This window comes from Neisseria sp. HMSC064D07, from assembly GCF_001837185.1.
In the GTDB taxonomy this organism is placed as follows: domain Bacteria; phylum Pseudomonadota; class Gammaproteobacteria; order Burkholderiales; family Neisseriaceae; genus Neisseria; species Neisseria flavescens_C.
Genome location: NZ_KV831706.1, coordinates 1 through 57,671, shown reverse-complemented (window position 1 = coordinate 57,671; position 57,671 = coordinate 1). Strand labels below are relative to the sequence as shown.

Annotated in this window: 51 protein-coding genes and 1 pseudogene (1 of these 52 running past the window's edge); 25 read left to right on the top strand and 27 right to left on the bottom strand. The window is 48.6% G+C overall.

The window, feature by feature from the left end; translation table 11 throughout:
• On the top strand, positions 1-118 hold the final stretch of the coding sequence (locus tag HMPREF2608_RS09190; protein WP_070826721.1) for an autotransporter assembly complex protein TamA. It extends 1,724 nt beyond the left edge of the window; only the last 118 of its 1,842 coding nucleotides appear in the window; its start codon lies off the left edge, out of view; its stop codon occupies positions 116-118.
• Positions 119-199: 81 nt separating this feature from the next.
• Positions 200-4,348, top strand: coding sequence for a translocation/assembly module TamB domain-containing protein (locus tag HMPREF2608_RS09185; protein ID WP_070826720.1), 4,149 nt, complete (start codon positions 200-202; stop codon positions 4,346-4,348).
• A gap of 239 nt (positions 4,349-4,587) precedes the next feature.
• On the opposite strand, the gene HMPREF2608_RS11400 is transcribed toward HMPREF2608_RS09185, so the two are convergent.
• The 9 genes from HMPREF2608_RS11400 to HMPREF2608_RS09145 form a co-directional block, all read right to left on the bottom strand.
• Positions 4,588-4,761, bottom strand: coding sequence for an anti-sigma factor family protein (locus HMPREF2608_RS11400; protein ID WP_141745160.1), 174 nt, complete (start codon positions 4,759-4,761; stop codon positions 4,588-4,590).
• Positions 4,762-4,773: 12 nt separating this feature from the next.
• Positions 4,774-5,352, bottom strand: coding sequence for a sigma-70 family RNA polymerase sigma factor (locus HMPREF2608_RS09180; protein WP_070826719.1), 579 nt, complete (start codon positions 5,350-5,352; stop codon positions 4,774-4,776).
• 142 nt (positions 5,353-5,494) lie between these two features.
• Positions 5,495-6,181 carry an HvfC family RiPP maturation protein gene (locus HMPREF2608_RS09175; protein ID WP_070826718.1) on the bottom strand — a complete coding sequence of 229 codons (687 nt, stop codon included), beginning with the start codon at positions 6,179-6,181 and terminating at the stop codon, positions 5,495-5,497.
• A complete protein-coding gene (locus HMPREF2608_RS09170) occupies positions 6,171-7,013 on the bottom strand; it encodes an HvfB family MNIO-type RiPP peptide maturase (RefSeq protein WP_070826717.1) in 843 nt (280 codons plus the stop codon). The genes HMPREF2608_RS09175 and HMPREF2608_RS09170 overlap by 11 nt, the downstream gene beginning before the upstream one ends.
• An 86-nt stretch (positions 7,014-7,099) precedes the next feature.
• Positions 7,100-7,417 carry an HvfA family oxazolone/thioamide-modified RiPP metallophore gene (locus HMPREF2608_RS09165; protein ID WP_003686668.1) on the bottom strand — a complete coding sequence of 106 codons (318 nt, stop codon included), beginning with the start codon at positions 7,415-7,417 and terminating at the stop codon, positions 7,100-7,102.
• An 83-nt stretch (positions 7,418-7,500) separates the two neighbouring features.
• Positions 7,501-7,950: an HvfX family Cu-binding RiPP maturation protein gene (locus HMPREF2608_RS09160; protein ID WP_070826716.1), complete on the bottom strand. Its 450-nt coding sequence runs from the start codon at positions 7,948-7,950 to the stop codon at positions 7,501-7,503.
• A gap of 223 nt (positions 7,951-8,173) precedes the next feature.
• Positions 8,174-10,483: a DNA helicase RecQ gene (gene recQ / locus HMPREF2608_RS09155; protein WP_070826715.1), complete on the bottom strand. Its 2,310-nt coding sequence runs from the start codon at positions 10,481-10,483 to the stop codon at positions 8,174-8,176.
• 214 nt (positions 10,484-10,697) lie between these two features.
• Positions 10,698-11,033, bottom strand: a complete 336-nt coding sequence (locus tag HMPREF2608_RS09150; protein ID WP_070734955.1) for a zinc ribbon domain-containing protein YjdM — start codon at positions 11,031-11,033, stop codon at positions 10,698-10,700.
• 60 nt (positions 11,034-11,093) lie between these two features.
• Positions 11,094-11,432 (bottom strand): hypothetical protein, encoded by a 339-nt coding sequence (locus HMPREF2608_RS09145; protein WP_004519158.1) that lies wholly within the window; start codon positions 11,430-11,432, stop codon positions 11,094-11,096.
• Between the two features lie 443 nt (positions 11,433-11,875).
• Between HMPREF2608_RS09145 and HMPREF2608_RS09140 the strand changes: the two genes are divergently transcribed.
• Complete coding sequence (locus tag HMPREF2608_RS09140; RefSeq protein WP_070606476.1) at positions 11,876-12,832, top strand: DUF2167 domain-containing protein; 957 nt, start codon at positions 11,876-11,878, stop codon at positions 12,830-12,832.
• 65 nt (positions 12,833-12,897) lie between these two features.
• Here the strand turns inward: HMPREF2608_RS09140 and gltX are convergent, their stop codons facing one another.
• Entirely contained in the window at positions 12,898-14,292 is a 1,395-nt protein-coding gene (gene gltX, locus HMPREF2608_RS09135) for a glutamate--tRNA ligase (RefSeq protein ID WP_070826714.1), read from the bottom strand.
• A gap of 159 nt (positions 14,293-14,451) precedes the next feature.
• On the opposite strand from gltX, the gene HMPREF2608_RS09130 reads away from it, so the two are divergent.
• Both HMPREF2608_RS09130 and HMPREF2608_RS09125 read left to right on the top strand, forming a co-directional pair.
• Positions 14,452-15,546: an ABC transporter substrate-binding protein gene (locus tag HMPREF2608_RS09130; protein WP_070826713.1), complete on the top strand. Its 1,095-nt coding sequence runs from the start codon at positions 14,452-14,454 to the stop codon at positions 15,544-15,546.
• A gap of 117 nt (positions 15,547-15,663) precedes the next feature.
• Complete coding sequence (locus HMPREF2608_RS09125; RefSeq protein ID WP_070826712.1) at positions 15,664-15,915, top strand: hypothetical protein; 252 nt, start codon at positions 15,664-15,666, stop codon at positions 15,913-15,915.
• 70 nt (positions 15,916-15,985) lie between these two features.
• Here HMPREF2608_RS09125 and HMPREF2608_RS09120 read toward each other — a convergent pair whose 3' ends face one another.
• Together HMPREF2608_RS09120 and arsC are read right to left on the bottom strand one after the other, a co-directional pair.
• On the bottom strand, positions 15,986-16,642 hold the full coding sequence (locus tag HMPREF2608_RS09120; protein WP_070826711.1) for a YdcF family protein: 657 nt from the start codon (positions 16,640-16,642) through the stop codon (positions 15,986-15,988).
• A 25-nt stretch (positions 16,643-16,667) separates the two neighbouring features.
• Positions 16,668-17,027, bottom strand: a complete 360-nt coding sequence (gene arsC / locus HMPREF2608_RS09115) for an arsenate reductase (glutaredoxin) (RefSeq protein WP_070826710.1) — start codon at positions 17,025-17,027, stop codon at positions 16,668-16,670.
• A gap of 169 nt (positions 17,028-17,196) precedes the next feature.
• Between arsC and HMPREF2608_RS09110 the strand changes: the two genes are divergently transcribed.
• Positions 17,197-17,679 (top strand): TlpA disulfide reductase family protein, encoded by a 483-nt coding sequence (locus HMPREF2608_RS09110; RefSeq protein WP_049349226.1) that lies wholly within the window; start codon positions 17,197-17,199, stop codon positions 17,677-17,679.
• 75 nt (positions 17,680-17,754) lie between these two features.
• Here the strand turns inward: HMPREF2608_RS09110 and HMPREF2608_RS09105 are convergent, their stop codons facing one another.
• From HMPREF2608_RS09105 to HMPREF2608_RS09090, 4 genes and pseudogenes are all read right to left on the bottom strand, one after another.
• A complete protein-coding gene (locus tag HMPREF2608_RS09105) occupies positions 17,755-20,775 on the bottom strand; it encodes a type I restriction endonuclease subunit R (protein ID WP_070826709.1) in 3,021 nt (1,006 codons plus the stop codon).
• Positions 20,776-20,869: 94 nt separating this feature from the next.
• On the bottom strand, positions 20,870-22,156 hold the full coding sequence (locus HMPREF2608_RS09100) for a restriction endonuclease subunit S (RefSeq protein ID WP_070826708.1): 1,287 nt from the start codon (positions 22,154-22,156) through the stop codon (positions 20,870-20,872).
• A 119-nt stretch (positions 22,157-22,275) separates the two neighbouring features.
• Positions 22,276-22,512: pseudogene (locus tag HMPREF2608_RS09095) on the bottom strand (hydroxyacid dehydrogenase); the annotation flags it as partial.
• The gene (locus HMPREF2608_RS09090; RefSeq protein ID WP_070826706.1) at positions 22,505-24,886 is read right to left on the bottom strand and encodes a type I restriction-modification system subunit M; all 2,382 of its coding nucleotides are present in this window, start codon (positions 24,884-24,886) and stop codon (positions 22,505-22,507) included. The gene HMPREF2608_RS09090 and the pseudogene HMPREF2608_RS09095, both read right to left, overlap by 8 nt.
• Positions 24,887-25,228: 342 nt before the next feature.
• Here HMPREF2608_RS09090 and ftsE point away from each other — a divergent pair, with 342 nt between their 5' ends.
• From ftsE to HMPREF2608_RS09045, 9 genes are all read left to right on the top strand, one after another.
• Positions 25,229-25,879 carry a cell division ATP-binding protein FtsE gene (gene ftsE / locus HMPREF2608_RS09085; protein WP_003681151.1) on the top strand — a complete coding sequence of 217 codons (651 nt, stop codon included), beginning with the start codon at positions 25,229-25,231 and terminating at the stop codon, positions 25,877-25,879.
• Positions 25,876-26,793 carry a permease-like cell division protein FtsX gene (ftsX, locus tag HMPREF2608_RS09080; RefSeq protein WP_003747810.1) on the top strand — a complete coding sequence of 306 codons (918 nt, stop codon included), beginning with the start codon at positions 25,876-25,878 and terminating at the stop codon, positions 26,791-26,793. The genes ftsE and ftsX overlap by 4 nt, the downstream gene beginning before the upstream one ends.
• A gap of 196 nt (positions 26,794-26,989) precedes the next feature.
• On the top strand, positions 26,990-28,243 hold the full coding sequence (gene murA, locus HMPREF2608_RS09075) for a UDP-N-acetylglucosamine 1-carboxyvinyltransferase (protein WP_049333045.1): 1,254 nt from the start codon (positions 26,990-26,992) through the stop codon (positions 28,241-28,243).
• 115 nt (positions 28,244-28,358) lie between these two features.
• Complete coding sequence (locus HMPREF2608_RS09070; RefSeq protein WP_070826705.1) at positions 28,359-30,056, top strand: type IV secretory system conjugative DNA transfer family protein; 1,698 nt, start codon at positions 28,359-28,361, stop codon at positions 30,054-30,056.
• 608 nt (positions 30,057-30,664) lie between these two features.
• The gene (locus HMPREF2608_RS09065; protein WP_070826704.1) at positions 30,665-31,141 is read left to right on the top strand and encodes a hypothetical protein; all 477 of its coding nucleotides are present in this window, start codon (positions 30,665-30,667) and stop codon (positions 31,139-31,141) included.
• 260 nt (positions 31,142-31,401) lie between these two features.
• The gene (locus tag HMPREF2608_RS09060; protein WP_070826703.1) at positions 31,402-32,085 is read left to right on the top strand and encodes a hypothetical protein; all 684 of its coding nucleotides are present in this window, start codon (positions 31,402-31,404) and stop codon (positions 32,083-32,085) included.
• 20 nt (positions 32,086-32,105) lie between these two features.
• Positions 32,106-33,149 carry a hypothetical protein gene (locus HMPREF2608_RS09055; protein WP_070826702.1) on the top strand — a complete coding sequence of 348 codons (1,044 nt, stop codon included), beginning with the start codon at positions 32,106-32,108 and terminating at the stop codon, positions 33,147-33,149.
• 156 nt (positions 33,150-33,305) lie between these two features.
• A complete protein-coding gene (metG, locus tag HMPREF2608_RS09050) occupies positions 33,306-35,363 on the top strand; it encodes a methionine--tRNA ligase (RefSeq protein WP_070826701.1) in 2,058 nt (685 codons plus the stop codon).
• 23 nt (positions 35,364-35,386) lie between these two features.
• Positions 35,387-35,581: a virulence regulator gene (locus HMPREF2608_RS09045; RefSeq protein ID WP_070826700.1), complete on the top strand. Its 195-nt coding sequence runs from the start codon at positions 35,387-35,389 to the stop codon at positions 35,579-35,581.
• A gap of 108 nt (positions 35,582-35,689) precedes the next feature.
• Here HMPREF2608_RS09045 and rsgA read toward each other — a convergent pair whose 3' ends face one another.
• A complete protein-coding gene (gene rsgA / locus HMPREF2608_RS09040) occupies positions 35,690-36,556 on the bottom strand; it encodes a ribosome small subunit-dependent GTPase A (protein WP_070826699.1) in 867 nt (288 codons plus the stop codon).
• Between the two features lie 151 nt (positions 36,557-36,707).
• Between rsgA and HMPREF2608_RS09035 the strand changes: the two genes are divergently transcribed.
• The 5 genes from HMPREF2608_RS09035 to HMPREF2608_RS09015 all read left to right on the top strand — a co-directional run bounded on the left by HMPREF2608_RS09035 (position 36,708) and on the right by HMPREF2608_RS09015 (position 41,554).
• On the top strand, positions 36,708-37,325 hold the full coding sequence (locus tag HMPREF2608_RS09035) for a tellurite resistance TerB family protein (RefSeq protein ID WP_049349212.1): 618 nt from the start codon (positions 36,708-36,710) through the stop codon (positions 37,323-37,325).
• A gap of 99 nt (positions 37,326-37,424) precedes the next feature.
• Positions 37,425-38,345, top strand: coding sequence for a patatin-like phospholipase family protein (locus HMPREF2608_RS09030; protein WP_070826698.1), 921 nt, complete (start codon positions 37,425-37,427; stop codon positions 38,343-38,345).
• 108 nt (positions 38,346-38,453) lie between these two features.
• Positions 38,454-40,310 carry a ribonuclease catalytic domain-containing protein gene (locus tag HMPREF2608_RS09025; protein WP_070826697.1) on the top strand — a complete coding sequence of 619 codons (1,857 nt, stop codon included), beginning with the start codon at positions 38,454-38,456 and terminating at the stop codon, positions 40,308-40,310.
• 136 nt (positions 40,311-40,446) lie between these two features.
• Entirely contained in the window at positions 40,447-40,674 is a 228-nt protein-coding gene (locus HMPREF2608_RS09020) for an exodeoxyribonuclease VII small subunit (protein ID WP_003681131.1), read from the top strand.
• Entirely contained in the window at positions 40,658-41,554 is an 897-nt protein-coding gene (locus HMPREF2608_RS09015) for a polyprenyl synthetase family protein (protein WP_070826696.1), read from the top strand. The genes HMPREF2608_RS09020 and HMPREF2608_RS09015 overlap by 17 nt, the downstream gene beginning before the upstream one ends.
• A gap of 156 nt (positions 41,555-41,710) precedes the next feature.
• Here HMPREF2608_RS09015 and ftsY read toward each other — a convergent pair whose 3' ends face one another.
• On the bottom strand, positions 41,711-43,231 hold the full coding sequence (ftsY, locus tag HMPREF2608_RS09010; protein ID WP_141761487.1) for a signal recognition particle-docking protein FtsY: 1,521 nt from the start codon (positions 43,229-43,231) through the stop codon (positions 41,711-41,713).
• A 145-nt stretch (positions 43,232-43,376) separates the two neighbouring features.
• On the opposite strand from ftsY, the gene msrAB reads away from it, so the two are divergent.
• The gene (msrAB, locus tag HMPREF2608_RS09005; protein ID WP_070826695.1) at positions 43,377-44,945 is read left to right on the top strand and encodes a bifunctional peptide-methionine (S)-S-oxide reductase MsrA/peptide-methionine (R)-S-oxide reductase MsrB; all 1,569 of its coding nucleotides are present in this window, start codon (positions 43,377-43,379) and stop codon (positions 44,943-44,945) included.
• 130 nt (positions 44,946-45,075) lie between these two features.
• On the opposite strand, the gene purB is transcribed toward msrAB, so the two are convergent.
• A complete protein-coding gene (gene purB / locus HMPREF2608_RS09000; RefSeq protein WP_070826694.1) occupies positions 45,076-46,446 on the bottom strand; it encodes an adenylosuccinate lyase in 1,371 nt (456 codons plus the stop codon).
• A 210-nt stretch (positions 46,447-46,656) separates the two neighbouring features.
• On the opposite strand from purB, the gene HMPREF2608_RS08995 reads away from it, so the two are divergent.
• Complete coding sequence (locus HMPREF2608_RS08995; protein ID WP_070826693.1) at positions 46,657-47,097, top strand: surface-adhesin E family protein; 441 nt, start codon at positions 46,657-46,659, stop codon at positions 47,095-47,097.
• A 385-nt stretch (positions 47,098-47,482) separates the two neighbouring features.
• On the opposite strand, the gene HMPREF2608_RS08990 is transcribed toward HMPREF2608_RS08995, so the two are convergent.
• Both HMPREF2608_RS08990 and purD read right to left on the bottom strand, forming a co-directional pair.
• A complete protein-coding gene (locus tag HMPREF2608_RS08990) occupies positions 47,483-48,052 on the bottom strand; it encodes an L-threonylcarbamoyladenylate synthase (protein ID WP_039861929.1) in 570 nt (189 codons plus the stop codon).
• Positions 48,053-48,124: 72 nt separating this feature from the next.
• Positions 48,125-49,396: a phosphoribosylamine--glycine ligase gene (purD, locus tag HMPREF2608_RS08985; RefSeq protein WP_070826692.1), complete on the bottom strand. Its 1,272-nt coding sequence runs from the start codon at positions 49,394-49,396 to the stop codon at positions 48,125-48,127.
• Positions 49,397-49,536: 140 nt separating this feature from the next.
• Here purD and HMPREF2608_RS08980 point away from each other — a divergent pair, with 140 nt between their 5' ends.
• The gene (locus HMPREF2608_RS08980) at positions 49,537-49,848 is read left to right on the top strand and encodes a DUF4298 domain-containing protein (RefSeq protein WP_003747758.1); all 312 of its coding nucleotides are present in this window, start codon (positions 49,537-49,539) and stop codon (positions 49,846-49,848) included.
• A 54-nt stretch (positions 49,849-49,902) separates the two neighbouring features.
• On the opposite strand, the gene HMPREF2608_RS08975 is transcribed toward HMPREF2608_RS08980, so the two are convergent.
• The 5 genes from HMPREF2608_RS08975 to HMPREF2608_RS08955 all read right to left on the bottom strand — a co-directional run bounded on the left by HMPREF2608_RS08975 (position 49,903) and on the right by HMPREF2608_RS08955 (position 54,103).
• Positions 49,903-50,514, bottom strand: a complete 612-nt coding sequence (locus HMPREF2608_RS08975; RefSeq protein ID WP_070826691.1) for an IMPACT family protein — start codon at positions 50,512-50,514, stop codon at positions 49,903-49,905.
• 61 nt (positions 50,515-50,575) lie between these two features.
• A complete protein-coding gene (locus HMPREF2608_RS08970; RefSeq protein ID WP_070826690.1) occupies positions 50,576-51,508 on the bottom strand; it encodes an electron transfer flavoprotein subunit alpha/FixB family protein in 933 nt (310 codons plus the stop codon).
• Positions 51,509-51,518: 10 nt separating this feature from the next.
• On the bottom strand, positions 51,519-52,268 hold the full coding sequence (locus HMPREF2608_RS08965) for an electron transfer flavoprotein subunit beta/FixA family protein (RefSeq protein ID WP_070826689.1): 750 nt from the start codon (positions 52,266-52,268) through the stop codon (positions 51,519-51,521).
• Positions 52,269-52,452: 184 nt separating this feature from the next.
• The gene (gene waaC, locus HMPREF2608_RS08960) at positions 52,453-53,421 is read right to left on the bottom strand and encodes a lipopolysaccharide heptosyltransferase I (RefSeq protein ID WP_070826688.1); all 969 of its coding nucleotides are present in this window, start codon (positions 53,419-53,421) and stop codon (positions 52,453-52,455) included.
• A 46-nt stretch (positions 53,422-53,467) separates the two neighbouring features.
• Positions 53,468-54,103, bottom strand: coding sequence for a nicotinamidase (locus HMPREF2608_RS08955; RefSeq protein WP_070826687.1), 636 nt, complete (start codon positions 54,101-54,103; stop codon positions 53,468-53,470).
• A 170-nt stretch (positions 54,104-54,273) separates the two neighbouring features.
• On the opposite strand from HMPREF2608_RS08955, the gene tsaA reads away from it, so the two are divergent.
• Complete coding sequence (gene tsaA, locus HMPREF2608_RS08950) at positions 54,274-54,948, top strand: tRNA (N6-threonylcarbamoyladenosine(37)-N6)-methyltransferase TrmO (protein WP_070826686.1); 675 nt, start codon at positions 54,274-54,276, stop codon at positions 54,946-54,948.
• Positions 54,949-55,043: 95 nt separating this feature from the next.
• On the opposite strand, the gene gap is transcribed toward tsaA, so the two are convergent.
• A complete protein-coding gene (gene gap, locus HMPREF2608_RS08945; protein ID WP_049335677.1) occupies positions 55,044-56,048 on the bottom strand; it encodes a type I glyceraldehyde-3-phosphate dehydrogenase in 1,005 nt (334 codons plus the stop codon).
• A gap of 649 nt (positions 56,049-56,697) precedes the next feature.
• Between gap and lpxC the strand changes: the two genes are divergently transcribed.
• The gene (gene lpxC, locus HMPREF2608_RS08940; protein WP_070826685.1) at positions 56,698-57,612 is read left to right on the top strand and encodes a UDP-3-O-acyl-N-acetylglucosamine deacetylase; all 915 of its coding nucleotides are present in this window, start codon (positions 56,698-56,700) and stop codon (positions 57,610-57,612) included.
• Positions 57,613-57,671: the final 59 nt, after the last annotated feature.

Here is a 57,671-nt window from a genome sequence, read left to right as displayed (position 1 = left end):
CGGTACCGGCTTGGGCGTGCGCTGGTTCAGCCCGGTTGCGCCGTTCTCCTTCGATATTGCCTACGGCCATCACGACAAGAAAATCCGCTGGCACATCAGCTTGGGCACAAGGTTTTAAAAAAACATACTCACCATCCATTCTTTCAGACGGCCTCAGCCATTTCAGGCCGTCTGAACAACAGACAAACAGAAAAATATCATGACCGATACTGCAAACACTTCCACGCCGTCTGAACAACAGCCCGCCCCGCCAAAGCGCAAAAAACGCCTGTTGCGCGGCTTTGTCCTGTCCGCCTTGAGCGTATTGACCGTTTCTGCCGGCGCAATCGGCTGGCTGGTCGGTACGGAATCGGGTTTGCGTTTCGGTTTGTACAAGATCCCATCATGGTTCGGCGTCAAAATCTCTTCGGACACACTGAAAGGCACGCTGATTGAAGGTTTTGAAGGCGACAAATGGTTGATTGAAACAGACGGTGCGGATGTCAAAATCAGCAGCTTCCGCTTTGATTGGAAACCGTCCGAGCTGTTCCGTCCGTCTTTGCACATTACCGAAGTCGTGGCCGGCGACATCGCCATTGTGACCAAGCGCACGCCGCCCAAAGAAGAAGAGCCTTCAAAAGGCCTGCCCGACAGCATAGACCTGCCCGTTACCACCTATCTCGACCGTTTGGAAACCGGCAAAATCAGCGTGGGCAAGCGTTTTGACAAGCAGACCGTCTATCTCGACCATCTGCACGCGGCCTACCATTACGACAAAAAAGAACACCGCCTCCACATCAAAACCGCCGATACGCCCTGGAGCAGCTCGACAGGCGCGGTGGTGCTCGGTTTGAATAAACCCTACGTCCTCAATACTGCCATCTACACCAAAGGCCAGCTTGAGGGCGAAACCATACACGGCACGGTGCGCCTGTGGGGCAGTCTGCAAGACGTGTACACCGACCTGCTGCTCGACGGCGACAACGTTCATTTGTCTGCCAAATCCACCATCCACCCATTCGCCGACAGCCTCAACGAAACCGTCGGCGAAATCCTGGTTAAAGGTTCCAACATCAATCCGCAGGCCTTCCTGCCCACCCTGCCCAAAGCGCGCCTGAATTTCGACGCCACCACCATTCCGTCCTTTACTGACGGCGTTGCGTTGGAAGGCTCGATTGACTTGGAAAACGACCAAGCCGGTTTTGCCGATGAAAACCATATCCCCGTCAAACGCATCCTCGGCGAATTCATCGTTGACGACAAAGGCACGGTCAAAATCGAAGACATCGGCGTCGGTCTGCTCAAAGACGGCAGCATTGATGTATCCGGCTCTATCGATACCGCCCAAGACCAGCTCAAACTCGCACTGGGCATCAACAATACCGGCGCAGACGACTTCGTCCGTCAAAACATTGCAGGCCGTCTGAACGGCAGCATCGACGTCAAAGGCGAAACCTCCTCCCCCGTCGTCAACTGGAATCTCGACAGCGGATTCGCGCGCACAGACGGCATGCTGTTTTTCCAAACCGACAAACAGCTCGGCCAGCGCACGCTCAAGCTCGACAAAGTCCGCCTGGTTCCGCAAAACGGCGGCGAACTCAACGCAAAAGGTTCGCTCGAACTCTTCAAAGACCGCAAACTGCAACTGGACATCGTCAGCAAAGCCTTCAACCCTGCGCGCATCGATCCGCAGCTTCCGCAAGGCAGCGTCAACGGCAACATCAACTTGACCGGCATACTGGCGCAAGAAAAATTCGCCGGCAAAATGCAGTTTGCACCGAGTACGCTCAACGGCGTTCCGCTCAGCGGCAAAGCCGACGTCGCCTATGAAAACAAACACCTCTCGCGCGCCCTGACCGACCTGACCCTCGGCAGCAACATCGTCAAAACCAACGGCAGCTTCGGCAAAAAAGGTGACCGCCTCAACCTCAACATTACCGCCCCCGATTTGTCGCGTTTCGGCTTCGGCTTGGGCGGCCTGCTCAACGCGCGCGGCTACATCTCCGGCAGTTTTTCAGACGGCCTCAAAACCCTTGAAGCCGATTTGAACGGCGAAGCGCGCAACTTCAAAGTCGCCGATACCGTCAACATCCGCACCCTCGACTTCAAGCTCAAAGGTTCGCCCGATACCAACCGTCCGTTGAGTGCCGATATTAAAGGCGAACACATCGCCGTCTCCGGCGGCGCGGCCATGATCGACAACGTCAACCTGCTCATCAGCGGCACCGGTTCTCACCACCACATCCGCGGCAACAGCAACATGGCGGTGGACAACAAACGCTACAAGCTCGACCTCGATGCCGCCGGCGGCCTCAACAAAGACCAAACCCAATGGAAAGGCACGGTTGACACGCTCGACATTAGCGGCGCGTTTAACCTCAAACTGCAAAACCGCCTCAACCTCGAAGCCGGCAGCGAACGCGTTTCCCTCAGCAGCGCACGCTGGGCGGCCATGGGCGGCAGCCTCAACCTGCAAAATTTCGTTTGGGACAAAAAAGCCGGCATTACCAGTAAAGGCAGCGCACAAAATCTGCACATTACCGAATTGCACAACTTCTACACCCCGCCCATCGAACACAACCTCATCTTGGGCGGCGACTGGGATTTGGCGTACAGTCAAAACGCGCGCGGCTTCCTCAACATCAACCGACAAGGCGGCGACATCATTCTGCCGAGCAAAGACCCGAAAAACAAACAGCCTTTGGGACTTTCCGCGCTCGCCCTGCGCACCCGTTTCCAAAACGGCCGCATCGACAGCACGCTGGAAGGCAACACCCGTTTCGGCAAAGTTGACGGCACACTCGGCATCGCCCAACAGTTTGGCAACAACATCAACAACGCCCCCGTCAGCGGCAAAGTCAATATCAGCGTTCCCGATTTGGGCTCGCTCAAACCCTTTATGCCGGCCACAGCCCAAGGCATTGCAGGCCGTCTGAACGCGACCGCCACCATCGGCGGCCGACTCGGTTCGCCCACCGTCAACAGCAACCTCAACCTCCAAACCAATTACGGCCGAGCAGACGGTACCGTCAACATCGGTCAGGGTACCAGCTTCGACACCGCCCCTCTGAGCGGCAAGCTCAACCTGAACGTTGCCAACCTCGAAGTCTTCCGCAATTTCCTGCCCGTCGGCCAGACTCTCAAAGGCCGTCTGAACGCCGCCGTCAACTTGGCAGGCCGTCTGAACGATCCGCAACTGAGCGGCCTGATTAACGGCGACAACCTCTATTACCGCCATCAAACCCAAGGCCTGATTCTCGACAACGGCGTATTGCGTTCGCGCCTGCAGGGTCAAAAATGGGTGATCGACAGCCTCAAATTCCACCGTGGCGGCACGATTGAGCTCAAAGGCGCGGTCAACCTTGCCAACGCCAACCCCGATGTCGACGTGGACATCGTCTTCGACAAATACCGCACCCTCTCGCGTCCAAACCGCCGACTGCAACTCTCCGGCGCGGCCAAAGTCCTCTACAATCCGGAAAAAGGCATATCGCTCAACGGCACGCTCAACACCGACTACGGCATGTTCGGTTCGCAAAAATCCTCCATGCCGACCCTCGACGACGACGTGGTCGTACTGGGCGAAACCAAAAAAGAAGCAACGGCCACCACGCCCATCAACATGAACCTTACCCTGAACATCAACGACAATGTCCGTTTTGTCGGCTACGGCGCAGACGTTACCATCGGTGGCAAACTGGCCATCACGTCCCGTCCGGGCGAAGCCGTCCAAGGCGTCGGTACCGTGCGCGTTGTCAAAGGCCGCTACAAAGCCTACGGTCAAGACCTCGACATCACCAAAGGATCGGTTTCCTTTGTCGGCCCGCTGACCAATCCAAACCTCAACATCCGTGCCGAACGCCGTCTCTCCCCGGTCGGTGCAGGTGTCGAAGTCCTCGGCAGCCTCAGCAATCCGCGTGTGACCTTGGTTGCCAAGGAAGCCATGAGTGAAAAAGACAAACTCTCCTGGCTCATCCTCAACCGTGCCAGCAGCGGCAGCGACGGTGACAATGCCACGCTCTCTGCGGCCGCCAGCGCGCTGCTTGCCGGCCAAGTCAACGACCGCATCGGCCTTGTCGATGATTTGGGCTTTACCAGCAAACGCAGCCGCAACGCCCAAACCGGCGAGCTCAACCCTGCCGAACAAGTCCTGACCGTCGGCAAACAGCTTACCAACAACCTCTACGCAGGTTACGAATACGGCATCTCCAGCGCCGAACAATCCGTCAAACTCGTGTACCAACTAACCCGCGCCATCCAAGCCGTTGCCCGCATCGGCACGCGCTCCTCCGGCGGCGAGTTGAAATACACCATCCGCTTTGACAACTGGTTCGGCAAAGACGAACCCGAGCCGGAAGAACAACACTAAAAGCCGTGAAAAAGGCCGTCTGAAATCTATCTTTCAGACAGCCTTTATCTTGTTCTACCGTATCAGAATCTTTCTCCCATGCCTCAAAAGACAAAGGACAACGGCGCAAGTTTGAAAACAAATACTGCTAAAAAAGTGAGTGGCAAACCATGGCTTATTCAAGGTTAGCGATAAATTAAGCAGATACAAAAAGGCCGTCTGAAACTGACAGGGGTGGGTTTCAGACGGCCTTTTTTGAATCATCGAAATATCTTGTGCATGGCGTTGCTGATTAATTCGAGCTGTTTCTTATATTCGCGGCAACGGGGGCAGAGCGACAGGTGCACGGCAAGGGCAATGCGGTTAAAAAGACTGAGACGCACTTGGTCTTGCTGTTTGGAAATCAGATCGGTTATTTTGCGGCATTTTTTCATGGCGTTTTCCTGTCAGGCATGGGAGAACCATTTGATTTGCAGGCACTGGCGCAAGGTTTCGCGCGCGCGGTGCATGATGGTGTGGTAGTTGGCATGGCTGATGCCGCATTGTTCGCGGATTTCATCGCTTGAAAAACCGAGAATTTCTTTCATGGTAAACACGCGGGCGGTGTTTTCCGGCAGATGGTAGAGGCAGGTCTGTAAAACTTGGTAGAACTCTTTATTGTTCAAACTGGCTTCGGGCGAGTCCCAACCCTGAGGCTGTCCTTCGTCCGTCCAATGCCCGTCGGCGACAAAATGTCCTTCAAAGGCTTCATCCAAGGCTTCCTCGTCGCGCGTGACGAAAACTTGGCGTTGCCGCCCGATTTGGCGCAGGCAGTCGGTAATTTTGTTTTTTAAGATTGCAAACAGCCAGCTGCTCACTTGGGCGCTGCCTTTAAAACCCTCGGCCGCACGGTAGGCGGAAAGCATGGTTTCCTGTACGAGGTCTTCCGCCAAATCGGGGCGGTCGGGAAGCTGGATATGGGCAAAGCGCAGCAGCAGTTTACGGGATTCGGCAAGCTCGGCATCGGTCAGTTCGGGTAGGGCCATAATGTATCAGAATGAAAGGAATGATCAATATACTTTTGATTTTACGCTGATACGGCAAGAGCATGCGATTGAATCTATAAACGATTTCAGTAGTATTTTTGTTTTACCGAAACCGACTGCGCCCGTTTCAGACGGCCTTGATTTATGCCGCAACCAAAATGCCCTGTTTCAGCCAATCCGTCCATTTCTGCCTTAATGCGTCCTGCCAAGCGTTTTCAGACGGCATGAACTCTGCCAGCATGGTTTGCAGGCCGTTTAGGGAAGTGGGCGTCTCTGCCAGCGTTTCCAGCAATAATGCGTCAAAATCGTCGAGCGTTTGATACATCACGTCGTCTTCCTTATCGCGCCACACCAAAACGGCAGTTTCCGCCTCCTGCAATTCGTCGGTCACATCATACGGATAACGGCGCACAAAGGCGGTGGGAGAAAGGGTATACGCTAAATCGTCTGAATCTGTATGGACTGCTTGGCTGTCGGTTTGAGCGGTTTCGGCGAGCAGCTGGGTGTGTTCAAAGTCCATCAATGCCAAGAGGTCGTCTGAAAGCGGCAGGCTTTGGCAATATCGGAGGAACTCGCCGGGGATTTCTTGAAAATAGGGCGTTTGGGCACGTGCGTCGCGGACGAAACCTTCTTTCAGACGGCCCCATTCTTCGCTGTCAAAGTAATGCAGCGTTTCGGTATAGCAGCGGTCGATAAAGCTGTGAATATTGTTGCGTATCAGGCGGATATAGACGTTCAACCGCTCTTGCGGCAATCCGGCGGCGGCTTTGCCTTCGCGTATGGCCTGGGCAAAGCGGTGTTGGTATTGGGCGGAGGTTTCAGGCTGCACGACGGTATTCCTTTCTGGCACGCGTTTGATAGTCGGCGATTTTGGCGACTTCGGCTTCGAGTTCGGCAAAAGGCGGGAAATTGAAATCGCGTTCCAACAGTGTGGGCGGAATTGTCGGCAGCTTGGCATAGGCCAGTTCGAGCAAGTCCCAAACCGTCGGCAAAACCGCCGCGCCATGCGTATCAATCAACAATTCCGGCGTTTCCACGTCGTGTCCGGCAATGTGGATATAGCACACGCGCTCTGCGTCCACATTTTCTAAAAAGGCTTCAGGCGACAACAGGCCGTGATTGACGGCGTTGACGTAAATATTGTTCACGTCCAAATGAATGCCGCAGTCGGCTTCACGGGCAACAGCGTTGAGGAACTCGACTTCGTTCATTTCGGCAAGCGGGGAATGCAGGTAGTAGGAGGTGTTTTCTACGGCGATGCGGCAGCCCAATCGGTCTTGCACTTCGCGGATACGGCGCGCGGTATGTTGCACCATTTCTTCGGTGAAAGGCAGCGGCAACAAATCGTAAAGATGACCGCCGTCGTGGCAATAGCTCAAATGGTCGGAGAAAAACGTGCAGTCATAACGGCGCATCATTTCTTTGATTCCGTCTATCAAGTCGGTATCCAGTGGGGCTTGTCCGCCCAATGACATGGATAATCCGTGCAACGCCAGCGGCAGCCGTTCTGCCACGCGGTCAAACTGTTTGCGCGCCCTGCCGCCCATTTTCAGCCAGTTTTCGGGGGCGGCTTCGATAAAGCGTATCGGGCTGTCGTCTGAAAGCGAGAGGAAGTCTTCCGCCAAGTCGCGGCGGTAGCCCAAGCCTGCATGTTGAATCATGGTGATGTCCTGTTATGGTGCCGTATGAACGACAAAGTCGCATTTTCGTTTATAAAATGCGACTTTGTTAAAGGTATATTGCAGGATTATTTAGAACCGCATTTACCTTCGCCGCATTTGCCTTCTACTACTTTGGCAGCTTTGGCTTTAGATGCTTTGCCTTTTTTAGCGTGAGTTTTTTCCACGGTTGAACCGCATTTGCCTTCGCCACATTTGCCTTCGCTTGCTTTAGAAACAGCGCTTGCACCGCATGAACCTTCACCGGCTTTAACCGCACCGCAAGAGCCTTGAGCAGATTTTTGAACACCTGCTTTGCTGCTTAACGGTTTATCAGCGGCAACAACGCCGGCAGCCAGAGACAGGGACAGTGCACCGGCCAGAGCAGCAGCTACATTTTTTTTCATTTTAACTTCCTTTTAAAAATATGGGTTTAAACAAATCAAGGGATAATATCGGGCATTTAAAGTCGGCCCGCGACCGTGAATCATTAAAGAAAATGCTTGATGCGGTAACAGCGTTTCTTCAGCAGGGCATCCAAAGACAGACGGCCTGCGCCCTGCAATAGGACAGGAAATAAAACCACCAAATAAATCAGTGCCATTTTATAACCGTTGTCGCACACATTGTACCCCAAGCCGGCATGTACCGCAGACCATGCGACAGCCGTTACAACCATCAATCCCAGTGCGGACAGCCGCGTTGCCAAGCCGACGATGAGCAGCGCAGGCAAAACCAGTTCCGCCCACATGGCCAAATTCCAGTTGACCGTATCCGGCAACAAATTGAATGGAAAGGGAAATTGACTGTTGATATCTGCAAACCAGTTTTCCCCGTTCCATTTTTCCAGGCCGGACTCAAGAAATTCATACGCGGCAAAAAGCCTGAGCGTCAACAAGCCGAAAGCGGCCTGCCAAGAGGGGTTGGCTGAGGTGTTCATTTATTTTCCTTATCGATGTGTGTCAAATGGGCTGGGACGAAAAATCAATCGGCACCATCCCATATTTCATGCCTGTTTAGACGAGACAGCTTTGGAAAACTGACAAAACAAATAAAGTTATTTTCTTATTCATTGTTTTATAAAGATTAAAATTTCAAAAAGGCCGTCTGAAACACCATGCTTGATTGGGCTTCAGACGGCCTTTGACAATAAACGCGATCAATTAATCCGCTTGTTTGCACAATTCGACAATTTCCGCGCCATATTTGTCGGTTTTCTCCGCATTCATGCCGTGGATTTCCGCCAGCTCCGCCAAATCTTGCGGCCGTCGGGCGGCAATCGCGCGTAGGGTAACTTTGCTGCATATCTGATAGGCTTCGAGGCCTTCATGGCGGGCAGTATCGATGTTCCACTGAAGCAGACGGCGCATCAATCGGCGTTTGCGTTTATCCTCTTCGCTCAGGCCGTCTGAAAACGGGCGGCAGATGTTTAAAATGCCCTCTCCGTATTGCTCGATACGTTTTTCGCCGAGTTTATACATGCCCAAAAGGTCGATGGGTTCGGCAGGCGTATTGGTCAGCAAATCGTCCATGCTTTCGTTGGAGAATACCGTACCCAGCGTTACTTGATCGGCACTTGCCTGCTGCTCGCGCCAAGTTTCCAAAGCCTGTTTTAAGACCTGTTCGCGCTCGTCCAAGCTGTGGATAACTTGTGCGCTGTCTGTGGAAACCGTACCGGCTTCGGCAGTTTCGCAAACGTCGAGTATCTCCAAACCGAATTTATTGATTTTCGCCTCGCCCAAGCCGTAGATTTGATGTAAATCCTCCAAACTTCGGGGCATTTTCTCGACAATATCGCGCAGGGTTTTGTCGCCGCAAACCACATAGGCCGGCACTTCCTCTGCCCGGGCGCGTTGTTGCCGCCATTGGCGCAATGCCTGCCACAAACGCTCTTCGCGCTCGGTACGCAACCAATCGTCTTTCGGCTTTTGGGTGGCCGTTTTTTCTCGGCGCAGGGGGCGCAGCATGACTTCGGTTTCGCCCTTGAGGACTTTTTTTGCCGCTTCGGTCAACTGCAGGGCTTGGTGCTGCTCGACATTGACGGTGAGATAGCCCAAGCTGATGCACTGGCGGATGACGCTGCGCCATTCTTTGTCGGTCTGTTCGCTGCCGATGCCGAATGTGGATAACTTGTCATGGCCGTTGCGCTGTATCCAATCGTCGCTTTTGCCGCGCAAAAGGTTGGTGATGTAACCGGCGGCAAAACGTTGTCCGGCGCGGTACACGCAGCTGAGTAATTTTTGCACCAACACCGTTCCGTCAAACCGCACGGGCGGATGCAGGCAGTTGTCGCAATGGCCGCAGGGTTCGGATTCTTCGCCGAAATGTTTGAGCAGCAGTACGCGGCGGCAGGCGGCGGTTTCGCAGACGGAAAGCATGGCATCGAGTTTTTGCATTTCGATTTGCTTTTGCACCTCGTCGCTGTTGCCCTCGGCAATCCGTTCGCGCAGCAACACCCAATCGTTCAAACCGTAACACAGCCAGCTCACGGCAGGCAGCCCGTCCCGGCCGGCGCGCCCCGATTCCTGATAGAAATGTTCGACACTTTGGGGCATATCGAGATGGGCGACAAAGCGCACATCGGGTTTGTCTATGCCCATACCGAACGCCACGGTCGCCACCACAATAATATTGTCTTCATGCGTAAAGCGGCGTTGGTTTTCCTCGCGCACGTCCATGCTCAAACCGGCATGATACGGAATCGCCTCCAAGCCGTTTTCACACAAAAACTGCGCCACATCCTCGACTTTTTTGCGGCTTAAGCAATACACAATGCCGCTTTGCCCATGCATCTGCTTGCGGATGAAATCCAGCAATTGTTTTTTGCCATTATTTTTTTCGATAACCTGATAATAAATATTCGGACGGTCAAAGCTGGAGATAAATTCGGGCGCATTGTCCAAGTGCAGATAATGCTTGATGTCGGCTCGCGTGGCCGCATCGGCGGTAGCGGTCAGGGCGATGCGCGGGACGTTCGGATAGCGTTCGGCAAGCAAGCCGAGCTGTTGATATTCGGGGCGGAAATCGTGTCCCCATTGGCTAACGCAATGCGCCTCATCAATGGCAAACAGACTGACGGTTTGTTGGTCGAGAAAACGTAAAAAGCGGTCGGTAACCAAGCGTTCCGGAGCGACATAAAGCAGTTTCAGACGGCCTTGGGCAAGCTTGTCGGCAATATCGCGTGCCTCATCTGCCGATGTGCTGCTGTTGACTGCCGCTGCTTCAATCCCGGCCACATGCAGGCTGGCCACTTGGTCGTTCATCAACGCAATCAGCGGCGATACGACAACCGCCACGCCTTCGCGCATCAGCGCCGGAATCTGGTAACACAAAGACTTGCCCCCGCCCGTTGGCATCAGCACCATCAAACTCTCGCCGCCGGCCAAAGCATTGACGATAGCCTCCTGCTTGCCACGAAATTCGGGATAACCGAATACTTCGTGCAAAATCTGTTTGGCGGTCGGCTGAGGCATAATGGTTCCGTAGAATAGGGGAAAGCGTTATTTTAACGGTTTTGCACCCGCGTATGTGCGGAACATTTTGCCGCCGCTTTTCAGACGGCCTGAAATTTAACCCTATCAAAGTCATTTAATTTTAAATAAATATTTATTTTATTTTGAATGAATAGATAAAGGCCGTCTGAATCCTAATCTTCGGATTTCAAACGGCCTTTCAAAAATAAAATCTTTAGGCTTTTTTGACGAACTCAGATTTCAAGTTCATCGCGCTGCCATCGATTTTGCAACCGATATTGTGGTCGCCCTCTTGCAGGCGGATGCCTTTGACTTTGGTGCCTTGCTTGATGACCATAGAGCTGCCTTTGACTTTCAAATCTTTAATCAAGACTACCGTATCGCCATCTTGCAAGACCGCGCCGTTGGCATCTTTGACTTCCAAGGCATCATCGCCGGCAGCCACAGCATCGGCTTCGTTCCACTCATGGGCGCACTCAGGGCAAACGTATTGAGCTCCGTCTTCGTAAGTGTATTCCGATTGGCATTTCGGGCAGGGAGGTAGGGACATGAGGTTTCCTTATAAACTATGATAAAAGAAGCATAAAACGCAAATAATACAATGTCTAAATTATTGATTCGCCTTGCTGCCGCCTACGCCGTAAACGGCATTCCAAGCCGCGTCCAACATCTGGCCGGCTTGTTGCAGCTTGGCATTTTGCTGCTCTTTCTGAGCCAAGGCCGTCTGAATTTCGCCTTTCAAACGGTCAATATCGGATTGTGCGGCCTGTAAACGGCGCTGCGCGCTTTCCAAATCGCTTTGCAGGGAAATGATTTTGCTGTCGTTGCTGTTTTGCTCATGCAAAGCGGCACGGTAAACCGATTGGACGGACAGCAAACGGTCTTCCGCCTCACCGGCATACGCGGCGGCGGCAGATAGCATCATCAGGGCAAGTAAGGTTTTTTTCATGGGTTTTCCTTTAAAGTTGTTGATTTGTAAAGTAAAGTGCAGAGCCGATTTTTCAGCCGCCAAGTTTACATAATATGCTTGTTGGTCTTTGTTCTTGACGGCTTATTTTATCCAATCCGGACATTCAGGCTGCCGATAAAAGTTAATTCAATCAACTGTTGTGGCAGGCAGGCGGCTATTATTTTCTCATATTCTCCGCCTTATTCCATTATTTTCTGGTTTTATTATAAAAGGCCGTCTGAAAAATTTTCAGACGGCCTTTTTGAGTTTCACAATGATGGCTCTGCCTCTCGTCAAAAAGCTTTCCTGTATTTTTTAAATTACAGTCATATTTAAATATGTAAATATGATTTATTTATTGTAAAATTTACCCTTTAGTCATGCCGGAGCATATGGTGTTGCGGCTGTCTGCATCTTTTTAATTCTTCTTTCATGAGAACCCTATGATGAAAAGCAACCGTCTCGCCTATGCCGTTTTGGCAGCCCTACTATCTATCCAAACCCTACCGGCTTCTGCAGCCAACGCTGATACCGCTTCTGCCGTCGAGGCATCCGGGCAAGAAGCGCAACAAGCCTCAGACTCTATCGCAAACTACGTTGACGACCAGATCGTCCAAGGCCCAGCAACCGTTGATTTGGGCAATCAGGCCAAACTGAAACTGCCTGCAAAAATGGTCTTTGTGAAAAAAAATCGCGCCAATGCCATGATGAGGGAAGCAGGCAACGCCACAGACCCCAACCGCTACGGCCTGATTCTCCCCGAGTCGGAAAACGAGGACGGTGATACTAATTGGATGGTAGACCTAACCTTTACCGATTCCGGCTATATCAAAGACGATGATGCCAAAGAATGGGATGTTGAGGCCATGCTCGAGCAACTGAAAGAAGGCACCGAGGAACAAAATAAAGAGCGTGCCTCCCGCAACCTGCCGGAATTGGAAACACGCGGCTGGGTAGAAAAACCGCAATATGATGCAAAGACCCATCGTCTGATTTGGTCGATTGACGTTCTGAATAAAAACGAACCCGATCCCAATCCTGCCATCAACTACAATACTTTCCAGCTGGGACGCGAAGGCTATATTGAATTGACTATGATCACCGATTTGAAAAGCATAGATCAATACAAACCTATTGTGCAAGAATTGTTGGGTAATATCGAATTCAATGAAGGCAAGCGCTACAGTGATTTCAATGCCGCAACCGACAAAGTGGCTGAATACGGACTGGCTGCCTTGGTTGGCGGTATCGCTGCAAAAAAACTGGGATTATTAGCTTTGGCCGGCGCATTACTGGCTAAATTCGGCAAACTGATTATTTTTGGTGCTGTTGCAGCAGGTGCATTGTTTAAAGGCCTATGGCGCAAAAAAGATAAAAACAAACCGAACGAAGAAGAATAAATAAATCCTGTTCAAAATAAAAAGGCCGTCTGAAACATTTCAGACGGCCTTTTATCATTCATGCCTTACGAACGAATCCGTTTCAACACTTCTTCTTTGCCGATTAATGCCAATACGGCATCGACGCTTGGGGTTTTCGCCGTACCGCAGACAGCGAGGCGTAGGGGCATACCGAGTTTGCCCATTTTAATGCCTTCTTCGTCGCAAAAAGGTTTGAAGAGGTCGTGGATGGCTTCAGCTGTCCAGTCTTCCAGCCCTTCGAGGCGTTCGGCAAAGCGCAGCATACGGGCGGCGGCTTCGTCGTCCCAGTGTTTCTGCACGTCTGCTTCGGCAGGGGTTTGTTTGACGTAGAAGTAGAGGCACTCGTCGGCAAGTGTGTTCAGGTCTTGGGCGCGGTCTTTGACCAATGCCAACACGTCTTCCAAAGCAGGCTTGCTTGTTTCATGGATATCGCGCAGAGCGAGACGCGGTTTCACCATTTCGGCCAGTTTTTCGTTAGCGGTGATTTTGATATGTTCGCCGTTAATCCAGTAGAGTTTCTTCAAGTCCATACGGCTTGGAGACGGGGAAACGTCTTTCAAATCAAACCATTCGATAAATTGTTCCATTGTGAAGAATTCATCGTCGCCGTGCGCCCAGCCCAAGCGTGCCAGATAGTTGAGCATGGCTTCGGGCAGGATACCCATTGCGCCGAAATCGGTGATGGCAACGGTATCGCCGCTGCGTTTGGAGATTTTTTTGCCTTGTTCGTTAAGAATCATCGGCAGGGGGCCGTATTCGGGCAGGGTGGCGCCAATGGCTTTTAAAATATTGATTTGTTTCGGGGTGTTGTTCACATGGTCGTCACCACGGATAACGTGGGTAATGCCCATGTCGTAGTCATCCACGACAACGCAGAAGTTGTAGGTCGGCGTGCCGTCGGCGCGGGCGATAATCAGGTCGTCGAGTGCTTCGTTGGGGATGGAGATTTCGCCTTTGACCAAGTCCGTCCATTTCGTAACGCCGTCCAAAGGCGTTTTGAAGCGGACGACGGGTTGAACGTCGGCAGGGATTTCGGGCAGAGTTTTGCCTTCTTCCGGACGCCAACGGCGATCGTACGTCGCCGTGCCTTCTTTTTCTGCTTTCTCGCGCATGGCTTCCAGCTCTTCTTTGCTGCAATAGCAGTAGTAGGCATGGCCTTTTTCTAAAAGTTCGGCGATGACTTCTTTATAGCGGTCGAAACGGCGGGTTTGGTACACGACGTTGTCGGCGTTGTCGTAGTTCAGGCCGACCCATTTCATGCCGTCGAGGATGATGTTGACGGATTCGGCAGTAGAGCGCGCCAAGTCGGTGTCTTCGATACGCAATAGGAACTCGCCTTTATGATGGCGGGCAAACGCCCATGAAAACAAGGCGGTACGTACGCCGCCGATGTGCAGGTAGCCGGTGGGGCTGGGGGCGAAACGGGTTTTGACGGTCATGATGGCTCCAGAGTCTTTGAAAACAGGTATTTTACTTTTTCGGCAAGGTTTAAACAATGTAAGGCCGTCTGAAAATAATGTCGGCGCAGAAGGACCGTCTGGGAACTTTTCTCCTGAAAACAAAACTAATGATAATCATTTCTTTGAAAGTATCCGCTCATGAACAAACGCGCTTTATTTGCCGCCCTCTCCCTCCTGCCCATTTTTGCCCAAGCCGAAATCAAAACTATCAAAGACGTATTGGGACGCGAAGTCAAAGTCGATGTCCCTGTCAAACGCGCGGTTTTGGCGTTTTACTATCCCGACTATATCGCGGTAACGGGCGCAGACAAATTTAAAAACGTCATCGGCATTTCGCGTGAGTTTTGGGAGAAATTCAATCCCGGCAGCTGGGCGATGTTCAAACAGAAGCTGCCTACGCTGCAAAACATTGCGGACATCGGCAACATCAGCACCGGCACGTTTTCACTGGAGAAAACGCTCGCGCTCAAGCCGGACGTATTGATTCTGGCCGACTGGCAGTATAAGGCCGTCGCCACCCACCTGCCGCGCATTAAAGCGGCAGGCATACCCGTCGTCGTGGTCGATTTCAACGCCGAAACCGTCGCGCGGCACACGCGCAGTGCGGAAATTTTCGGCGAACTCAACGGTACGCAGGCGCGCGCCCAAAAAATTGCCGCCGAATACGCCCGAGGCATTGCCGATATCCAAAAACGCGTCGCGCGCGCCAAGCAGTCCAAACCGAAAATCTATATCGAGTTCGGCGACAAAGGCCCGTCCGAATACAGCTACACCTTCGGCAAAGATATGTGGGGCGCGATTGCCGACACAGCAGGCGGCAACAATATCGCCGCGCCTTACGTTAAAAACTGGGGACCGATAAACCCTGAAAAATTCCTGACGGCCAAACCCGACGTCATCGTCATTTCGGGGACGGAAAACGGCCATAAAGACAAGCCTGGCATTATGGCGATGGGCATAGGCATCAGCCAGGCCGATGCGCAACGCCGCCTGGCCGGATTTGTCAAACGCAAAGGCTGGGCAGACATTCCTGCCGTCAAAAACAAACGCGTTTACGGCATCTACCACACCGCCTCCCGCTCGCTCACCGATTTGGCCAGCGCGCAATTTATCGCCAAAACTCTGTATCCGCAGCAGTTTGCCGACATAGACCCAAACAAGACCTATCTGGACTTCTACCGCAAATACCTGCCCGTCGTGCCGGACGGTACGTTTTACATCCGATTGAAATAGCGGCTGCAAAAATCATAGGCTCAGGCCGCCTGAAGATTCAGACGGCCTGAACATGCTATGCCGATAAAGATTTAATGAGTATAATTACTGTTCTTTCAACAAAATTACTGGGTACGTATGAACGGACAAAACCAAATCGACCAGCCTCAGGCTCCGGTCGTCAGCATCAAAGAATGGTTGCTAACAAACTTGATTTTGATGATTCCGCTAGTCAATATAGTTATGACGCTTGTATGGGCATTCGGCTCAAACACCAATCCGAATAAAGCCAATTATTTCAAGGCTGCCTTGATTCTGTTTGTCATCTATCTGGTACTGGCTGTAGCTGTAGTCATTTTTGGCAGTGCAGCTGCAAATCAATATCAATAAGTAAGTATACATTTAGGCCGTCTGAAACCTAAAAGGATTCAGACGGCCTTTTACATGGATTACCGAAGGCTCAACCACCTATCCAATTCCAAACCGCATCGCTCCATTTGCCGATACGGTAGAGAAACAAAGAATAGCTCTCCTGCATCAGAAACTTGGCTTTCTTGCTGCGCTCGTCAAAGCGCGTGGTCGGAGTGGCGGAGAACTGCGCGTCTGACAAGCCCAAATCGGCGGCCATTTCTTCGGCACGCGCCAAATGATACGGGTCGCTGACAACGATAATGCTGCCGACTCCGTTGGCGTGCATGATGGGGATGATATTGCGCAGGTTTTCGTAAGTGTTGCGCGACATGTTTTCAAACAGGATATTGTGCGCCGGTATGCCCTGCTTGAGCGCGTATCGGCGCCCCACTTCGGCTTCGGTCATAAATCCTTTTTTGGGCGTACCGCCGGTGAAAATGATTTTGCCGACCCGATGGCTTTGGTAGAGCGTGATGGCATGGTTGATGCGCTCACGGAATACCGGCGACGGGCGTTTGTCCCACGCCGCCGCACCTAACACCACCGCCGCATCGGCATGAACGTCCTTCGGCAAGGTTTGCAAACCTGTCCGGTAAATCTGCCATGTGCCGCTCAAAAAAATACCGCACACCAGCAAAACGCTCAAAGCAAGGCCGCGAAACAGGTAATATCGCAGGCCATTGCGGCTTTTAAGCAGGGAAATCATCTTCAGACGGCCTTATCCAACCCCGTCAGCCGAGTAGGGCGGCAATGTTTTCCAACGGACGGCCGATGGCTGCGCGCGTAGGCGTTACCAAAACGGGACGCTCGAGCAGGGCAGGGTGTTCGGCAATTGCCTGAAGCAGGGCGGCATTGTCCAAATCAGGATTATCCAAACCCAATTCTTTGTACAAATCGTCTTTCGTGCGCATCATGCCGCGCACCGATTCGATGCCGAGTTTGGCAAACATATCCTGCAAAGTCGCCAAATCGGGCGCGGTATCCAGATATTTGACCACGTCGGCGGCAACGCCTTTTTCTTCGAGCAAAGCCAGCGCGGCACGCGATTTGCTGCAACGCGGGTTGTGATAAAGTGTGAATTCAGATGACATGAAAGTCTCCGTATTATTGCAAAATCATTCAATGATGGCGGTTATTATCGTCTGCAACTGATTTTTACTCAAACTTTTTACCTGATATCTTGATACGAATCGGTAGGCATGCCCACCAAACCGTTTTACAATAAACACAATTTCGATTGGCAACCTCAAGGATACAACCATGAAAGCCTTAACCGCCCTTCTCTTGTCCGCCACCGTTTTTACCGCTGCGCCGGCCTTTGCCGCCGATGAAACGGCAGGTTGGCAGGACAACAAACCGCAAAGCCTGGAATCGCTCAAAGCCCCCGTCCGCGTGGTCAACCTTTGGGCAACCTGGTGCGGCCCCTGCCGTAAAGAAATGCCCGCCATGTCCGCATGGTACAAAGCGCAGAAAAAAGGCAGCGTCGATATGGTCGGCATCGCGCTGGATACGACCGACAACATCGGCAAGTTCCTGAAACAAACACCGGTCAGCTACCCGATTTGGCGTTACACCGGCGCCAACAGCCGCAACTTCATGAAAGCCCACGGCAACAACGTCGGCGTATTGCCCTTCACTGTCGTCGAAGCGCCGAAATGCGGCTACAAACAAACCATCACCGGCGAAGTCAACGAAAAAAGTCTGACCGCCGCCGTGAATTTGGCCAAGACCAAATGTAAATAAAACAGCGGATAGGGTGCTTAACCTGCGCTGATACCGAGGCCGTCTGAAACCCAACCGTTCAGACGGCCTTTATTTCTACCTAGCCAACGCTCGTTGCAAACTCTGCGTCCAAGCGGTTCTAAATGCGGCATCTGTGGCAAAGAGTTTGTACAGTTCCAATTTAGCTATGCGGCTTTCGTTCATCACCTCGTTCACAATGGCTTGAAAAGCCAATTCACGGGTATGGATATCAGGGTTATTCAGATATTTCTGCTTAAAATCTTTATGTTTGCAGATGCGATTTTTAGTACTGATAAACTCCACCCGTTGTTCATCCGGCGTTGCGCTCCAACCTTGAAACCATCTTTCGTTAAAGACACGAATAATTTCATCAATCGGATCTTTTTCTTTATCTTCACCATGCGTGCCGCGTGGATTTGGATTTTGTGGGTCAAGCTCTGTTTCTTCATCATCTAATTTAATGCTGTAATTCAGTTTGGTGCGCGCCAAGCCGTAAGAGCTTAAATCCACAGCATCTAAAATTTCATCAAATTCATCCATCGGATCTTGTACTTTTAATTTTGGTACTAAGAATTTGAGGAACCAATAGAGCTTTTCCCAAGCGATATTTTCAAAATTAATGATAGAGGCCATTTGCCCGTAAATTTTTAAAAACTGTTTTGCCTTGATTTTAAAATCGACTTTTTGGGTTGGCTCAAGCGCCAACTCATGGTCGAAACGTTGAACCGCTACATCAATGATACTGCTTAATTGTTGTGCGTCTTTATTGGCAAAATAGCCTTCAGTAAAGTCGTTGACCTCCGCTTGTTCATACACGCCGGTTTCATCCAACTGATCTTTCAAATCATGCAAGACATTGACATCGGTTGCTTGCGACAACGACGTAGAAGTATAAAACGGCTCAAATGCTTGCTGAATATCTTCAACGCTGTTAAAAAAGTCCAACACAAACAAATCTTCCGTGCGTTTACCCAACTTATTCGCACTGCGATTTAAACGAGATAAAGCTTGCACACAAAGTACGCCGGAGAGTTTCTTATCCACATACATCGCACACAATTTCGGCTGGTCGAAACCAGTCAGATATTTATTGGCAACCACCAGCAAACGATATTCATCTTGATCGAAATACTCTTTGGTTTCACTTTCTGCAAACCCATTCATTTCCGCTTCGGTGTATTCAACGCCATCAACCACTTTACTGCCTGAAAACGCAATCGCAATTTTAAATGGATTGCCTCGCTCAGCCAGCAAGCGGTTTAACGCCTGAAAATAGCGAATGGCGGTTTCAATATTTTGCGTTACCACCATTCCCTTGGCTTTGCCTTTGAGCTTTTTACGGTTAAAGATTTGCTGGATAAAATGATCCAGCATCACCTCCGCTTTAGTATCAATCGTTTGTTGCGAACGCTCTACATAAGCTTTCAGACGGCTTTGTGCCTTCTTACTATCAAATTCCGGATTATCTTCAATCGATTTAGTGATCTCATAAAAACTTTTATAAGTAGTGTAATTCGCGATTACATCCAAAATAAAGCCTTCTTCAATCGCTTGCTTCATGGAATAAAGGTGGAACGGCTTAAATTTACCATCCGCCTGTTTCTCGCCGAATTTTTCCAAAGTGCTGTTTTTCGGTGTGGCGGTGAAAGCAAAATACGACGCATTGCCGCGCATTTTGCGGGATTGCATGGCTTGTAAAATCAAATCTTGCACATCTTCGGCATCAAGGTCTTCCGTTTTGCCGATGGCTCGGTTCATATTGTCGTGTGCCGAACCGGATTGTGAGCTGTGCGCCTCATCAATAATCACCGCAAATTGTTTATCACTCAAATCAGCGATGCCATCCACAATAAACGGGAATTTTTGAATCGTGGTGATGACGATTTTCTTACCCTGCTCAAGCGATTGCCGCAATTCTGCCGAACTCAACGCCGGCGCAACAATGTTTTTCACTTCTGAAAAATCTTTGATATTGTCGCGCAGTTGCTTATCCAGCAGACGGCGGTCGGTTACGACAATCACCGAATCAAAAATCGGGCGGTCTGCCTCTCTACCGTTTGCCGCCTTTTCATTGCGCGGATAAGCTTCAATCAACTGATACGCCAGCCAAGTAATGGAATTAGACTTGCCCGAACCGGCAGAATGTTGAATCAAATAACGTTTACCCACGCCTTGTTCGCTGACATCAGCAATCAAACGGCGCACCACCTCTAATTGATGATAGCGGGGGAAAAAGAGCGAGCGTTTCTCCAGCGGATCTTTGGTTGAACCATCTAAACGCATAAAATGCTGAATAATGTTGGCAAGGCTGGCTTTGCTGAACACCTCTTGCCATAAATACGACGTGCGGTGTCCGTTTGGATTCGGCGGATTGCCCTTACCGCAGTTGTTGCCCAAATTAAACGGCAAGAAAAACGTAGCAGGCCCCGCCAATTTGGTGGTCATATAAGCTTCTTCCGTATCTAAGGCAAAATGCGCCAAACAACGCCCGAAATGAAACAGCGTTTGGCTTAAATCTCGGTTGCGATATTGTTTTTGGGCATCAATGGCCGTCTGACCCGTCCAATGGTTTTTCAGCTCAAGAGTAATAATCGGCAAGCCATTGACAAACAGCACCATATCCACCGTTTCATTGCTTGAGGCAGAATAAGGCACTTGGCGCATACAGCTAAACCGATTCTGTTCAAAACGCTGCTTGACCTTTTCGCCGCTGCTGGCAAGTGGAACGGGGTAGAGCAAATCAAAATGGGCGCTATCAATATCCAAGCCTTTTTTCAGCAGGTGCAACACGCCGTTTTTCTTTATTTGGCGGTCTAAACGCTCTAGAATTTTACGCTGCCAGTCGTTTGGGTTGAGCTGTCGAAAACGGGCAAGTTCTGCCTCTTGGCTGGTTTGCAGGAATTGCCAAAACAGGCGCGTGTCAATCGCAAACTGCGCATCAAAATCCTGTGAAAATGCCAGCTCAAAACCATGATGGCACGGCAGGTATTCCGCCTTCGGCTCGCCCAGCTTATTTTCCATGTTTTCACGCCAAGTGCCGGTTAAGGCTTTTTCGATGGCAATTTCTAAATCTTTTTCCTTAGTTCCTGAAACCATTTTTCACCCTTTTGTGAATTTTTTAAAATTTATTCATTACGCCCAAGTTGTAGCGCCAATATTCAAAATCCATCGGATTTTTTGGCCGCACTTTTCACACCGATACCCGCACCTTGCCGGTTACCGCATAGTCAATTAACACGCTTTTGTATTCTTTTAGCTTTTCAATATGGGCTGTTTTTAATGCGATGGCTTGGTCAATTTTAGCGGTTTGTTTGTCTAGGTAGTCTGCGATTTGTTCTTGCTCGCTCGCATTTGGAAAAGGCAACTTTAGACTTTTTATTTTTTCTTGGCTTATATTAGGTTGACCACCGCCATAAGACATAGCAACTAAACTTTCTTTTATTCCCTGAAATAGATAAAAAACATACTTCATTTCTATATTCAAAGCTGTGCTTAATACACAACAAGCTTGATTTGTTGTTGTCTCAATTTGCAGTAATCCAACTTTTCCTATTGTTGCTCCATACATAGCAATTACAAGACTATTTTTAGGATAAATTTTCAGAGTTGAATAAGCTTGTAAGGCTTTATGAGTAATTGTTTTGCTGGTTTTATAAATATATCCATCAGTTAAATCACCCGTTTGCAACCAATTAATATTTCCCTCATAAAAACTAGGATCACTAGAGTTTGGTGTTGTACCACTACCAATATTTGGGAAAATATGAGTAATTTTCTTCACTTCCCAATGCTCCGGCACTTGCCCTATCCATTCCACACCGGAATCTTTTAACGGCACATCAGGGTTTAAGCCTCGGGTTACGGCATTTTGAATCAGAATCTGCTTGTGCTCTTTCAACAGGGCAATCTGCTTTTCCGCCAAATCCACCGCCTGATCGATTTTAGCGGTTTTATCGTCTAGGAATTGTGCGATTTTTTGTTGTTCGGAGAGAGGAATATCAATAATAGGTAACCGTTTAAAGTCTAAAAAACTTAAATTCTGTCTCAGTCCAGAACCAAATTTATAAAGTACTTTAGTAATGTCTAAAGTATGAAGATAATAATGTAAAAATTTAGCAGAATAATTATTTATAACCTTTAAATTCAGATAAGCACTCGTAATAATACCTTTATCTTTTGCTAACCCTGTTCGTAAACTAGTTTGATCGTTTTGCAAATCAGTACAACGAATAATAATATCGTTTGGTTCTACAATCTGATAGGTTTCAAATGATTCAGGAACAAGGCCAACTAATTTTTCCTCAGGTTTTATAATTATTTGACCATAACTCAATGAAAGAACAGTTTTTTCTTTCATTCCTTTATTATCACGTTTATTTTCTCTGAATACATTCATTCCTATAGTCAATCCCCAATGGCTCGGCACTTCCCCCAGCCATTCCACACCCGAATCTTTGTAACTCTCGTATCGTCTCATTTGTAAAAAATCCTTAAAATCTGACCGCTTTTGTAGGGGGCATACCTTTAACTATCGTTTATCTTTTAACTGTTTGATTTCTTTTTGCCGATTTTCTAATATTTTTAAATCTTCGTTTAATGTTTCACTTGATATTCTTTGCCGTCTTGGGCAGTTATTAAATAATCCTTAATAACTGAATTTTCATCTAACTCTTTATCTTTTAATATATTTTTTATATGAGTGGTTATATTTGGTACAGAGGTGTCAAAAAGTTCTGCCAACTGATTTTGTGTAAGCCAAGCTTCGTTTTCCATCACTAATAATGCAACATTGGCTTTGCCGTCATCAGTATTATAAATAATTAAATCACTCATAGATTTCCTCCAAAATTTCACTAATCAAGCCGTCAGCCTGTTTTTCTAACGCCAAAATATCTTGGGCCACTTCTGCAAGGCTGCGCAATGGTTTGTGGCGGTAAAAATATTTATTAAAGCTGATTTCATAGCCAATTTTCACACTTTCCATATTCAGCCATGCTTCACTGATGTGCGGTTGCACTTCGGCTTTGAAATAGTCGTGGATATTTTGTTTGAGCGGTATGGATTCGCTGTCGCGCAAGTCGCTGCTGGTTTCGTATTGGAGATATTCGCCCGCTTTGCCGGTGGCGTAATAGCCAAAGTCTGCCAGCTCGTCGGCTTGGCATTGGTAGCGTTGGCAAAGGGCGTCCAATTCGTTTGGTTTGAGCTTGAGTGTTTTGGCAATCACTTTGGCGGTATTTTCGTTGTACCAGCTTACGGCATTGAAAATGGCCTTTTTCTCTGTGGTAGAAAGGGAGATTTTTTCGGTTTTCAGACGGCCTTCCACGGCTTGTTTGAATTGGTTGAAATCGTCAAATTGGGTTGAGCCGAAATGTTCGAGCAAGGTTGAGGCCGTCTGAAAAAGTGCGGCGGCTTTTTCCCACGTTTTGACATCCAGCAGCTTGGCTTTGTTTCTGTTGTTTAAGGCAATACCTTGCGACTCACACCAAGCGCTGATTTCTGGCTCGGTTTTGGCTAAATATTCGGCGTTGTAAACTTGTTCGCCATGTTGCTGATAAAGATATTGCATCGGCTCAAACAGGGCTTTGTCAAAACGTAAAGACGCAATATTTTCGGCGGTAAATTGTGTAGAACGACGATCCGGGCGTTCGATGGTGACTTTGTAATAGCCGAAATCTTGATTGTCAAAAATCTGCGAAGCCAAGCCGACCGCTTCATTTTGGCTGTCGGTTTCGCGTGCTTTGGCGGTGAAATCAAGATAGTTTTGGGTAATCTCCGCAATATGTTCCGGCGCGAATTCACAGTTTTTGTCGCCGAGGTTTTTACGCAGCTTACGGAATAATAGGCTGGCATCAATCAGCTGAACTTTGCCTTTGCGCGACTCAGGTTTGTTGTTGGACAGCAACCAGATATAGGTGGTAATGCCTGTGTTATAGAACAGGTTGTTAGGCAGCTGTACGATGGCCTCCAGCAAATCATTTTCAATGATATGGCGACGGATATTGCTTTCTCCTGAACCTGCATCGCCAGTAAAGAGGCTTGAGCCGTTATGCACGGAGGCCACTCGGCTGCCGATTTTGTTGTCATTCGGCGATTTCATTTTGCTGACCATTTCCATTAGGAATAGCAGCTGTCCGTCGCTGGAGCGTGGCGTGGCATCGAGGGTTTCTTCATTGCCCCAGTAATCAGGCAAGCTGACTTTAAAGCGGCTGTCGATAACATCGTTGCCGTCTTTAATATAAGCTTGGTCGCTGCTCCAGCTTTTGCCGTATGGCGGATTGGAAAGCATGAAGTCAAAGTAATTGCCTTGGAAGCTGTCGGTAGCAAGAGTAGAGCCGACTTTGATGTTTTCAGGGTTGTCGCCTTTAATCATCATGTCGGATTTACAGATGGCGTAGGTTTCGTCGTTGATTTCTTTACCGAATAGGAAAATCGAGCGCTCGCCTTGCGATTCTGGCAGCGGATATTTTTGTTCAATAAAGTTTTGTGATTCGGTCAGCATACCGCCGCTGCCGCAAGCCGGGTCGTAAATCGTAATAATCGCCGGGATTTGGTTTTTTAGCGGATCAAAGACCAAATGCGTCATCAGCTCAATCACTTCGCGTGGCGTAAAGTGTTCACCGGCTTCTTCGTTGTTTTCTTCGTTAAATTTACGGATTAGTTCTTCAAACACATAGCCCATGCCAAGATTGCTCAAAGCTGGCAATTTGTTGCCATCCGGGTCTTGTTGCTCTTTAGGGGTAAGATTGATGTAAGGGGAGACAAATTTTTCCAACACACTCAGCAAAACATTTTTATGAGACATGTGGCGGATTTGTTCACGCAGCTTGAAGCAGTTGATAATTTCCTGCACGTTGGCACTAAAACCATCAAGATATTCTTCAAAATTGGCCAGCATATACTGCGGCGTATTGCTGGCGGTTTGATAGAGGGATTTTAATGTCCATTTTGAGGTGTTATAAAAAACATGGCCGGTAATTTTTTTAAGGGGAAGGTCATCCAATTCGGTGAATGCCAATTCTTCTTTTTGAAAGCGTACTTCTTCCAATACTGCTTCTTTGCTTGGCTCAAGCAAGGTATCCAAACGGCGAAGTACAAACATCGGCAAGATCACATCACGATATTTACCGCGCACATAGACATCGCGCAGACAATCGTCTGCAATGCTCCAGATAAAAGAAACCAACTTGTTATGAACGGAATGATCCATATTTATTCCCACTTAATATTACGAAATTATTCTGGGTATTGTTGCCTATTTTGAATAAGGATTCAATTAGAAACATTGCTTATCTTTGTTTGTATTCCTACTTTTGGGGGAATACGCCGATAAACTCAAAAGGCCGTCTGAAACCCAATCGTTCAGACGGCCTTTTTTCAAACCATATTGCTTTGTGTTGCAAACTGGCAGTGTATCCACAGGCAGAACCGGGGTTTCACTATCAAAAAGCAGCCGAAATATTTATAATCTGTGAATATCCCCATTTTTTCAGACGACATGTTGCCCTATCGATGACGCCGGCCGTCTGAATCCCTATTTTCAGGAAAACCCATGATCCGTTTCGAACAAGTTTCCAAAACCTATCCCGGCGGTTTCGAAGCCCTGAAAAATGTCAGTTTCCAGATTAACAAAGGTGAGATGATTTTTATCGCCGGCCATTCGGGCTCGGGCAAATCCACCATTTTGAAGCTGATTTCAGGCATTACCAAGCCTACCAAAGGCAAGGTTTGGTTCAACAATCAAGACCTCGGCACCTTGAGCGACAATCAGATCGGCTTTATGCGCCAACATATCGGCATTGTCTTCCAAGACCACAAAATCCTCTACGACCGCAATGTCTTGCAAAACGTTATCCTGCCTTTGCGGATTAGCGGCTATCAGCCGCGCAAAGCGGAAGAGCGCGCGCGTATTGCGATTGAGAAAGTCGGCTTGAAAGGCCGCGAAAACGATATGCCCATCACTTTGTCCGGCGGCGAACAACAGCGTTTGTGCATCGCGCGCGCAGTGGTTCACCAACCCAGCCTGCTGATTGCCGACGAGCCGTCCGCCAGCCTCGACCGCGCCTACGCGTTGGATATTATGGAATTGTTCAAAACCTTCCATGAAGCAGGCACGACCGTGATTGTTGCGGCGCACGATGAAACGCTGATGGCGGATTACGGCCACCGCGTCTTGCGCCTGCAGAAAGGACGTCTCGCATGAGCATGATTCATTACATCTCGTTACACGTCGAATCGGCACGCGCCGCGCTCAAAGAGCTTTTGCGCCAACCCATCGGCACGCTGCTGACCCTGCTCATGCTTGCCGTTGCCATGACCTTGCCGCTTTTTATGTATTTAGGCATCCAAAGCGGTCAAAGCGTATTGGGCAAACTCAACGAGTCGCCGCAAATTACGGTTTATATGGACACCGATGCGGCAAGTTCTGATGCCGATACGGTGAAAAACCTGCTCCAACGCGACAGCCGTATCGATAAAGTCCGCTTTATCAGCAAGCAGGAAGGTTTGGAAGAATTGCAGACCAATCTCGACCAAAACCTCGTTTCCATGCTCGATGGCAACCCGTTGCCCGACGTCTTTATCGTTACGCCCGACCCTGCCACTTCTCCGGATCAGATGCAGGCCATCTATAAAGACATTACCAAACTGCCGCGCGTCGAATCGGCAACCATGGATACGGAATGGGTACAAACCCTTTATCGTATTAACGAATTTATCCGCAAGATTTTGTGGTTCCTCTCGCTGACTTTGGGCATGGCCTTTGTCTTGGTGGCACACAACACCATCCGCCTGCAAATCCTCAGCCGCAAGGAAGAGTTGGAAATCACCAAGCTGTTGGGTGCGCCCGCTTCCTTCATCCGCCGTCCTTTCCTTTATCAGGCAATGTGGCAGAGTATTTTCTCCGCCGCCGTCAGCTTGGGCTTGTCGGCTTGGCTGCTGGCAGAAGTACGGCCGCTGGTGGACGCGATTTTCAAACCCTACGGCCTGAACATCGGCTGGCGTTTCTTCACATTTAGCGAAGTGTCGCTGGTATTCGGCTTCGTCATCGCGCTGGGCGTATTCGGCGCATGGCTGGCCACCACGCAACACCTCTTAGGCTTCAAAGCCAAAAAATAAGCCTTGGCAAACAGGCCGTCTGAACCATTCAGACGGCCTGAAATCTTATCCTTTCGCAACTTAAACAAACCTTGTGAAAATTTAATACTGCCAAATCTAACAGCAAGGGCATAATCCCTTATAATTGATGGTTTATTATTCATCTCATTTCATTTGTGCGGCATAAACCGTGCAGACAAATAACGAAAGACATCCTGTGGACAAACTCAAAATCTCTGCCAACGGCCCCCTCAACGGCGAAATCATCGTATCCGGCGCAAAAAACGCCGCCCTGCCGCTGATGTGTGCCGGCCTGCTGACTTCCGGCACTTTACGCTTGAAAAACGTACCCATGCTCGCCGACGTCAAAACCACCCAAAAACTGCTGCAAGGCATGGGCGCACGCGTTTTGACCGACAACATCTCCGAATTTGAAATCAACGGCGGCACTGTCAACAACACCTGCGCACCTTACGAGCTGGTAAAAACCATGCGCGCATCCATCTTGGTTTTAGGCCCGACCCTCGCCCGCTTCGGCGAAGCCCAAGTCAGCCTGCCCGGCGGCTGCGCCATCGGTTCGCGTCCGGTTGACCAACACCTCAAAGGCCTCGAAACCATGGGTGCGGAAATCACCATCGAACACGGTTACGTCAAAGCCAAAGGCCGTCTGAAAGGCACGCGCGTTACCATGGATGTCGTGACCGTAGGCGGCACTGAAAACCTGTTGATGGCGGCCACACTTGCCGAAGGCACCACTATCCTCGAAAACTGCGCCATCGAACCCGAAGTCGTTGATTTGGCCGAATGCCTTGTCAAAATGGGCGCAAAAATCAGCGGCATCGGTACAGCAACCATGACCATCGAAGGCGTAAAAGAGCTGCACGGCTGCGAACACAGCGTTGTTCCCGACCGTATCGAAGCCGGTACCTTCCTCTGCGCCGTCGCCATGACCGGCGGCAAAGTCGTCCTGCGCAATGCCGCCCCAAAAACCATGGAAGTCGTGTTGGACAAACTGACCGAAGCCGGCGCCATCATCGAAGCAGGCGACAACTGGATTTCCATCGACATGCAGCAACGCCCCAAAGCCGTCGACATCCGCACCGTCGTCCACCCAGGCTTCCCAACCGACATGCAGGCGCAGTTTATGGCCATGAACGCTATTGCCGAAGGCAGCAGCCGCGTGGTGGAAACCATTTTTGAAAACCGCTTCATGCACGTTCCCGAACTCAACCGCATGGGTGCAGACATCACCACTGAAGGCAACACCGCCTACATCAAAGGCGTGGAAAAACTCTCCGGCGCCGTCGTGATGGCAACCGACCTGCGCGCCTCCGCCAGCCTCGTCATGGCCGGTTTGGTCGCAGATGGCGAAACCATCGTCGAACGCATCTACCACCTCGACCGCGGCTATGAATACATCGAGAAAAAACTCGGCGGCGTAGGCGCAAAAATCGAACGCGTACGCGGTTAAGAACCTTGTGTAAAAAAGGTCGTCTGAAAGCTTTTTCAGACGACCTTTACTGCTAAAGATTGCTTATTGATTTCTAAAACCGATTTAATCATCTAAAGTTAAGAGGCATATAAAAATGACCCTACGCAACAAATTCATCATTACGGCAATTTTATTGCTGCTTTCCTTGGTTGCCGGCAGCTACCTTTCCGGCTTTATCTTACTGCAATGGCTGGGACTGGATAAAACCCCGCTGGTACTGACGACATGGTTCAAATATTTCAATACGCTGCATCTTCCTCAGGTTGCAGCGTATTCTTTACAAATTAAGACATCAGGTATAGCCGGCTTCGGTCTGCCGTTGCTGGCCTACCTGTTCAGCCTCGTTCCCATATGGAGGACAGCTTCCCCCAGCCTGCACGGCGAGGCAAGGTTTTCAGGAATGTCGGACCTGGTAAAGGCAGGCTTTTTCAAGCAATCCGATACATCGTTAGTCGTCGGCAAATACAACGGCAAGCTGTTGCATTACAGCGGCCAGCAGTTTGCATTGCTGGCGGCACCGACCCGCTCGGGTAAAGGTGTCGGTATCGTGATACCGAACCTGTTGAGTTACAAAAGCTCGGTCGTAGTTTTGGATATCAAACAGGAAAACTTCAACCTGACCAGCGGCTACCGCAAAAAGGTATTGGGTCAGGAAGTCTATCTGTTCAACCCTTTTGCCGAGGATGGTAGGACGCACCGTTGGAACCCGTTTACCTATGTTTCTTCCGATCCCGACCAGCGGGTATCGGATTTGATGTCGATAGCGGCAATGCTGTATCCGGACGGGGACAGCCGGGATAAGTTCTGGGTGGCTCAGGCAAGAAATGCGTTTTTGGCGTTTTCGTTATACCTGTTCGATAAGCACGCATACCGCAAAAAAGCAAGCAACAACGGCATCTTATTGTCCAATAGTCAGCCTCCGTGCACTCTAGGCAAGATTTACCGCCTTTCTTCAGGCAACGGTACCGAACTCAAAGAATACTTTACCTCCCTGTCTCAAAAAACCTTCCTGAGTGAAGCAGCCAAAACCGCCTTTTCCGGTTTAATCTCCCAAGAGAAGGAAACCTTCGGCTCCATCATGGGTACCTTTAAAGAACCGCTCAACCCGTGGATCAACCCCGTCATTGACGCCGCCACCTCCGCCGATGACTTCCTGCTCACCGACGTGCGCAAAAAGAAAATGACCGTCTATATCGGCATCCTGCCCAACAAGCTTGCCGAATCGAGGGTCATCGTCAACCTGTTCTTCTCCCAACTTATCAACCAAAACACCAAAGAGTTACCGCAGGACAATCCCGATTTGAAACACCAGTGCCTGTTGCTGATGGACGAATTTACCAGCATAGGCAGAGTGGAAATCATTGCCCATTCCGTCAGCTACATGGCGGGCTACAACATCCGCTTGTTTCCGATTATCCAATCCGTCGCCCAACTGGACGCCGTTTACGGCAAAGAATACGCCCGCACGATCATCACCAACCATGCGCTGCAAATCATCTATACGCCGAGGGAGCAGCAGGATGCGAACGAATACTCCGAAATGTTGGGCTATACCACAGTAAAACGCAAAAACGTCAGCCGCGGACGCGAACGCAGCGTTTCGGAAAGCGAAGAGCGCCGCGCGCTGATGCTGCCGCAGGAATTGAAAGGAATGAGTCAGGACAGTGAAATCATCATTTACGAAGGTATGGCACATCCGGCGAAGGTAAACAAGATTCGCTACTATCAGGATGGAATGTTTACCAAACGGCTGAAGGGGGCGGTGAAGGTAGCCTCGTTGAAAGGTGGGTAGCAATAAGTAAAGTAAGGTCGTCTGAAAACGGGTTAGGATTGGTTTTCAGACGAATTGCTGTTATTCTGATATAAAATAGAAAGCAATGATTGAATCGATATTTTTCTTGGGAATTAGTAAATGAAAACATTTATACCAGAATTTTTTAAAATAACTTTGTATGGGTTTGCTGGTATTATATTATAGCGCTATTGATAATATTCCTGATTAGAAACTATATGTTACATGAATCTCCGCACAGTTTAAAAATATGGCATGATACATCTGCAAAAAATGTTATTCTGGAGAAGTTAACAGTTAATAATAGAGAGGTTTTTAACGCAATAGGATATAGATTGGATAAAAAGGACTGGAATAGTATGCAGGTGGAAAGTCCTGAAATTAAGATTTCTTCCTCGAGTCAAAATATATCTATTCAATTTAATCTATCTGTGGATGGAAAACTTGACAGGCGCAATGTAAAGTTCAAACTGAAGGACAATTTGTTCGATACGAGTAACTTTTGTAAATTCCAAAAACGTAAATTGTGTATGTGATGGAATGGATTATTAATTTAGATTAAATAAGGTAACTTATGTCAAAAAAAACCGTCCCTTATTGGTGAACGTATGAAGCAACCAATAGCTTTAGAAAAGAAGATTGCTATTGTAAGCGTTGTTCTGAGTCTGTTATTGCCTTTGGCTTATTTAATCTATATCAACATAAGATACTATGGATACTTTTCGATAGATCGGAGTCTTATTGAAAATTTACTTGGTTTTTGGGTTTCTATTGCAGCGAGTTATTGCCTATATATGCGTTTACGCAGCGGGGCAGTAATTGGCGCAATATTTCTTTCATTGGTTTTGTATTGTTGGATGGCATACGATATTTTGACTTCTATAGATACCAAAGCAGGCATTGCATGGATTTTCTATTATATTTGGGGACTGTTTTGTTTTATAAGTTCAATTTATCCTTCAATTAAGAAGCCAAGATTTTTTACAAAATCAGCATGGAGTGCATTTTTTGCAGCGATTGCAACCAATTTATTCGGTACAATTTTAATAATTTTCCTCTGTATATTAGGAAAACAAATATTATAGTCAAATTTTTTTCAAGGATAAATCATGGTGGACGGATTAAAAAAATATACTGTAACAGTTTATATTGCTGCTCTATAGATCACGAAGACTATCTTTCAACCAATATTATCGTAGCAGGTTTTTTAATACAGGATATAGGGGGATATTACAAACTTACGGTTAGACCGTTGAAGCAATATCCCGATTATCCCAAGTTGAAATTAGGTATTTATGTCAATATAGAACGTACCCCAAAATGATTTTACAGAAAGGAAATTATTATGAGCGGAAAAAGATGTACCCTGACGATTTTGGGATTTCTAACAGCCCTTTTAAGTGCCTGTTCCCAATACGGCGACCCGTACAAAGACGTGCCGAAAGAGGTTGACGGACATCCGGTGTACGAAGTGCCGTTTGAGCAGCCGTTGGTTATCGATCCGAAGAAGGAGCAGGTGTTTTATTTCAAATTGAAGAAAAAATATCTTCCTAAGAATCAGGCTCGTAATCAAACCATATATATTATGACAATGTATCCGTATGAAGATAAAAAATATTTTGACATTGATAATGGGATTATCATGAATGATATTTTAATTAAAAATAAATTGCTAAAATTTGAGACAAAACTTGCCCATTTCGATAAAAACGGAAAGAAAACCCAAATTGGACTGAGCGACAGCCATATCTATCGTTCGGATTTGTTTGATGCTCCTCTCGAGGCAGTCAATATACCTCGATTTCAAAGCAATCAGACACAATTTATAGCAGATACTGCTATCAGCAGTCCGTCTCCAAGAGTATTTGACGGTGAAGAATACAGCATTTATGAAAATTCGATGGCGTATTTCCTAATACAGGAAAAAGGAGGCTATTACCGCCTATCAATCCGAGCCTTACACCAATATCCTGACTATCCGAAGCTTAAATTGGCGGTATATGTAAGTTTTCCACCTAGCGGCAAATAATTTTTTAAACAGGAAATGTAATGAATAACAAAAAATACACTTTGACCATTTATGTGGCTGCACCCGGCACACCTCTATTTGATATAGACACGGGGAAACCTCAATTGGATGAGGAAACAAAGCAGCAAAAAACCTCCCTGCCCGGTCATGTATTCTACGGCATCAGCGAAGATGGCGGACGTACCATCCATTCCTACGGTTTTGCTCCGCCTAAAGATACCGAGAAATATCATTGGTATCATCCCGACAAACCGGGGGATGTACAAAAAGGCGAGCACAAAGAGTACCGAAATCCGGTTTACGAACGCACTATGGAGATTACCGTAGAACAATATAAAGCATTACAGAAATTTGGGGAAAACCCTCAAAATTACGGTTTCAACAGAAGCACTTATAACTGGACGACCAACAGTTGCATCGACTTTACTTTTACCGCCCTCTACCGCAGCGGAATATATAAGGGTAAGGAATACATCCATCATTTCGAGGGGGTAGAGGTGGGCAGAACCCGTAATAATTCGCACGAAGGGGCAATCAGGGTATTGCCGAATATTGAAGAGTTCGACAAGATTCCCAACCAGATGCCCGACAGCAATTTGAACCGCACCATCAAAAGAGAAATGCCCAGCCGTACTTTCGGACAGTGGCTTATCAGTGAAAACGAACGCGAACAGCCGTATCAATATGCGCAGGCGGCAGGTGGCTTTTCCCCCGACGTGCAACCCCTATACGAAAAAGCCAGAATCCTGCTTACCGAACTCAACCAAAGGGAAAATGTCTACCAATCCGCTACGGAATTCAACAACACAGCCGCCTTCATTACCGTCGCCATGCAAAAAGCGAAAATGACCGATGCCGACGTTATCGGTAGGGTGGACGGCAAACTCCACGTTATCCATGATATGGAAGAATTGGATGTCGCCATCGTCGATCCCAAAACAGCGGCTCAGACGCCTGTTGCCGACAGCGTGGCTCAAAGTAAGCAAACGGAACAACAGTTTGAATATGAAACGCAACAAAGGCAGTTGGCGCAATCCCAATCGCGCGGGATGATGATTTCGTAAGCGAAGATGCTGAACCGAATCGAAAGGTCTTAATCTTTCTGCTAAGTCTCAAAAGGCCGTCTGAAACACCGGCAATCGGGTTTCAGACGGCCTTTGCGTATTGTTTTGCGGTATAATTCCCGACATCTTTATCCATTGTTTTTAAAAGCACAAACCATGACACGCAAAATCCTTGTCACTTCCGCGCTGCCGTATGCCAACGGCAGCATCCACCTCGGCCACATGGTCGAACACATCCAAACCGACGTTTGGGTACGCTTCCAAAAACTGCGCGGCCACGAGTGCCACTACTGCTGCGCCGACGACACCCACGGCACGCCCGTAATGCTTGCCGCGCAAAAACAAGGCATCGCGCCCGAAGACATGATTGCCAAAGTGCGCGAAGAGCACCTCGCCGACTTTACCGGTTTCAACATCGGCTACGACAATTATTACAGCACCCATTCCCCTGAAAACAAACAGTTTTCCCAAGACATTTACCGCGCGCTGAAAGCCAACGGCAAAATCGAAAGCCGCGTCATCGAGCAGCTTTTCGACCCTGAAAAACAAATGTTCCTGCCCGACCGCTTCGTCAAAGGCGAATGCCCGAAATGCCACGCCCAAGACCAATACGGCGACAACTGCGAAGTCTGCGGCACGACCTATTCCCCGACCGAACTGATTAACCCGTATTCCGCCGTATCCGGTGCCAAACCCGAATTGCGCGAATCCGAACACTTCTTCTTCAAACTGGGCGAATGCGCCGACTTCCTCAAAGCATGGACTTCCGGCAACAATCCGCACGACGGCAAGCCTCATCTGCAACCAGAAGCCCTCAACAAAATGAAAGAATGGCTGGGCGAAGGCGAAGAAACCACCCTGTCTGACTGGGACATTTCCCGCGACGCGCCGTATTTCGGTTTTGAAATCCCCGACGCGCCGGGCAAATACTTCTACGTCTGGCTGGACGCGCCCGTCGGCTACATGGCATCGTTTAAAAACCTGTGCGACCGCATCGGCATCGATTTTGACGAATACTTCAAAGCCGACAGCCAAACCGAGATGTACCACTTCATCGGCAAAGATATTCTCTATTTCCACGCCCTGTTCTGGCCTGCCATGCTGCATTTCTCCGGCCACCGCGCCCCAACCGGCGTGTACGCACACGGCTTTTTGACCGTCGACGGACAAAAAATGTCCAAATCGCGCGGCACCTTCATCACCGCCAAATCCTATCTGGAACAAGGCCTGAACCCTGAGTGGATGCGCTACTATATTGCCGCCAAACTCAACAGCAAAATCGAAGACATCGATTTGAACCTGCAAGACTTTATCAGCCGCGTCAACAGCGACCTCGTCGGCAAATACGTCAACATCGCCGCACGCGCATCAGGTTTCATCGCCAAACGCTTTGAAGGTCGTCTGAAAAACGTTTCAGGCAGCGCATTGCTGGCAAAACTCGCCGCCGAAAGCGACACCATCGCCGAGCAATACGAAAACCGCGAATACGCCCGCGCCCTGCGCGACATCATGGCATTGGCAGACGCCGTGAACGAATACGTCGATGCCAACAAACCGTGGGAGCTCGCCAAACAGGAAGGCCAAGACGAACGCCTGCACGAAGTATGCAGCGAACTCATCAACGCCTTTACCATGTTGACAGCCTACCTCGCCCCCGTATTGCCGAAAGTGGCCGAAAACGCCGCCAAATTCCTGAATTTGGAAGCCATCACTTGGGCAAACACACGCGAAACCTTGGGTGAACACGCCATCAACAAATACGAACATTTAATGCAACGAGTGGAGCAAAAACAAGTGGACGATTTAATCGAAGCCAACAAACAAAGCATCGCCGCCGCAGCCGCGCCTGCCGCCGAAGAGAGCAAATACGAAAAAGTCGCCGAACAGGCGAGCTTCGACGACTTTATGAAAATCGACATGCGCGTCGCCAAAGTATTGAACTGCGAAGCCGTCGAAGGCAGCACCAAACTTTTGAAATTCGACCTCGATTTCGGTTTTGAAAAACGCATCATCTTCTCCGGCATCGCCGCGTCTTACCCAAATCCTGCCGAATTGAACGGCCGCATGGTTATCGCCATCGCCAACTTCGCCCCGCGCAAAATGGCAAAATTCGGCGTATCCGAAGGCATGATCCTCTCCGCCGCCACGGCAGAGGGCAAACTTAAGCTCCTCGATGTTGATGCAGGCGCACAGCCTGGGGATAAAGTGGGCTAAGTATCAAATCTTAAGGAGAAACCATGTTAAACCTTTCCGCACCGATACTTAAAGAAATTGAGTTGCTTCATGATGCAGGCTTATCGGTTGGCGCTATTGTTGCAGTGTTGCGTCTGAAATTTCCGGTAGAGCTCCATGATCGGGAGGACAAAAAAATTGAAGAAGCCGTTCTTCTCATGATCAATCCGCCACGAAAAGCACCGTCTCTTTCCCGCTAAGGTAGCGATACCGGTTGAAAGGTAAATTTGATTATGCTTCAACAAAAGGCCGTCTGAAATTTTCAGACGGCCTTTTTATTTATCCAAACACTTATTTCCGTTAAAACTTTATCTCAACAATTCATCGGTAACGCGTTGCAGAAATTCGATGCGCTCGGGTTTGGCTTCACCTGATTCGGCAGCGGCTTTGACGGCGCAGCCGGGTTCGGCGCGGTGGGTACAGTTGTGGAAACGGCACTGGCCGATGAGGTGGCGCAGGTCGGGGAAGTATTGTAATAAATCGGCGGCTTGGAGATGGTGCAGGCCGAATTCTTGCAGGCCGGGGGAGTCGATGAGTCGGGTTTCTGCATTTAAATCGTATAGTTGGGCGTGGGTGGTGGTGTGTTTGCCGGAGTCGAGCGCGGTGGAAATGTCGCCGGTTCGGGCGGCCTGGTTGCCGAGTAGGGCGTTGGTCAAGGTGGACTTGCCCATGCCGCTTTGTCCGAGCAGGATGTTGGTTTGCCCTTCTAATATGGGACGCAGGATGTCGGCGTTTTCCAATGCGTTGGTTTCGACCACGGAGTAGCCGAGGGTTTCGTAGAATTTGAGTTTCTCGCGCCATTGGGCGGTTTCGGGGAGGTCGGCTTTGTTGAGGACGATAACGGCGTCGATGCCGGCCGCTTCTGCCGCGAGGAGGGCGCGTTGCAACAGGGCTTCGCTAGGTGAGGGGCTGGCAGCGGTGACGATGAGGAGTTGGGTAACGTTGGCGGCAATCAGTTTGGTTTTCCACGCGTCTTGGCGGTAGAGCAGGCTTTCGCGTGGGAGATAGTCTTCAATCACGACTTGTTCGCCGTTGATGGGGCTGATGCGGACTTGGTCGCCGCAGGCGAAATCGACGCGTTTTTTGCGGGTGGTGGCGTCATATGTTTGGCCGTCGGTGGTGCGGACGATATAACGGCGGCCATAGCTGGTAATGATTTGGGCGGTATCGGTCATGATGGGGTTTATTGTTTGGAATGGTGTGATTGTACCGAAAGTCGGCTATGGCCGTCTGAAAACTTGTTTGCACCTTTTAACTTTCTTTGGCTTGGTTTTTTGGTGTTTCTGCCCTATATTTGCAATGTATTTGTTTTCAGGAGATTTTTTTATGGATTTCAGTCAGTTGCTCAATCAGGTTTTGGGTGCGGCTCAAAAAGGCGGCAAAGCGGTTGCAGACAGCCCGCTCAATTCTTTCGGCGGTGGCGCGCTGACGGGTGCTTTGGCATCGATGCTGTTGAAAAAGAAAAATACGAAGAAGCTGGTAAAGGCCGGCTCGGTCGCTGCTTTGGGTTTTCTGGCTTATAAAGGCTATCAAAACTGGAAACAAAACCGCCAGCAGGACGAATTGCCGCAAAGTGCGTTCCAACCTGCCGGTCTGATTGGCGAAAACCACAGCCGTGTAATTTTGCAAACGATGATTGCGGCGGCGGCTTCAGACGGCCTGATTGACGATGCGGAACGCGCGGCGATTGAGCGTGAAAGCGGCAGCGATGCGGAAACGGCGGCATGGTTGCAGGCGGAATATGCGCAACCGGCCTCTATCGAGCAAATTGCCGCTTCAGTCGGCAGCGACGAGGCTTTGGCAGCTGAAACTTATCTGGCGGCCCGATTGGTCTGCGCGGACTTGTCGCGCAAGGAAATCGTGTTCCTGAGCCGTTTGTCCCAAGCTTTGAATTTGGACGACCAACTGGTCGAAAGCTTGGAAAAACAGCTCGAATTGGCTTGAGCTTGATTTAAAAGGCCGTCTGAAACCTGATTTCAGACGGCCTTTCGACTTAATTTCAGAGTAAAATAACCCTTTCGACATATTAAAGGCTGTCTGAACATGAATAAACTTTTTTCCACATTCAAAACGTTTTTAGCCGCTTCGTCCGTCTTGGTATTTGCCGCCTGTCCGAGCAGCAACGCGCCGCAATCCAAACCTTCTACGCAGGGTCAAAATACGGTTTCGCGTCCTGCACCCAAACCGAAAGCCACGGTTGCGCTGGCTTTGGGCGGCGGCGCGTCCAAAGGCTTTGCCCATATCGGAATTATTAAGGTTTTGAAAGAAAACAATATTCCGGTCAAAATTGTTACCGGCACATCCGCCGGCTCGATTGTCGGCAGTATGTACGCTTCGGGAATGTCGCCCGACCGCCTCGAATTGGAAGCGGAAATTTTGGGTAAAACCGATTTGGTGGATTTGACCTTGTCCACCAGCGGCTTCATCAAAGGCGAAAAACTGCAAAACTACATCAACCGCAAAGTCGGCAACCGCCCGATGCAGCAGTTCCCCATCAAATTTGCCGCCGTTGCGACCGATTTTGAAAGCGGCAAACCGGTGGTGTTCAACGTAGGCAATGCCGGACAGGCCGTCCGCGCTTCTGCTTCGATTCCGAACGTGTTCCAACCAGTCGTTATCGGCAGCCGCAAATATGTGGACGGCGGCCTGTCGCAGCCCGTACCGGTCAGCGCGGCGAAAAAACTGGGGGCAAACTTCATCATTGCCGTCGATATTTCCGCCCGTCCGGCCAAAAACGTCAGCCAAGGCATGTTCTCCTATCTTGACCAAACCTTCAACGTAATGAGTCAAACTGCGTTGCGCCAAGAATTGGGACAAGCCAATGTGGTCATCAAACCGCAGGTTTTGGAGCTGGGTTCGGTTGGCGGTTTCGACCAAAAACAACGCGCCATCCAATTGGGCGAACAGGCCGCACGCGCCGCCCTGCCTGAAATCAAACGCAAACTGGCGGCATATCAGTATTAATCATCCGCCGTTTGAACAGGCCGTCTGAAAGTATGTTTTTCAGACGGCCTTTCTTGTGCAAATCTGCTAAAATCACGCGTTTCCTACAAATCATAAAATCCTAAAAAAATGAATATCTTTTACGAAGAGTCCGGCCAATTCAAAGTTGCCTCCATCGTCCAAAAAAACGACGCCACCTACCAAGTCGATACCCAACACGGCAAACGCACCAAAGTGAAGGCAAACAATGTCTTTGCCGAGTTTAACGGCGATATGGCTGCATTTTTGGAGAACGCGCAGGCACAGGCGGCGGACATCGACACCGATTTATTGTGGGAAGTATGCGGCGAAGAGGAATTTACCGCCGAAGCCATCGCCGAAGAATATTACGGCCATGCGCCGACCAAAACCGAGCTGGCGGCGACTTTGATTGCGCTGTACGCCGCGCCGATGTATTTCTACAAAAACGCCAAAGGCGTGTTCAAAGCTGCGCCCGAAGAAACCTTAAAACAAGCGCTTGCCGCCATCGAACGCAAAAAACAGCAAGACGCGCAAATCGACGCTTGGGCAGAAGCCTTGAAATGTGGCGAGATGCCGTCTGAAATCGCGGCGGATTTGAAAACCATCTTACACGCACCCGACAAGCAGTCGCTGACCTACAAAGCCTTTACCAAAGCCGCCGATGCGCTGAAAATCTCTGCTTACGAACTGGCGAAAAAGACAGGCGGCATTACGTCCATTCCCCAATACCTTCAAGACGGGTTTGAAATCAAATACTTCCCCAAAGGAACAGGCTTCCCCGACCTTCAGCTTCCTGAAATGCCCGACTTACCCAAGGCCGACGTTACCGCCTTTTCCATTGACGACGAATCGACCACCGAAGTGGATGATGCCTTGAGCCTGACCGATTTGGGCAATGGCATGAAACGCGTCGGTATCCACATTGCCGCGCCGTCACTTGCCATTAAGCAAGGCGACAAAATGGAAAAAAACATCATGGAACGCTTGAGCACGGTTTATTTCCCCGGCGGTAAAATCACCATGTTGCCCGAAAACTGGATTGCCGCGTTCAGCCTCGATGCGGGCGCGTACCGTCCTGCCGTCAGCATTTATTTCGATGTGGACAGCGAATTCAACGTCGGTGAGCCGACCTGCAAAATCGAAGCCGTCAATATCGCCGAAAACCTGCGCATCCAAGCCATCGAGCCGCATTTCAACGCCGAAACCGGCTTGGACGAAGCGGGCGAAATGATGTTCGCCCACCATCAAGACCTGATTTGGTTCTATCAATTTGCCATCGCCTTACAAAAAGCGCGCGGCAAATACGAGCCCGACCGTGCGCCGCAATACGATTACAGCATCGAATTGGATGAGGAAGGCAACGTATCCGTCGTCCGCCGCGAACGCGGTTCGCCCATCGATACGCTGGTCAGCGAGATGATGATTCTTGCCAACAGCACTTGGGCGCAAATGCTGGACGAAAACGAGCTGCCCGGCCTTTTCCGCGTCCAACCGGCAGGCAAAGTGCGCATGAGCACCAAATCCGAGCCGCACATCGGCATGGGCGTACAGCATTACGGCTGGTTTACCTCGCCGCTGCGCCGCGCCGCCGACTACATCAACCAAAAGCAGCTGATCAGCCTGATCGACGACTCTGCCGAGCCACTGTATCAAAACAGCGATGCCGAGCTTTTCGCCGCGCTGCGCGACTTCGATGCCGCCTATACAGCCTACGCCGACTTCCAACGCCAAATGGAAGCCTACTGGAGCCTCGTCTATCTGCAACAGCAAGGCACGAGCGAGCTGACGGCCACCATCCTCAAAGAAGACCTCGTCCGCATTGAAGGCCTGCCGCTGGTAACGCGCGCGACCGGTATCCCGTTTGACGCGCTGCCCAAATCACAGGCATTGTTCAAAATCACCGAATTGGATGCCGAGAAGCAGTTTATTGCGCTCAACTATCAAAAAGCCGTTTTACCGGGCTGATAACGTTATTCCGTTTGAAAAAAGGCCGTCTGAACGCAGAAACAGAAATCTTTGATTTCGTTTTCATCCCCTGTTCAGACGGCCTTCATCATCTAAAAATGCTACAATTCCCCTTTTCTGCCCATCATTTCAAACCATGAAAAAAAACGCCCCCCAATCCTTTGAAGAAGCCTTATCCCGCCTCGAAACCCTGACCCAAGCCATGCAAAGCAGCGAAATGCCGCTGGAAGACGCCCTGGCCGCCTATCAGGAAGGCAACGAATTGGTCAGATACTGCCAAACCAAATTGGCGGAAGTCGAGCAGAAACTGCAAGTCTTGGATGCCGGCGAACTGAAGGAGTTGAACCTTGAACCCGGCGAATAAACTCAAAACATGGCAGCAAAAAGCCCAAGCGCAAACCGAATTGCTGCTGGCGCATTTCTTGCCGTCTGAAAGCCAAGTGCCGCACACGCTGCACGAAGCCATGCGTTACGTTACCCTCGACGGCGGCAAACGGCTGCGCCCGCTCTTGGTGCTTGCCGCGTCCGAATTGGGCGAAGCAAACCAAAATGCCGTCGAGCAGGCGATGGCAGCCATCGAAATGGTGCACGTCTATTCGCTGGTTCACGACGATATGCCGGCGATGGACAACGACAGCCTGCGCCGCGGCAAACCGACCTGCCATGTGCAATACGATGAAGCAACCGCCCTTTTGGTCGGCGATGCGCTGCAAACCCAAGCCTTTGATGTATTGAGCCGTCCGACAGGCCTGTCTGCCGAACGCCAGCTTGCCATGTTGTCCACGCTGGCCCAAGCATCAGGCAGCCTCGGCATGGCGGGCGGACAAGCCATCGACCTTGCCAATGTCGGTAAAGCCATGAATCAGGCCGAATTGGAACAGATGCACAGCCTCAAGACCGGCGCACTCATCCGCGCGGCCGTGGCCTTAGGCGCACTTTCCTGCCCGGACTTAACACCGGCGCAAATCCAAACCTTAGATCACTACGCCGCCAAATTGGGCCTGGCTTTCCAAGTGATCGACGATGTATTGGACTGCGAAGCCGATACCGCCACCTTGGGCAAAACCGCCGGCAAAGACTCGGACAACGACAAACCGACCTACGTCAAACTGATGGGCCTGCAGGCCGCACGTACTTACGCAGAAACGCTGATTGCAGAAGCCGTTGCCCTGATCGAGCCATTCGGCGACAAAGCCCTGCGCCTGCGCCAACTGGCCGAGTTTGTTACCGCACGGAAAAACTAAACCTGTAAATAAATAAAGGCCGTCTGAAACCTGATTTTGGGTTTCAGACGGCCTTTTTAACAGCCTGTTTGGCTGGTATCAACCGAATGCAGAGTCATTCAAAATACAACTCAAAAATCCCCCGCAAACTGCGTTGACAAGCCTCAGCCTATCTGTTTAATCCAATAGGGCATCTACAAACGCTTTGGCATTAAACGGACGCAAATCGTCGATGCCTTCGCCTACGCCGATGTAGCGGACAGGAACAGGGCGGTCAGAGGCAAGGGCGGCAAGGATACCGCCTTTGGCTGTACCGTCGAGTTTGGTTACGATAAGGCCGGTCAGACCCAGAGCTTCGTCAAAGGCTTTGACTTGGTTGACGGCGTTTTGACCGATGTTGGCATCAAGCACGACGATGATTTCATGTGGCGCATCAGGCATGGCTTTTTGCAACACGCGTTTCACTTTTTTAATTTCTTCCATCAAATGAAGCTGCGTCGGCAGACGGCCGGCGGTATCAGCAAGCACGATGTCGATCCCGCGCGCTTTGGCGGCTTGGACGGCATCGAAGCAAACGGCTGCGGAATCGCCCGTAGTTTGCGAAATCACGGTCACATTATTGCGCTCGCCCCAAGCCTGAAGCTGCTCACGCGCGGCGGCACGGAAAGTATCGCCTGCCGCCAGTAATACAGATTTACCCTGAGCTTGGAAGTATTTGGCAAGTTTGCCGATAGACGTGGTTTTACCTGCGCCGTTGATACCGGCAAGCATAATCACGAAAGGCTCCTTGGTTTCCGGCAAGACCAAAGGCTTCTCCAGAGGCTTAATCAAGTCGTACAGCGCATCTTTCAGTGCACCGCGTAATTCGTTGCCGTCTTTGAGGCCTTTGAGGCTGACACGGTCGCGCACATCTTTCATCAAGTATTCGGTGGCTTCCATGCCCATATCGCTGGTAATCAGCACGGTTTCCAGCTCTTCGTACAAATCCTCGTCGATTTGTCCGCCGCCAAACACGCCGGCCAACGATTTTGCCATTTTGTCGCGTGATTTGGTCAAGCCTTGTTTCAAACGCGCGGCCCAACTGAGCTTTTGTTCTTCTACCGGAGCAGGGGCTTCGGCTGAAGCCTCTGCAACAACTTCTTGAACTTGCTCGACAGTCTCGTTAACTGCCTCAACAGCTGCTTCTTTTACCGCTTCAGCCTGTTCTGCTGCTTCCTCAGCAGCCTCGGCCACTTCAGACGGCATTTCGGCAACGGTTTCTTGAACCTGTTCAACAGTCTCGCTGACGGTTTCAACAGTCGCTTCTTTTGCCGCTTCAGCCTGTTCTGCTACTTCTTCAGCAACCTCAGCCGCTTCAGACGGCATCTCGGCAACGGTTTCTTGAACCTGTGCAACAGCCTCGCTGACGGTTTCAACAGCCGCTTCTTTTGCCGCTTCAACGTGTTCTTCTACTTTTTCGACTGTTTCAGACCGCGTTTCAGTCAAAGCTTCCCGAACCTGTTCGACGGTTTCGCTGACAGTTTCAACAACTGATTCGACCTGCCCTTTGACGCTTTCTGCTAAAGATTCGACATTTTCTTTAATATTTTCAACTACTTGAGCAACTTCAGATTCTACTTTTGCTGCGATTTCCTGAACTTGAGCCTCCTCAGGAGCCGGAGTTTCCTGTTTTTTATTGCGACGGAAGAAGCTGAACATTAAATTTTCCTTTTAATTTTAGAAACTTGAAATAGGGAGTATTGTAGCGTATTTTACGTGGCAAGGTCGTCTGAAAATCAAGGTTGTCAGGTTTTGGCATTTCCAACGTCTAATAAGACAAACCATCCATACAGGAAACATAGAGATGAATCCCCGCACATTATTTTCACTTTGCACCAAGTTCGGTTGCCTGCTTGCGCTTGGCGCCTGCTCATCCAAAATAATGGATACCGAAGCCGCGACCGTGCCGCACACTTTGTCCACTTTGAAAACCGCGGACAACCGCCCCGCTAGCGTTTATTTGAAAAAAGACAAACCGACCCTGATTAAATTCTGGGCAAGCTGGTGTCCTTTGTGTTTGTCCGAATTGGAGCAAACCGAAAAATGGGCGCAAGATGCAAAATTTGGTTCCGCCAACCTGATTACCGTTACCTCGCCCGGTTTTCTGCACGAGAAAAAAGACGGCGACTTTCAAAAATGGTATGCCGGTTTGAACTATCCTAAGCTGCCCGTCGTTACCGACAACGGCGGCACCATCGCCCAAAGCCTGAATATCGGCGTTTACCCTTCGTGGGCATTAATCGGCAAAGACGGCGACGTGCAACGCATCGTCAAAGGCAGTATCAACGAAGCGCAGGCATTGGCGTTAATCCGCGATCCCGATGCCGATTTAGGCCGTCTGAAAAACACATTTTACAAACCCGACACACAGAAAAAGGATTCAGCAATCATGAATACACGCACCATCTACCTCGCCGGTGGCTGCTTTTGGGGCTTGGAAGCCTATTTCCAACGCATAGACGGCGTGGTTGACGCAGTATCAGGCTACGCCAACGGCAAAACGGAAAACCCAAGCTACGAAGACGTTTCCTACCGCGATACGGGCCATGCCGAAACCGTCAAAGTCACCTATGATGCCGACAAACTCAGCCTCGACGACATCCTGCAATACTATTTCCGCGTCGTTGACCCGACCAGCCTCAACAAACAGGGTAACGACATCGGCACGCAATACCGCAGCGGCGTGTACTACACCGACCCCGCCGAAAAAGCCGTCATCGCCGCCGCGCTCAAACGCGAGCAGCAAAAATACCAACAGCCCCTCGTCGTCGAAAACGAGCCGCTGAAAAACTTCTACGACGCCGAGGAATACCATCAGGACTACCTGATTAAAAACCCCAACGGCTACTGCCACATCGACATCCGCAAAGCCGACGAACCGCTGCCGGGCAAAACCAAAGCCACCCCGCAAGGCAAAGGCTTTGACGCGGCAACGTATAAAAAACCCAGCACTGCCGAACTCAAACGCCTCCTGACCGAAGAACAATACCAAGTTACCCAAAACAGCGCGACCGAATACGCCTTCAGCCACGAATACGACCACTTGTTCAAACCCGGCATTTATGTGGACATCGTCAGCGGCGAACCCCTGTTCAGCTCTGCCGACAAATTCGATTCCGGCTGCGGCTGGCCGAGCTTCACCCATCCGATTAATGCCTCCGCCGTTACCGAACACGACGATTTCAGCTACAACATGCGCCGCACCGAAGTGCGCAGCCATGCCGCCGATTCGCACTTGGGACATGTCTTCGCCGACGGCCCGAAAGACAAAGGCGGCCTGCGCTATTGCATCAACGGCGCAAGTTTGAAATTCATTCCTTTGGAAGAAATGGACGCTGCCGGCTACGGCGCATTGAAAGACAAAGTGAAATAACAGATTGAATCGAAAAAGGCCGTCTGAAAAATATTTCAGACGGCCTTTTTAATTTGTCGGATGCAAAGGGTTGGTTTCTTATCTATCAAAAAATCTCAATAACTAAGAAAGTGCGCCCTACAAAAACCTTTTAAATTCGTTTTGCCAACTCTTCGGCCTTACCCACATACAACGCAGGGGTCAGCTCAAGCAATTTGGCTTTGGCTTCTGCCGGAATTTCCAACGATTCGATAAAGAGTTTCAACACTTCAGGCGTAATGCCGTCTTTACCGCGTGTCAAGTCTTTCAGCTTCTCGTAAGGATTGGCCACGCCGTAACGACGCATTACAGTTTGAATCGGCTCGGCCAACAGCTCCCAAGTAGCGTCCAAATCGGCAGCAAGGGCGGCAGGATTCGGCTCAAGCTTGTTTAGACCGCGCAGATGGGCGGCAAAGCCCAATACGGTATAGCCCACGCCCACGCCCATATTGCGCAATACGGTGCTGTCGGTCAGGTCGCGCTGCCAACGGGAAATCGGCAGTTTTTCGGACAAAAAGCCCAATACGGCATTGGCCATACCGAGGTTGCCTTCGGAGTTTTCAAAGTCGATCGGATTGACTTTGTGCGGCATGGTGGAAGAACCGACTTCGCCTGCTTTGACTTTTTGTTTGAAGTAACCCAAAGAAATATAGCCCCAAACGTCGCGGTTGAAGTCGATCAGAATCGTGTTGACACGGCTGATGGCTTGGAAAAATTCCGCCATATAGTCGTGCGGCTCGATTTGAATAGTGTAGGGGTTGAAGGTCAGGCCGAGGCTGATTTCAACGAAGTTGCGGCAATGGTTTTCCCAATCCACATCAGGATAGGCGACCATATGGGCATTGTAGTTGCCGACTGCGCCATTGATTTTGCCGAGGAACTCTTGCGCTTGCAGGTTTTTAAACTGACGTTGCAGGCGGTACACGACATTGGCAATTTCTTTACCCAGTGTGCTTGGTGTAGCAGGCTGGCCATGCGTGCGGCTCATCATAGGGACGGCAGCCAACTCATGCGCCATGCCGGTCAGTTTTTCGATAATTTCGGCCAGTTTCGGCAGTAAAACAGCCTCACGCGCTTCTTGCAGCATTAAAGCGTGGGACAGGTTGTTGATATCTTCGCTGGTGCAGGCAAAGTGGATGAACTCGCTGGCAGCAGCCACTTCAGGCACGCCGGAGAAGCGTTCTTTAAGCCAATATTCGATGGCTTTGACGTCGTGATTGGTAGTCGCCTCAATGGCTTTGACGGCGGCGGCATCTTCAAGTGAGAAGTTTTCGATCACTTTGTCGATTTCGGCAAGCGTAAAATCGCTGAAAGCAGGAACTTCTACAATCTTAGGCTCGGCGGCAAGGGCTTTGAGCCAGTTTAATTCAACTTTGACACGCGCACGCATCAGGCCGTATTCGGAGAAAATCGGACGCAATGCTTCAACGGATTTGGCGTAGCGGCCATCTAATGGGGAAAGTGCAGCGATAGGGTTAATCATGTCGGATCTTCCTATGGGATGAAAACCAAATTGTTTGCAATTATACATGATTTTACACTCCAAGGCCGTCTGAAAGACAGGTTTCAGACGGCCTTTTCAGCGTATTTTTCATAAAATGCTTTTCAGAGGTTCAACTTTGCAAAATCGATTTACGATATATGCCATCTTCACGGATAATATCGACTGACTTTTTGTAAATAATGAGGTTTTATGAATATCAAACGTTTTTCCCTAGCTACAACCGTATTTGTGGCTTTGATGTTGAGTGCCTGTGAAACAACCACCACTTCAAGCGGCGGCGGTAGCTGGACCAACATCGGCACCATCTCTGAAGGCAATATCAAAGTGGCCATTGATAAAAGCAGCATTAAAAGAAATGGCGCACTGGTTACTTTCCGCGATAAAAAAACTGTTTCCAAACTGAAAGAGGAACGTTTCGTCAATACGCCTGCCTATAAAACGGCTATAGGCAGCTGGGAAATTCATTGCTCAAACAAAACCTATCGCTTGGCAGCGCTGCAACTGATGGATGAACACGGCCGGGTGATTTCCAACCAAAGCTATACGCCGACCAGCATCCGCCCAATGAGCGTCATGAGCGGCACGATTACTGAAAAACAATACGAAACTGTGTGCGGACATAAGCTTTAATACACACTTATTCACAAAGTTATCCACAGTTTGAATATTTAAAAGGCCGTCTGAATGCTTTGAATATCAAGTTTCAGACGGCCTTTTTATGTTTTTATGGAAATTTATCTTCAAATTTATCCACAAAATTTGTTTATTCAAAAATAATTTATTACAGCGATTCATTTACGCTCAAAGTTTGCTTCATTCTTTGCAAGAGCATTTCACAAAATACTGCTTTATACTCTATTTATTGACTTACTATCTGCTTAATCGATCTGTATTTACAGACTACTATGTATCAAACTGGATCTGCACTAAATGCTTTTCACACAGGTATTCCAATCTTTTGGAAAAAATTTGCTTCTTCAAATAAATACCTTTCCTTTGATGATACAACCCTTCTTTAACGCAGCCTTGCCCCTGTTTCTCCGTCAATAATCTGGCTAGGCGTTTTCTGCTTACCTATCAATCCGCCTACAACCCAGACTTTCCTACCAAACTGTCTTCTGACTTCCCTTTCCGTTTTGCATGCCCGTTTTCCTGCACGATTGCATGAAGTAGAGACTAAAGGCATTTCCAAAACCTGACACAAACGCCTTGCACCTGCGTGCGCAGGAACCCTGACAGCCAATTTACTGCGTCTTTTTCCCCGCAATGAGGGCAATACTTTTTTGCCGGCCGGCAATAAAAAAGTTTTCGGAGCAGGCCATGCTTCATGCAGCATGGTTTGGATATTTTCAGACGGCCTTTGCAACAAAGGTTGCAACTGTTCCAAGCTATGGCCAATGACAATCATGCCTTTGTGTTGCGGTCGTTTTTTCAGATGAATCAGTTGATTGAGTGCTTTAGGCAAAGTAGGGACACAGCCCAAGCCATAGCAAGACTCGGTAGGATAGGCGACCAAACCGCCTTTTTTAAGATGCGCCTGCAACCTGCGTTGGGCTGCAGCCGATAAAATTCTGGGGAACATCATCATAATACCAAGGCCGTCTGAAACTGCGATTGTCGGACAATCTGTGTTCAGATGGCCTATTTCTATTCATTATTAACGGTTGATGGCTTTATCGGCAATGTCTTTACGGTATTGCATACCGTCAAAACGGATGGTTTCCAATGCCTCATAAGCCTTGCTTTTAGCTTGTGCAACATCATCGCCCAAACCGACAACACACAATACACGGCCGCCGTTGGTTACAACTTCGCCTTTTTCATTCGTTGCAGTACCGGCATGGAAAACTTTACCGATTTGATTGGCCTTATCCAAGCCGAAGATCACATCGCCTTTTTTTGGAGAGTCAGGATAATTTTGTGCGGCCAACACCACGCCTACTGCAGTCTGCGGATTCCATTTGGCAGCAACACTATCCAGTTTACCGTCGATTGCCGCTTCAACCAAATCCACCAAATCGCTATCCAAACGGCTCATAATCGGCTGGGTTTCAGGGTCGCCGAAACGGCAGTTGAATTCGATAGTATAAGGTGCACCGGTTTTATCAATCATCAAGCCCGCGTATAAAAAGCCGGTAAATTCATGACCTTCTGCTTTCATACCGGCCACAGTCGGCAAAATAATTTCATTCATCGCGCGCTCGTACACGTCAGGCGTTACCACCGGAGCAGGGCTGTATGCGCCCATACCGCCGGTATTAGGGCCTTTGTCGTCATCCAGCAGGCGTTTATGGTCTTGGCTGGTTGCCATCGGTAAAACATGATTGCCGTCCACCATAACGATAAAGCTCGCTTCCTCGCCTTGCAGGAAATCTTCAATCACGACGCGCGCGCCTGCATTGCCCATTTTATTGCCCAACAACATATCGTCGATAGCGGCATGGGCTTCATCCAAAGTCATGGCGACAATCACGCCTTTACCTGCAGCCAAACCATCCGCCTTAATAACAATCGGCGCACCTTTTTGGTTGACGTAATCATGTGCCGCATCGGCATTTTCAAAGGTTTGGTATTGCGCGGTTGGAATCTTATATTTTGCCATAAATGCTTTAGCAAAATCTTTTGAGCTCTCCAGCTGGGCCACGTATTGAGTCGGGCCAAAAATCTTCAACCCGGCAGCACGGAAATCATTCACCACACCGGCAGCCAAAGGCGCTTCAGGGCCGACTACGGTAAAGGCAATATTTTCATTACGGCAAAAATCAATCAAATCTTGATGTGCTGTCAACGCTATATTCTGCAGTTTAGGCTCAATTGCCGTTCCAGCATTACCAGGTGCAACAAAGACAGTTTCTACTTTAGACGACTGCGCCAATTTCCAAGCCAGTGCGTGTTCACGTCCACCATTACCAATAACGAGCAATTTCATACCATCTCCTTGAAGAATAGATGTTGTAAATAAAATTTAATCAATGGAATATTGTTCCATCTTGCATAGCTGTTTCAAATTAAGAATAATATTGCACCAAGACAACCATACTCTAATTTCAAACAACGAAAGGACAAATCATGCAAAAACGTATTGATGAAATTCAAAGCAAATACCGCGAATGGTGCGAATTACTGCCGCAACTGGAAGCAGATATCGCCCGCTGGAAACATGCTGCAAGCCTCATGCAAGACATGGATGACTTCTATACCAACGAATACCAAGCATGCCATCAAGCCATTGAAGAAGGGGCAGATGTTGATTTGCGTACACAGGGCGAATACAGCATTATGAGCGAAGATGCCCTATGGAATGCACTAGGGGAATTTCATCAACTGGCTTGGGAACACCTGCGCTCAAGCGTAAATGCTTTAGACAGATACCAAGGCTAAAACATCAAAGGCCGTCTGAAACTTTTGATTTCTCAAATATGTTCAGACGACCTTTTATTCAAACGGCTTCTCAGTATCTACTTCAATTTGACGCGTATTTTTCCAAGCAGCAATACAAGCTTCATAATTGGCCAACGCTATTTTCACTGTCAACTTACAATCCAGCTGCAAATCCTGTTCCACAATATCGGTCTGATATTGTTTGGCAATCCGTATAGCCTCATTCAAAACAGGATATTCACACTTCAACCAAACTGTCTTTTCGACATTCTTTTCAACAACTTCTGCTATTGCCAGTGCCTGAGCCGTTGATTCCTTATACGCATGAATCAAACCGGGAACACCCAATAGCGTACCACCAAAATAACGCACAACCACAACCAACACATCCGTTACACCGACAGAATCAATCTGCCCCAAAATAGGGCGGCCTGCGCTTCCGGACGGTTCTCCATCATCGTTTGCGCGAAACTGCATTCCATCCACACCCAATCGATAGGCGTAGCACCAATGTCGTGCCTTGTGATGCTCTTCCTTTAATGGGTCGAGATATTTCTTCACATCGGCCAAAGTGCGGATCGGATAGGCGTATGCGATGAAGCGGCTGCCTTTATCTTTAAATTCAGCCTGTGTCGGTGTGATAATGGTTTTATAGGTCGTAATCATGCCAAAATATTTTCAGACGGCCTTTGTTGTAAAAGGCCGTCTGAACGTTTCACGTGAAACATCAGTTTTTCAGTGCTTCAGTCAGTTGAGGCACAACTTCAAACAAATCACCAACCAAGCCGTAATCTGCCACATTGAAAATCGGAGCGTCAGCATCTTTGTTGATGGCAACAATCACTTTACTGTCCTGCATACCGGCAACGTGTTGGATAGCACCGGAAATACCGATAGCGAAGTACAGTTGCGGCGCAACCACTTTACCGGTTTGACCAACTTGAGCATCGTTTGGCGCATACTCGGCATCCACTGCCGCACGGGAAGCACCAATCGCCGCACCCAAAGCATCCGCCAAAGGAGTCAATACTTCATTGAATTTTTCAGCACTACCCAATGCACGGCCACCGGAAACAATCACTTTTGCCTGAGTCAATTCAGGGCGGTCAGACTGGGAAAGTTGACGACTTACGAAACGGCTCAGGTTTTGAGCAGGCGTTGCCTCAACATTGACCACTTCTGTATTACCGCCTGGTCCGGCAGCATCAAATGCTGTCGCACGGAAAGTCAGTACCAATTTTTCAGAATTGGATTGAATAGTTTCAAATGCATTACCGGCATAAATCGGACGAACAAATGTCGAGTTATCCACAACTTCGGTTAAATCGGAAACTTGTGGTACATCCAACAGGGCAGCAACCCGGGGCAACAGATTTTTACCAAACGCAGTTGCAGTCGCAGCCACATAGCGGTAATCCGCAGCCAGTTTAACAACCAAAGGCGCTAATTCTTCTGCCAAACCTTCAGCGTAATAAGGCGAATCGGCTACTAAAACTTTCGCTACGCCTGCAACCTGTTTCGCCTCTTCAACCACCGCAGCAGCATTACTGCCGGCAACCAATAAATCTACATTACCCAATTTGGCGGCAGCCGTTACCGCATGCAAAGTGGCAGGATTCAAATGTTGGTTATTATGTTCCGCAATAATCAATACGCTCATTTCATACTCCTTAGATCACTTTGGCTTCGTTTTTCAGCTTTTCAACCAACTCGGCAACATCAGCCACTTTCACACCGGCTTGACGTGCTTTAGGTTCGGCAAATTTCACGGTATTCAAACGCGGAGAAATATCCACAGCCAAATCGGCAGGACTCAATTTTTCTAAAGGTTTTTTCTTTGCCGCCATGATATTAGGAAGTTTGACAAAGCGTGGTTCGTTCAAACGCAAATCTGCACTGATGACCGCAGGCAGTTTCAATGCAACAGTCTCTTCGCCGCCGTCAATTTCACGGGTTACCAATGCTTCTTCGCCTTCAATTTGCACTTTTGATGCAAAAGTACCTTGAGCCGCATTCAACAACGCAGCCAGCATTTGGGCAACTTGGTTGGCGTCATCGTCAATTGCCTGTTTACCCAGCAGTAAAATTTGCGGATTTTCTTTATCCGCAACAGCTTTCAGCAATTTCGCAATGGCCAAAGGCTCCAACTTCGCATCAGTCTCAACATGAACCGCACGGTCGGCACCCATCGCCAAAGCAGTACGCAACGTTTCTTCGCATTTTTTCTCGCCAAGAGAAACAGCAACAATCTCGCTTACTTTTCCGGCTTCTTTCAAACGGACAGCTTCTTCTACCGCGATTTCATCAAACGGGTTCATCGACATTTTGACATTACCGATATCCACATCGGAACCATCGGCTTTCACACGAACTTTGACGTTATAGTCCACTACGCGCTTTACTGCGACCAGTGCTTTCATTCAATTCTCCTAAAAAGAATGTCCATCAAATCTAGCATACTGCTTTTGATACATTCTTTATATAAAATCCAATTCGGTTTTCACCAATATGATAAAACCAAATTTGTATAAATCTTGGTAAATAGAGCGGAATTATATCATTTCTAAAGCATTTACTCAGAAAATAAATTCAACTCCCCAGCAATTATTTACCATATGCTGCAACACAATCCATCAAGGTTTGATAAACCTCGTCAACATTTGGGATTTGAGCAATACCACCTAAATTTTTTGCATAAGCCGAAACTTGAACGCCGGTCTTGGCCGGATCTGTATCTGTATAAATTCCTACAACAGGCTTTTCCAACGCATTGGCAAGATGCAGCAGTCCGGTATCTACGCCAATAATACCCTCTGCGTTTTTCAATAAAAATGCAGCCTGTAATAAATTCATTTTGTTGCAAACCGAAGCAAACGGTAAATCGCTTACAATCTGTTCGGCACGCATTTTTTCGGTTTCATTTCCCCATGGCAGATATACATTACAGTGTTGCTTTTCATTCAACTTTTTCAATAATGCACGCCAGTGTTCTACCGGCCATAATTTACTGTCTCGACTGGTTGCATGCAAAGCAACGTAATAAGGGGATTGCAAATTTTGCAGACGGCCTGATTCAGGAACTGACAAACCAAATACCTGCGTTTCAGGCATTCTATAACCAAATACTTGAACGAATAATTCACGGTTTCGCCAGACCGCATTTTTGCCTTTCGGCACGGCAAACGTTTTACTGTACGCAAGGGCAGATAAACTTTCACGCGCGCTGTGTTTATCCAAACCGTAAATAGGGGATTTCGCCATTTTGGCAAAGCATGCGCTTTTAATCAGTCCTTGGCTATCTAAAACAAAATCAAAAGATTCAGCCTGTAAATCCGTTTTCAGACGGCCTATTTCACGCCATGTTTCAGCCTGAAAAAGGTGTTTGCGCCACTGCCGCCATTTCATTACATGAACCTTTTTGACAAAAGGATGTAAACGGGCAATATCTGCAAACCCTGCCTCACACAGCCAATGGAGCTCCACCTCAGGACATTGTCGCGCCAAATCTTCAACTGCGGGCAACGTATGAATTAAATCGCCCATACTGGACAAGCGGACAAGTAAAATCTTCATATTTTGGAAAATGTTTCACGTGAAACAACAGAATTTTAAATATAATTTATTGATTGTTAATGTGTTTTTTTATTTCTTCGGCGTTTTCTAAAATAATAGCCCCGGCAGAATGCATTTCCTGCCATGCAGATTCAACCGTTTCCGGAGCAATGCCACGACAAGCCGCCTGATTGACGATGACTTTCCAAGCCCCGCCTTTAAGCAACTGTAAAACCGTTGTTTTCACACAATAATCCGTTGCCAAACCGCCGACAATGACCATATCTGCATTTTTACAGCGCAACCATTCGATCAAACCTGTACTGAGCTTTTCTTCAATATCGTGAAAACATGCGCCGTAAGGATGTAACTCAGGATCGACGCCTTTCCAAATACAATAATCGTATTCCTTGGCTGAAGGCAGGCCACCCAACAAATCATAGCCATATGTTCCAACCATCGCATGCGATACCCAAGTCAAATCCGCATCGGGTAAACCCGTCGGTTTCAACATATCAACAGGATTATCCACAAGCCATTTTGCCGCGGCATGATGAGCATCTTTCGTCATCACGCGTAAATCCGCCAATGCAGCTTGGGCATTGAGTTCATCCGCAATCAGATGACCTTCGGCAACAGGCAATTCTTTCGGGCACAAAGGCGTAAACGTTTTTTGTGCATCTACATCGATGGAAACAATCATGGATTAATTTAACCTATTGATTTTATTTTATATTATTTAAATTGAGCATTTATTGCCCATGTACGGACATTTGGAATAAATGCTTTGTATTATAACAAATTACTACCGCAAAATGTGGGAAAACATCTATGATATGATGACAGTTTGCACAGAATATTTATCCACAAATTATGTCCTATTCGATTACGCCTATTGCGACCGTTCATTCCCCCTACAAACAAAAATTCGGTATTGCCCGCCAACCCGGTTTGGTTCCTGCGGCAGAAATTTGCATTGAACTCATTCCTGAATTTACCACAGACAGCGTTCGGGGCTTGGAAGATTTCGACTATGTGTGGATAAGTTTTATTTTCCACGGCGTATTGGATGAAGGTTGGGCGCAAATGGTGCGTCCGCCACGGCTTGGAGGCAAACAAAAAATGGGCGTATTTGCCACACGCAGCCCGCACCGCCCCAATCATCTCGGTTTATCCCTACTAAAACTCGAACGCATCGAATCAGGTAAACCTGTCCGCATCTATTGCAGCGGTGCAGACCTGTTGGACAGTACTCCGGTAGTGGATATCAAACCCTACATCCCGTTTGTCGAATCCAAACCTGACGCATCATCAGGCTTTGTCAGCGGTAAACCGGAAGAATTGAACGTAGTCTGGGCAGAAAGTACGCTTGCGGAACATTTATCCACAGAAGAAAAACATCTCATTGAGCAAAGCATCGCCCAAGATCCTCGCCCTGCCTATCAAGATATTCCCGAACGGATTTATGTGATGAATATTGCGGATTATGAAGTACAGTTTAGGATAGAAAACAAATGTGCCACAGTAATTAAATTATCCACAATCTGATTGCAAATTAAATCTATCTACAAACAAAAGGCCGTCTGAAATATTCAGACGGCCTTTTAATTATCCACAGACTGATTGATTCAGCCCATTATTTTTTAGATTTTGCTGGCAAAGAATTCCAAGGTACGAACCAATTGGCAAGTGTAAGACATTTCATTGTCGTACCAAGCAACGGTTTTTACCAATTGTTTGTCGCCAACAGTCATCACGCGGGTTTGAGTCGCATCGAAAAGTGAGCCATACTCGATACCGATGACGTCGGAAGAAACGATTTGATCTTCAGTATAGCCTAAAGCATCGTTGGCGGCAGCTTTCATGGCTGCATTGATTTCTTCTTTGGTAACAGGGCGCTCGAGAACAGAAACCAGTTCGGTCAAAGAGCCGGTGGCTACGGGAACACGTTGGGCAGAACCATCAAGCTTGCCGTTCAATTCAGGAATAACCAAGCCGATGGCTTTAGCGGCACCGGTGCTGTTCGGTACGATATTCAAGGCAGCGGCACGGGCGCGGCGGAAGTCGCCTTTGCGGTGCGGAGCGTCAAGAGTGTTTTGGTCGCCGGTATAAGCGTGGATGGTGGTCATCAGGCCTTCAACAATACCGAATTCTTTTTGCAATACTGCAGCCATAGGGGCCAAACAGTTAGTCGTACAAGAAGCGGCGGAGATAACGGTTTCGCTGCCGTCCAAAATATCTTGGTTTACGCCGTATACAACGGTTTTCACATCATTGCCGCCAGGTGCGGAAATCACAACTTTGCGCGCACCGGCACGGATATGGGCTTCAGCTTTGGTTTTGTTGGTAAAGAAACCAGTACATTCGAGGACAACGTCCACACCCAGCTCGCCCCAAGGCAATTCTTCAGGATTAGGATTGGCAAATACTTTGATTTCTTTGCCGTTAACAACAATCGCATCATCTTTCAATTCAGCAGAGCCTTCAAAGCGACCTTGAGTACTGTCGTATTTAAAGAGGTGCAGCAGCATATCGGCAGGAGTCAAGTCGTTAACAGCAACGACTTCGATACCTTGAGCTTTTTCAATTTGACGCAATGCCAGACGACCGATACGGCCAAAACCATTAATCGCTACTTTAATACTCATTTTGCTACTCCTATTAGATGGAATGGGAAAAATTTTTCAGTAAGGCCATTGTATCCTGAAATAAAATTACTTTCTAGGATTACAGATGATTAGTTTTAAGTTGTTTGATTTAAATAAAGAAAACATGAAATTCTTGTTTGTAGGAAAATATCAGACAAATCGGATTAGTTCTGGTTTTTGATATTTTATTTCATAAAAACCATTTTCCAATCTTAAAATTTTCATAAGTTTATGAAAATCATGAACTTAGTTCTATTTCTTATATTTTGCCATTTTTGTGTTGATCATTCAGTGTTTTCTTCAAATCATAATATTTTAATTTTTAAAATGATGATTTTGATGAAGAACTAAACCATCTGTGGATAACACAATAACTTTCTTTAAAACCAATTTGATAGTTACTTTTTATCTTTGAGGCCAACCCCAACTGAATGCCGGAATAAAAAAGGATAGAATCTTAGTTTCCCTATTTATCTGTGGATAAAAACCAAATTACCCACTTCAATTTCACATACTATTGTGGATAATTAAAATTTTGAAATTCACCCCCGCAAAACATCCATATTGGCAAATACTATTAAAAATGATGGCTTGTTTTTTCCTTTTTAACGTATCATTTGCCCATCAGACTTTTTTAAAGGAAGCAATTATGCTGCAACGAACTTTAGCCAAATCAGTAAGCGTTACCGGCGTTGGCCTGCATTCGGGCGAAAGGGTCGCTCTGACTTTGCATCCTGCCGAAGAAAACAGCGGTATTTCGTTCCGCCGTACTGATTTAAGTGGGGAAATGGGTGAAGTAATCAAATTGAATCCTTATTTGATCAACGATACCCGCCTCTCTTCAACCATCGTTACCGATAAAGGCGTGCGCATCGGCACGATTGAACACATTATGTCGGCTCTGTCTGCCTACGGCATTGATAATGCCTTGATTGAATTGAACGCGCCTGAAATTCCGATTATGGACGGATCCAGCCTACCGTTTATTTACCTTTTACAAGATGCAGGCGTGGTGGATCAAAAAGCCCAAAAACGTTTTTTGAGAATCCTCAAACCCGTTGAAATCAAAGAAACCGGAAAATGGGTGCGCTTTACGCCTTATGACGGCTTTAAAGTTACTTTAACCATCGAATTTGACCATCCCGTATTCAACCGCAGCGCACCTACTTTCGAAATTGATTTTGCAGGAAAATCCTATATCGATGAGATTGCCCGCGCCCGTACCTTCGGCTTTATGCACGAAGTAGAAATGATGCGCGCCCACAATCTCGGACTGGGCGGCAATTTGAACAACGCCATCGTGATTGACGACATGGACGTTTTGAATCCGGAAGGTTTGCGCTATCCCGATGAATTTGTCCGCCACAAAATCCTGGATGCGATTGGCGATTTGTACATTGTCGGCCATCCGATTATCGGTGCATTTGAAGGTTACAAATCAGGACATGCCATCAATAATGCGCTGTTGCGTGCTGTTTTGGCAGATGAAAGCGCTTACGAATGGGTTGAGTTTGCCGATAACGAAGACTTGCCCAGTGCTTTTCACGAGCTGCCGGCAGCCTGATAGAAAATAGATAAAACAGTTCAATAAAAAGGCCGAGACCTTTGCAAAATTCCCCAAAA

Bases quoted from the DNA above. Each gene is read 5' to 3' on its own strand.
- HMPREF2608_RS09185 (WP_070826720.1), top strand. From the start codon at position 200: ATGACCGATACTGCAAACACTTCCACGCCGTCTGAACAACAGCCCGCC.
- HMPREF2608_RS11400 (WP_141745160.1), bottom strand. From the start codon at position 4,761: ATGAAAAAATGCCGCAAAATAACCGATCTGATTTCCAAACAGCAAGAC.
- HMPREF2608_RS09180 (WP_070826719.1), bottom strand. From the start codon at position 5,352: ATGGCCCTACCCGAACTGACCGATGCCGAGCTTGCCGAATCCCGTAAA.
- HMPREF2608_RS09170 (WP_070826717.1), bottom strand. From the start codon at position 7,013: ATGATTCAACATGCAGGCTTGGGCTACCGCCGCGACTTGGCGGAAGAC.
- HMPREF2608_RS09165 (WP_003686668.1), bottom strand. From the start codon at position 7,417: ATGAAAAAAAATGTAGCTGCTGCTCTGGCCGGTGCACTGTCCCTGTCT.
- HMPREF2608_RS09160 (WP_070826716.1), bottom strand. From the start codon at position 7,950: ATGAACACCTCAGCCAACCCCTCTTGGCAGGCCGCTTTCGGCTTGTTG.
- recQ (WP_070826715.1), bottom strand. From the start codon at position 10,483: ATGCCTCAGCCGACCGCCAAACAGATTTTGCACGAAGTATTCGGTTAT.
- HMPREF2608_RS09150 (WP_070734955.1), bottom strand. From the start codon at position 11,033: ATGTCCCTACCTCCCTGCCCGAAATGCCAATCGGAATACACTTACGAA.
- HMPREF2608_RS09145 (WP_004519158.1), bottom strand. From the start codon at position 11,432: ATGAAAAAAACCTTACTTGCCCTGATGATGCTATCTGCCGCCGCCGCG.
- HMPREF2608_RS09140 (WP_070606476.1), top strand. From the start codon at position 11,876: ATGATGAAAAGCAACCGTCTCGCCTATGCCGTTTTGGCAGCCCTACTA.
- gltX (WP_070826714.1), bottom strand. From the start codon at position 14,292: ATGACCGTCAAAACCCGTTTCGCCCCCAGCCCCACCGGCTACCTGCAC.
- HMPREF2608_RS09130 (WP_070826713.1), top strand. From the start codon at position 14,452: ATGAACAAACGCGCTTTATTTGCCGCCCTCTCCCTCCTGCCCATTTTT.
- HMPREF2608_RS09125 (WP_070826712.1), top strand. From the start codon at position 15,664: ATGAACGGACAAAACCAAATCGACCAGCCTCAGGCTCCGGTCGTCAGC.
- HMPREF2608_RS09120 (WP_070826711.1), bottom strand. From the start codon at position 16,642: ATGATTTCCCTGCTTAAAAGCCGCAATGGCCTGCGATATTACCTGTTT.
- arsC (WP_070826710.1), bottom strand. From the start codon at position 17,027: ATGTCATCTGAATTCACACTTTATCACAACCCGCGTTGCAGCAAATCG.
- HMPREF2608_RS09110 (WP_049349226.1), top strand. From the start codon at position 17,197: ATGAAAGCCTTAACCGCCCTTCTCTTGTCCGCCACCGTTTTTACCGCT.
- HMPREF2608_RS09105 (WP_070826709.1), bottom strand. From the start codon at position 20,775: ATGGTTTCAGGAACTAAGGAAAAAGATTTAGAAATTGCCATCGAAAAA.
- HMPREF2608_RS09100 (WP_070826708.1), bottom strand. From the start codon at position 22,156: ATGAGACGATACGAGAGTTACAAAGATTCGGGTGTGGAATGGCTGGGG.
- HMPREF2608_RS09090 (WP_070826706.1), bottom strand. From the start codon at position 24,886: ATGGATCATTCCGTTCATAACAAGTTGGTTTCTTTTATCTGGAGCATT.
- ftsE (WP_003681151.1), top strand. From the start codon at position 25,229: ATGATCCGTTTCGAACAAGTTTCCAAAACCTATCCCGGCGGTTTCGAA.
- ftsX (WP_003747810.1), top strand. From the start codon at position 25,876: ATGAGCATGATTCATTACATCTCGTTACACGTCGAATCGGCACGCGCC.
- HMPREF2608_RS09070 (WP_070826705.1), top strand. From the start codon at position 28,359: ATGACCCTACGCAACAAATTCATCATTACGGCAATTTTATTGCTGCTT.
- HMPREF2608_RS09065 (WP_070826704.1), top strand. From the start codon at position 30,665: ATGAAGCAACCAATAGCTTTAGAAAAGAAGATTGCTATTGTAAGCGTT.
- HMPREF2608_RS09060 (WP_070826703.1), top strand. From the start codon at position 31,402: ATGAGCGGAAAAAGATGTACCCTGACGATTTTGGGATTTCTAACAGCC.
- HMPREF2608_RS09055 (WP_070826702.1), top strand. From the start codon at position 32,106: ATGAATAACAAAAAATACACTTTGACCATTTATGTGGCTGCACCCGGC.
- metG (WP_070826701.1), top strand. From the start codon at position 33,306: ATGACACGCAAAATCCTTGTCACTTCCGCGCTGCCGTATGCCAACGGC.
- HMPREF2608_RS09045 (WP_070826700.1), top strand. From the start codon at position 35,387: ATGTTAAACCTTTCCGCACCGATACTTAAAGAAATTGAGTTGCTTCAT.
- rsgA (WP_070826699.1), bottom strand. From the start codon at position 36,556: ATGACCGATACCGCCCAAATCATTACCAGCTATGGCCGCCGTTATATC.
- HMPREF2608_RS09035 (WP_049349212.1), top strand. From the start codon at position 36,708: ATGGATTTCAGTCAGTTGCTCAATCAGGTTTTGGGTGCGGCTCAAAAA.
- HMPREF2608_RS09030 (WP_070826698.1), top strand. From the start codon at position 37,425: ATGAATAAACTTTTTTCCACATTCAAAACGTTTTTAGCCGCTTCGTCC.
- HMPREF2608_RS09025 (WP_070826697.1), top strand. From the start codon at position 38,454: ATGAATATCTTTTACGAAGAGTCCGGCCAATTCAAAGTTGCCTCCATC.
- HMPREF2608_RS09020 (WP_003681131.1), top strand. From the start codon at position 40,447: ATGAAAAAAAACGCCCCCCAATCCTTTGAAGAAGCCTTATCCCGCCTC.
- ftsY (WP_141761487.1), bottom strand. From the start codon at position 43,231: ATGTTCAGCTTCTTCCGTCGCAATAAAAAACAGGAAACTCCGGCTCCT.
- msrAB (WP_070826695.1), top strand. From the start codon at position 43,377: ATGAATCCCCGCACATTATTTTCACTTTGCACCAAGTTCGGTTGCCTG.
- purB (WP_070826694.1), bottom strand. From the start codon at position 46,446: ATGATTAACCCTATCGCTGCACTTTCCCCATTAGATGGCCGCTACGCC.
- HMPREF2608_RS08995 (WP_070826693.1), top strand. From the start codon at position 46,657: ATGAATATCAAACGTTTTTCCCTAGCTACAACCGTATTTGTGGCTTTG.
- HMPREF2608_RS08990 (WP_039861929.1), bottom strand. From the start codon at position 48,052: ATGATGTTCCCCAGAATTTTATCGGCTGCAGCCCAACGCAGGTTGCAG.
- purD (WP_070826692.1), bottom strand. From the start codon at position 49,396: ATGAAATTGCTCGTTATTGGTAATGGTGGACGTGAACACGCACTGGCT.
- HMPREF2608_RS08980 (WP_003747758.1), top strand. From the start codon at position 49,537: ATGCAAAAACGTATTGATGAAATTCAAAGCAAATACCGCGAATGGTGC.
- HMPREF2608_RS08975 (WP_070826691.1), bottom strand. From the start codon at position 50,514: ATGATTACGACCTATAAAACCATTATCACACCGACACAGGCTGAATTT.
- HMPREF2608_RS08970 (WP_070826690.1), bottom strand. From the start codon at position 51,508: ATGAGCGTATTGATTATTGCGGAACATAATAACCAACATTTGAATCCT.
- HMPREF2608_RS08965 (WP_070826689.1), bottom strand. From the start codon at position 52,268: ATGAAAGCACTGGTCGCAGTAAAGCGCGTAGTGGACTATAACGTCAAA.
- waaC (WP_070826688.1), bottom strand. From the start codon at position 53,421: ATGAAGATTTTACTTGTCCGCTTGTCCAGTATGGGCGATTTAATTCAT.
- HMPREF2608_RS08955 (WP_070826687.1), bottom strand. From the start codon at position 54,103: ATGATTGTTTCCATCGATGTAGATGCACAAAAAACGTTTACGCCTTTG.
- tsaA (WP_070826686.1), top strand. From the start codon at position 54,274: ATGTCCTATTCGATTACGCCTATTGCGACCGTTCATTCCCCCTACAAA.
- gap (WP_049335677.1), bottom strand. From the start codon at position 56,048: ATGAGTATTAAAGTAGCGATTAATGGTTTTGGCCGTATCGGTCGTCTG.
- lpxC (WP_070826685.1), top strand. From the start codon at position 56,698: ATGCTGCAACGAACTTTAGCCAAATCAGTAAGCGTTACCGGCGTTGGC.